The 57671-nt window shown below is 35.9% G+C and carries 49 protein-coding genes (1 of these 49 running past the window's edge); 39 read left to right on the forward strand and 10 right to left on the reverse strand.

What is annotated here, in order from left to right:
• Positions 1-5: the 5' portion of a pyridoxamine 5'-phosphate oxidase family protein gene (locus tag N0K80_RS03820; protein ID WP_269023816.1), read on the reverse strand. 397 nt of this gene lie to the left of the window's left edge; only the first 5 of its 402 coding nucleotides appear in the window; its start codon is at positions 3-5; the stop codon falls past the left edge of the window.
• A gap of 209 nt (positions 6-214) precedes the next feature.
• Here N0K80_RS03820 and N0K80_RS03825 point away from each other — a divergent pair, with 209 nt between their 5' ends.
• The 7 genes from N0K80_RS03825 (at position 215) to thiD (ending at position 10336) form a co-directional block, all read left to right on the forward strand.
• Positions 215-766 carry a PadR family transcriptional regulator gene (locus tag N0K80_RS03825; protein ID WP_146342604.1) on the forward strand — a complete coding sequence of 184 codons (552 nt, stop codon included), beginning with the start codon at positions 215-217 and terminating at the stop codon, positions 764-766.
• Positions 763-2322, forward strand: coding sequence for an MFS transporter (locus N0K80_RS03830; RefSeq protein WP_269023817.1), 1560 nt, complete (start codon positions 763-765; stop codon positions 2320-2322). The genes N0K80_RS03825 and N0K80_RS03830 overlap by 4 nt, the downstream gene beginning before the upstream one ends.
• An 814-nt stretch (positions 2323-3136) precedes the next feature.
• Entirely contained in the window at positions 3137-4399 is a 1263-nt protein-coding gene (tyrS, locus tag N0K80_RS03835) for a tyrosine--tRNA ligase (protein WP_269007984.1), read from the forward strand.
• Between the two features lie 332 nt (positions 4400-4731).
• On the forward strand, positions 4732-6573 hold the full coding sequence (gene tdc / locus N0K80_RS03840) for a tyrosine decarboxylase (protein WP_269023818.1): 1842 nt from the start codon (positions 4732-4734) through the stop codon (positions 6571-6573).
• Between the two features lie 71 nt (positions 6574-6644).
• Positions 6645-8033, forward strand: coding sequence for a tyrosine-tyramine antiporter (gene tyrP, locus N0K80_RS03845; RefSeq protein WP_269007985.1), 1389 nt, complete (start codon positions 6645-6647; stop codon positions 8031-8033).
• Positions 8034-8117: 84 nt separating this feature from the next.
• A complete protein-coding gene (gene nhaC, locus N0K80_RS03850) occupies positions 8118-9497 on the forward strand; it encodes a Na+/H+ antiporter NhaC (protein ID WP_407932682.1) in 1380 nt (459 codons plus the stop codon).
• Positions 9498-9520: 23 nt separating this feature from the next.
• Entirely contained in the window at positions 9521-10336 is an 816-nt protein-coding gene (gene thiD, locus N0K80_RS03855) for a bifunctional hydroxymethylpyrimidine kinase/phosphomethylpyrimidine kinase (protein ID WP_269023820.1), read from the forward strand.
• Positions 10337-10443: 107 nt separating this feature from the next.
• On the opposite strand, the gene N0K80_RS03860 is transcribed toward thiD, so the two are convergent.
• Positions 10444-11106: a phosphatase PAP2 family protein gene (locus tag N0K80_RS03860; RefSeq protein ID WP_269023821.1), complete on the reverse strand. Its 663-nt coding sequence runs from the start codon at positions 11104-11106 to the stop codon at positions 10444-10446.
• Between the two features lie 201 nt (positions 11107-11307).
• Complete coding sequence (locus tag N0K80_RS03865; RefSeq protein ID WP_269023822.1) at positions 11308-11718, reverse strand: peptide deformylase; 411 nt, start codon at positions 11716-11718, stop codon at positions 11308-11310.
• 157 nt (positions 11719-11875) lie between these two features.
• Between N0K80_RS03865 and rbsK the strand changes: the two genes are divergently transcribed.
• Positions 11876-12787 carry a ribokinase gene (rbsK, locus tag N0K80_RS03870; RefSeq protein WP_269023823.1) on the forward strand — a complete coding sequence of 304 codons (912 nt, stop codon included), beginning with the start codon at positions 11876-11878 and terminating at the stop codon, positions 12785-12787.
• A 58-nt stretch (positions 12788-12845) separates the two neighbouring features.
• Here rbsK and N0K80_RS03875 read toward each other — a convergent pair whose 3' ends face one another.
• Positions 12846-14696, reverse strand: coding sequence for an FAD/NAD(P)-binding protein (locus N0K80_RS03875; RefSeq protein ID WP_269023824.1), 1851 nt, complete (start codon positions 14694-14696; stop codon positions 12846-12848).
• 178 nt (positions 14697-14874) lie between these two features.
• Here N0K80_RS03875 and N0K80_RS03880 point away from each other — a divergent pair, with 178 nt between their 5' ends.
• A complete protein-coding gene (locus N0K80_RS03880; protein WP_057974730.1) occupies positions 14875-15546 on the forward strand; it encodes a YoaK family protein in 672 nt (223 codons plus the stop codon).
• Positions 15547-15565: 19 nt separating this feature from the next.
• The gene (locus N0K80_RS03885; RefSeq protein WP_269023825.1) at positions 15566-16159 is read left to right on the forward strand and encodes a YdeI/OmpD-associated family protein; all 594 of its coding nucleotides are present in this window, start codon (positions 15566-15568) and stop codon (positions 16157-16159) included.
• A gap of 42 nt (positions 16160-16201) precedes the next feature.
• Here N0K80_RS03885 and N0K80_RS03890 read toward each other — a convergent pair whose 3' ends face one another.
• The 3 genes from N0K80_RS03890 to N0K80_RS03900 form a co-directional block, all read right to left on the reverse strand.
• Positions 16202-17617 (reverse strand): glycoside-pentoside-hexuronide (GPH):cation symporter, encoded by a 1416-nt coding sequence (locus tag N0K80_RS03890; RefSeq protein ID WP_057974728.1) that lies wholly within the window; start codon positions 17615-17617, stop codon positions 16202-16204.
• A 19-nt stretch (positions 17618-17636) separates the two neighbouring features.
• Entirely contained in the window at positions 17637-17876 is a 240-nt protein-coding gene (locus tag N0K80_RS03895; protein WP_146342616.1) for a hypothetical protein, read from the reverse strand.
• 307 nt (positions 17877-18183) lie between these two features.
• Positions 18184-18831, reverse strand: a complete 648-nt coding sequence (locus N0K80_RS03900) for a TetR/AcrR family transcriptional regulator (protein ID WP_269023826.1) — start codon at positions 18829-18831, stop codon at positions 18184-18186.
• Positions 18832-18996: 165 nt separating this feature from the next.
• Between N0K80_RS03900 and N0K80_RS03905 the strand changes: the two genes are divergently transcribed.
• Positions 18997-20151 (forward strand): YhgE/Pip domain-containing protein, encoded by a 1155-nt coding sequence (locus N0K80_RS03905; RefSeq protein ID WP_269023827.1) that lies wholly within the window; start codon positions 18997-18999, stop codon positions 20149-20151.
• A gap of 80 nt (positions 20152-20231) precedes the next feature.
• Here the strand turns inward: N0K80_RS03905 and N0K80_RS03910 are convergent, their stop codons facing one another.
• Positions 20232-20936, reverse strand: a complete 705-nt coding sequence (locus N0K80_RS03910; protein WP_269023828.1) for a GntR family transcriptional regulator — start codon at positions 20934-20936, stop codon at positions 20232-20234.
• A 199-nt stretch (positions 20937-21135) separates the two neighbouring features.
• On the opposite strand from N0K80_RS03910, the gene N0K80_RS03915 reads away from it, so the two are divergent.
• The 28 genes from N0K80_RS03915 to pgmB all read left to right on the forward strand — a co-directional run bounded on the left by N0K80_RS03915 (position 21136) and on the right by pgmB (position 55575).
• Positions 21136-23055 (forward strand): beta-glucoside-specific PTS transporter subunit IIABC, encoded by a 1920-nt coding sequence (locus tag N0K80_RS03915; protein ID WP_269023829.1) that lies wholly within the window; start codon positions 21136-21138, stop codon positions 23053-23055.
• A 2-nt stretch (positions 23056-23057) separates the two neighbouring features.
• Positions 23058-24497 (forward strand): 6-phospho-beta-glucosidase, encoded by a 1440-nt coding sequence (locus tag N0K80_RS03920; RefSeq protein ID WP_269023830.1) that lies wholly within the window; start codon positions 23058-23060, stop codon positions 24495-24497.
• 163 nt (positions 24498-24660) lie between these two features.
• Positions 24661-25530 carry a sulfite exporter TauE/SafE family protein gene (locus N0K80_RS03925; protein WP_269023832.1) on the forward strand — a complete coding sequence of 290 codons (870 nt, stop codon included), beginning with the start codon at positions 24661-24663 and terminating at the stop codon, positions 25528-25530.
• Between the two features lie 143 nt (positions 25531-25673).
• Complete coding sequence (locus N0K80_RS03930) at positions 25674-26033, forward strand: hypothetical protein (protein ID WP_269023833.1); 360 nt, start codon at positions 25674-25676, stop codon at positions 26031-26033.
• The gene (locus N0K80_RS03935; protein ID WP_269023835.1) at positions 26033-26815 is read left to right on the forward strand and encodes an alpha/beta hydrolase; all 783 of its coding nucleotides are present in this window, start codon (positions 26033-26035) and stop codon (positions 26813-26815) included. Before N0K80_RS03930 ends, N0K80_RS03935 begins: the two co-directional genes overlap by 1 nt.
• A gap of 242 nt (positions 26816-27057) precedes the next feature.
• Entirely contained in the window at positions 27058-28422 is a 1365-nt protein-coding gene (locus N0K80_RS03940; RefSeq protein ID WP_269023836.1) for an MFS transporter, read from the forward strand.
• A 108-nt stretch (positions 28423-28530) separates the two neighbouring features.
• On the forward strand, positions 28531-29511 hold the full coding sequence (locus N0K80_RS03945; protein WP_269023837.1) for a LacI family DNA-binding transcriptional regulator: 981 nt from the start codon (positions 28531-28533) through the stop codon (positions 29509-29511).
• Positions 29512-29577: 66 nt separating this feature from the next.
• Positions 29578-30990 (forward strand): glycoside hydrolase family 32 protein, encoded by a 1413-nt coding sequence (locus N0K80_RS03950; protein ID WP_269023838.1) that lies wholly within the window; start codon positions 29578-29580, stop codon positions 30988-30990.
• A complete protein-coding gene (gene scrK, locus N0K80_RS03955; protein WP_269023839.1) occupies positions 30990-31862 on the forward strand; it encodes a fructokinase ScrK in 873 nt (290 codons plus the stop codon). Before N0K80_RS03950 ends, scrK begins: the two co-directional genes overlap by 1 nt.
• 34 nt (positions 31863-31896) lie before the next feature.
• A complete protein-coding gene (locus N0K80_RS03960) occupies positions 31897-33231 on the forward strand; it encodes a NosD domain-containing protein (protein WP_269023840.1) in 1335 nt (444 codons plus the stop codon).
• A gap of 388 nt (positions 33232-33619) precedes the next feature.
• Positions 33620-34615, forward strand: a complete 996-nt coding sequence (locus N0K80_RS03965) for a D-2-hydroxyacid dehydrogenase (RefSeq protein WP_269023841.1) — start codon at positions 33620-33622, stop codon at positions 34613-34615.
• 77 nt (positions 34616-34692) lie between these two features.
• A complete protein-coding gene (locus tag N0K80_RS03970; RefSeq protein WP_269023842.1) occupies positions 34693-35901 on the forward strand; it encodes a PTS sugar transporter subunit IIC in 1209 nt (402 codons plus the stop codon).
• A gap of 77 nt (positions 35902-35978) precedes the next feature.
• Complete coding sequence (gene gnd / locus N0K80_RS03975; protein WP_269023843.1) at positions 35979-36887, forward strand: phosphogluconate dehydrogenase (NAD(+)-dependent, decarboxylating); 909 nt, start codon at positions 35979-35981, stop codon at positions 36885-36887.
• Between the two features lie 183 nt (positions 36888-37070).
• Positions 37071-37217: a hypothetical protein gene (locus N0K80_RS03980; protein WP_169787607.1), complete on the forward strand. Its 147-nt coding sequence runs from the start codon at positions 37071-37073 to the stop codon at positions 37215-37217.
• Between the two features lie 134 nt (positions 37218-37351).
• Positions 37352-38590, forward strand: coding sequence for a cytosine deaminase (gene codA / locus N0K80_RS03985; protein WP_269023845.1), 1239 nt, complete (start codon positions 37352-37354; stop codon positions 38588-38590).
• A 114-nt stretch (positions 38591-38704) separates the two neighbouring features.
• Positions 38705-39340 carry a TetR/AcrR family transcriptional regulator gene (locus tag N0K80_RS03990; protein WP_269023847.1) on the forward strand — a complete coding sequence of 212 codons (636 nt, stop codon included), beginning with the start codon at positions 38705-38707 and terminating at the stop codon, positions 39338-39340.
• Positions 39341-39528: 188 nt separating this feature from the next.
• On the forward strand, positions 39529-40944 hold the full coding sequence (locus tag N0K80_RS03995; protein ID WP_269023848.1) for an MDR family MFS transporter: 1416 nt from the start codon (positions 39529-39531) through the stop codon (positions 40942-40944).
• 165 nt (positions 40945-41109) lie between these two features.
• Positions 41110-42030 (forward strand): aldo/keto reductase, encoded by a 921-nt coding sequence (locus N0K80_RS04000; protein WP_269023849.1) that lies wholly within the window; start codon positions 41110-41112, stop codon positions 42028-42030.
• A 186-nt stretch (positions 42031-42216) separates the two neighbouring features.
• Positions 42217-43305 (forward strand): GntR family transcriptional regulator, encoded by a 1089-nt coding sequence (locus tag N0K80_RS04005; RefSeq protein WP_269023850.1) that lies wholly within the window; start codon positions 42217-42219, stop codon positions 43303-43305.
• A gap of 199 nt (positions 43306-43504) precedes the next feature.
• Positions 43505-44881 carry a sugar porter family MFS transporter gene (locus N0K80_RS04010; protein ID WP_112250886.1) on the forward strand — a complete coding sequence of 459 codons (1377 nt, stop codon included), beginning with the start codon at positions 43505-43507 and terminating at the stop codon, positions 44879-44881.
• Positions 44882-44902: 21 nt separating this feature from the next.
• Positions 44903-46522: a xylulokinase gene (locus tag N0K80_RS04015; protein WP_269023851.1), complete on the forward strand. Its 1620-nt coding sequence runs from the start codon at positions 44903-44905 to the stop codon at positions 46520-46522.
• Between the two features lies 1 nt (position 46523).
• Entirely contained in the window at positions 46524-47225 is a 702-nt protein-coding gene (locus N0K80_RS04020) for an L-ribulose-5-phosphate 4-epimerase (protein ID WP_112250882.1), read from the forward strand.
• A gap of 44 nt (positions 47226-47269) precedes the next feature.
• Complete coding sequence (locus N0K80_RS04025) at positions 47270-48607, forward strand: L-arabinose isomerase family protein (protein ID WP_269023852.1); 1338 nt, start codon at positions 47270-47272, stop codon at positions 48605-48607.
• A gap of 152 nt (positions 48608-48759) precedes the next feature.
• Positions 48760-49626: a helix-turn-helix transcriptional regulator gene (locus N0K80_RS04030; protein ID WP_269023853.1), complete on the forward strand. Its 867-nt coding sequence runs from the start codon at positions 48760-48762 to the stop codon at positions 49624-49626.
• A 175-nt stretch (positions 49627-49801) separates the two neighbouring features.
• Positions 49802-51235, forward strand: a complete 1434-nt coding sequence (locus N0K80_RS04035) for a family 1 glycosylhydrolase (protein ID WP_269023854.1) — start codon at positions 49802-49804, stop codon at positions 51233-51235.
• Positions 51236-51256: 21 nt separating this feature from the next.
• Positions 51257-52663: a PTS transporter subunit EIIC gene (locus tag N0K80_RS04040; protein WP_269023855.1), complete on the forward strand. Its 1407-nt coding sequence runs from the start codon at positions 51257-51259 to the stop codon at positions 52661-52663.
• 23 nt (positions 52664-52686) lie between these two features.
• Entirely contained in the window at positions 52687-54882 is a 2196-nt protein-coding gene (locus tag N0K80_RS04045) for a glycoside hydrolase family 65 protein (RefSeq protein ID WP_269023856.1), read from the forward strand.
• A gap of 18 nt (positions 54883-54900) precedes the next feature.
• Positions 54901-55575, forward strand: a complete 675-nt coding sequence (gene pgmB / locus N0K80_RS04050; protein WP_269023857.1) for a beta-phosphoglucomutase — start codon at positions 54901-54903, stop codon at positions 55573-55575.
• 143 nt (positions 55576-55718) lie between these two features.
• Here pgmB and N0K80_RS04055 read toward each other — a convergent pair whose 3' ends face one another.
• Together N0K80_RS04055 and N0K80_RS04060 are read right to left on the reverse strand one after the other, a co-directional pair.
• Positions 55719-56663, reverse strand: a complete 945-nt coding sequence (locus tag N0K80_RS04055; protein WP_269023858.1) for a Dyp-type peroxidase — start codon at positions 56661-56663, stop codon at positions 55719-55721.
• Between the two features lie 19 nt (positions 56664-56682).
• Positions 56683-57636 carry an NADP-dependent oxidoreductase gene (locus tag N0K80_RS04060; protein ID WP_269023859.1) on the reverse strand — a complete coding sequence of 318 codons (954 nt, stop codon included), beginning with the start codon at positions 57634-57636 and terminating at the stop codon, positions 56683-56685.
• Positions 57637-57671 lie beyond the last annotated feature (35 nt).

Genomic DNA, 57671 nt, shown 5'->3' on the forward strand with positions numbered 1-57671 from the left:
GCCATTGTAAGATCTCCTTATTTAGTGAGTTATTGTATCTAGAATTTAGCACACGACTGGTGGATTGGCAAAGAATAAGCTTTATAAAAGGATAAATAAAAAAAGATATAATAAATTTAGAAAAAAGGTTGTAAATATGTCTAAAAGAACTATACTTATATGAGTCTAATAGACGTGTCTAAAAGAAGTATTGAGGAAGGAATTTAATTTTATTATGTATGAATTATTAATTTTGGCAGCATTAATGAGTCGTAATATGTCGGGTTATAAATTACGAATGATTTTAGAAAATGCAATGTCGCCAAGAAGGAAGATTTCAAATGGCGTTTTATATCCGGTTTTAGATAAATTAAAAATTAAAGGTTATATTTGTTTTGACGAGGATCAAGATTCACGCGGAACTAAGACGGCGTATATCACTGAATCAGGGCGTGACTATTTCCATGAATTAATGGAAAAACCAGTTATTCATGATTCAAAGTGGGATGATATGTATCGGTTTAAGATGCGCGGGATGAATTATATGAGCGTGGTCGATCAAGTTGCCATCTTGCGTGACTATCACGGCGAATTAGATGAAGATTTTCATGTTTATACTGCCGTTAAGAAGCACTTAGAAGATTTAAGGGAAGCACATCCAACTACGGAGGACTATTATCAATGGCAAATTCGGACAACGGATTTTGTTATGACGGTTCTTGAAACAAAAATGAATTGGATTCAAACACAAATAAAAGAGATACAGAAATTGGAGAATAAAAAATGAAAAAAGAAACAAATCGCTGGGTAGCTTTATTCGCTATGAGTTTAGGTGTTTTTATGGGACTTTTGGATGTTACAGTAGTAAATGTGGCATTACCAAGCATGGCAATTGATTTTAAAACGACTTTTAGTAACCTACAATGGATTTTAAACGCTTATACGTTAATGTTTGCTGTCAGTTTGTTGATTGTTTCAAAATTAGGAGACATGTTTGGTCGAAAAAAAATATTTATTTTAAGTATGATTTTATTTACAATCGCCTCAGTCGTTAATGGACTTGCACCAAACTTACTTGTCCTTGATATTGGGCGAGCTGTTCAAGCAATAGGTGGATCGGGAATGATGAGTTTATCAATGGCTTTAGTGGCCTCTAACTTTTCAGGCCGTGAACGCGGGACTGCACTTGGTATTTTGGGTTCGGTTATTGGATTTTCAACGGCAATTGGACCTTTAGTCGGTGGACTCCTAGTTGAGAATTTTGGTTGGCCTTCAATTTTCTTCGTTAATTTACCAGTTGGGATAATTGCGGTTTACTTGGTTTTCAGAAATGTAAAAGAAACGCCTGCATATGGCGCTGAAGAATCAATTGATTTTATGGGTATGATTCTTTCGGCAATTGGATTATTCGCCGGTATATATGGGTTGATTCAGAAAGAACAACACATGCACTGGGCATGGACGGATATGCGTATTATGGGATGGTTAGTTGCTTCAATTATAATTCTGGCAATATTCGTATTTGTGGAATTAAAAGTTAAATCGCCAATGATGAATTTAAAGTTATTAACAAATCGTCATTTTGTAGGCGTGGTTATTCTTGCATTTGCACTTGGAGCGGGTATCTTTGCGTTAGCTGCTTATCAAACGAGTTTAATGCAAAATTACATGGGATACTCTGCCTTTACTACAGGATTGAGACAATTACCTATGAGTTTATGGTCGCTTGTTCTAGGACCATTTACGGGTGTTCTAGGGTACAAGTTTGGTAAGAAGTGGATGATTACATTTGGATTTATTATTGCCGGAGTTGGACTATTTACATTTAGTCGAGTTTCAACGACTGATTTCACTTATTTACAATTATTGCCCCTTCTCGTTTTAACGGGGCTGGGAAATGCGATTATTAATCCAATGATAAATACGGCTGCCATGGATAATATTAATCCGAAAGAAATTGGTATGGCTTCAGGTTTATTGAATGTTTTTCGACAAATTGGAATCACGGTAGGTGTGGTTGTTCTTGGTCTAGCACAAACTAAAGCATACGAAGCAAGTTTAAATACTGGCTTCAGTGATAGTCACATGCCTAACGCAGCAGCAACGGGTATTCATCAGGCATTAGTGAACGCGGGTGCTTTTTCAGGGCACATGGTAGCGTGGAGTCAAAAAATGATTTCAACACCATATGCTGATAAAGTTCAAAATATTGTGCTGACGGCCTTTAATAAAGGGATGATTCAGGTTGTTCTAACTTCATTAATCATGATGATTATTGGCGTGTTAGGCGCGATTTTCTTATTGAGAGAAACAAAAAGTGTTGATCAGAAGTTGGATAAATAGAAAATATTTATCTAATTTAATAATTTTATTTAAATTAAAATGTGATTTAAAAAATATAAATAAATCTTAGATCCGGCTAAATTATAAAATGGTAGAATTATAAAATCGGTAATGACGATATTATAAATGTGATATTGGGCTAATCAACCTAAAAAGCAATATTGATAGTGAATATTTCCTGAAAGAAAGATGAAATATGCATCGTATGTTAATTTGCGAAAAAAATAAATGATTAAAAGTATGTGTGACCCCAGCTGTATAAAAATAGTTCGATATATGAAGATGATGAAAAGAGTCAAACGTTCGGTTATTTATACACACGAATATAACGCAATAAAAGGAGTATTTTTAATAATTGGTATAGGTGATTATATTGAGCGAATAAAGCAATTAATTTAACTGATTACACCACACGCTTAATGAGAATTAGTGGGTTTTAAAATCCAATTAAAATTAAGTAATAATATATAGTTTTAGGTCGTAACAAATAAATTAAAAAAATTTAATGTTTATGTTTGACATTCTCATAATATAGATTTATAGTGTATCCATAGATAAGAAATACGGTTGCAAGAAAAGTAGTTAACATGTTTTCCGCTCAGAAAGATATCGGGTAATGCGAGATATCAAAACGATGTTAATGAATTACATCTTGAAGAAAAATACCGCGGCTCACTCTCGTTATAGGGTGTAATGAAGTGGTACGCTGATGATTGAGTTAGCGTACAATTAGGGTGGTAACACGGTGTATTCGTCCCTTTGACTGGTAGCAGTCGAAGGGGCTTTTTTTGTACAAAAAAAGGAGGAGTTTGAAATGACAGACAATATTATTAATGAATTAACATGGCGGGATGCGGTAAATCAACAAACTGATGCAGAGGGTTTAGCAAAATTAGTTGCGGATAAAAAAATATCACTATACTGTGGTGTGGATCCTACCGGTGGTAGTATGCATATTGGACACTTAATTCCTTTTATGATGATGAAAAGATTTCAGTTAATGGGACATCATCCTATTATTTTAATAGGCGGAGGAACCGGAACGATAGGGGATCCAAGTGGCCGAAAAACTGAAAGACAATTACAAACTATTGAACAAGTTCAAGCAAATGTTGATAGTTTATCAAAACAAATGAAGAAACTTTTTGGTGCCGGTGCCGATATTCGAATGGTAAACAACCATGATTGGTTAAAGGATATTTCATTATTGGACTTTCTGAGAGATTACGGAAAGAATTTTAATGTAAATACAATGTTGGCTAAAGATATTGTGGCAAGTCGCCTTGATGGTGGTATCTCATTTACTGAGTTCACATACCAAATTCTTCAGTCAATTGACTTTAAACATTTGCATGATAGTATGGATGTCCAACTTCAAATTGGTGGCGCAGATCAATGGGGTAATATTACCAGTGGTATAGATTTAATTCATAAAATCGAAGGATCAGACGAACCCGTTTTTGGATTAACGATTCCGCTTATGTTGAAAGCAGATGGTACTAAATTTGGTAAAACTGCTGGTGGCGCAATTTGGTTAGATCCCGAAAGAACTTCACCATTTGAATTTTACCAATTTTGGTTAAACCAAGATGATAGAGACGTTTTGAAATACTTAAAATTCTTTACTTTCTTAAGTGAAGAAGAAATTAAAGAATTAGGGCGTAAATTAGTGTCTGAACCCGAAAAAAGGGAAGCTCAGTTGGCTTTAGCTTCTGAGGTGACACGATTCGTTCATGGTGATGCAGAGTTAGAAGAAGCTGAAAAAATCACTAAGGTTCTTTTTTCAGGAGATATTCGAAAACTAAGCGTTAATGAGTTGGAGGTTGCATTTGAAAAAATGCCTAAAGTTTCTGTTAACTCTGATTCTAAAAACATTGTTGATTGGTTAGTAGACACTGAGGTTGTTAGTTCTAAACGTCAAGCACGCGAGGATGTAACTAACGGGGCAATATCAATTAATGGTGAAAAGATTACGGATACTGATTTTATTGTTAATCCGGATGCTAACTTTGAAGGTAAATTAGTTATCACTAAACGTGGTAAGAAAAATTACTTTGTCGCAGAAATTTCTAAATAGTATCACTTAAATTGTTTATAGAATGAATATCATTTTGACATGACATTCCTATAAAAAACCAATGGGGAAGCTAATTTATATTAGCTTCTTTTTTTTTAGTATCAAAAAATAAGCATATTTTTATATAAAAATTATTATACATATATAATTTTTTTGTTGTTTTTTTTTTTATTGGTGTTAATATGAAAGGGTAATCATAAGGAAGTATGAAGCAAACGGTTTGACATGATGTGTAATATGTGAACGAATATAAAGCGCATACATTACACTTTGTGTCTCCATTGGTTGGTCGTTTGTTAAAACTTCTTAAAAAAATTTGGAGGTTATATGTCATGTCAAAAGATTCTATGGATTTAAAGGCTCTATTTATTGGCGACAAGGGAGAAAATGCTGATTTATATAAGGATATGCTAAATAAATTAGTAGACGAACATGTTGGGTGGCGTCAAAACTATATGCCACAAGATATGCCCGTTATTTCGGAAGAAGACAAACAAACGGAAGGATATGCTTCTTCGGTAAACAAGATGAAGAGCGTCTTGGACGAAGTATCATCAAAATTACGTTCTGAGTCAGTTCCATGGCACACAGCTGGTCGTTACTTAGGTCATATGAATACTGAAACTTTGATGCCAGCTATTCTCGCATATCAATTTGCAATGCTATGGAATGGAAATAATGTTGCTTATGAATCATCACCTGCTACTTCACAAATGGAAGAAGAAGTTGGTGCCGATTTTGCACAGTTGTTAGGATTAAAAGATGGATGGGGTCATATTGTTGCGGATGGATCTTTAGCAAATCTTGAAGGTTTATGGTACGCGCGTAACATGAAGTCACTTCCTTTAGCAATTTCCGAAGTTGTGCCGGAAAAGGTTTATGGTATGAGCGAGTGGGAACTGTTAAACATGAGAATGGAAGATATCTTAGATATTTTAGATAATGTTACGGATGAACAGATTGATGAAATTAAAAGTAAGTCAGCCCGTAGTGGTAAAAACCTGTCTAAATTAGGTAAATGGTTAGTTCCGCAGACGAAACATTATTCTTGGTTGAAAGCGGCCGATATTATTGGTATAGGTTTAGATCAAGTAGTACCTATTCCCGTTGATAGTAGTTATCGTATTGACGTCAAGGAACTGGAAAGTTTGGTTCGCAGTCTTGCTGCTGACAAAACACCAATATTAGGTGTTGTAGGAGTTGTTGGTTCCACAGAAGAGGGTGCAGTGGATCCCATTCATGAAATAGTTAAATTAAGAGAAAAATTAGCTAAAGAAAAAATTTATTTCTATATCCACGTGGATGCCGCATATGGTGGCTATGCTCGATCAATTTTCTTAGACGAAAATAATGAAGTTATTCCTTATGAAAAATTAAAAGAAACGTATAAAGAATATAATATTTTTAATTCTGACGTTACAATTTCTCGTGATGTTTACGATTCATTTGTTGCAATTGGTGACTGTGAATCCGTAACAATTGATCCGCATAAAATGGGATACATTCCATATTCTGCCGGTGGTATTGGAATTAAAGATATAAGAATGCGCAATATTATTTCTTACTTTGCAACTTATGTCTTTGAAAAGAATTCAGTTGCACCATCTATGTTAGGTGCCTATATTCTTGAAGGATCGAAGGCTGGTGCAACTGCAGCAGCAGTATGGGCAGCACATCATGTATTACCATTAAATGTTTCTGGCTATGGTAAGTTGATTGGTGCAAGTATTGAATCAGCAACGCGTTTCTATAATTTCTTAAGTGACTTAGAATTCAATGTAAACGGACGTAAAGTTAAAGTAACGCCTTTAATTAATCCAGATTTCAATATGGTTGATTATACATTTAATGAGGTTGGTAACACGGATTTAACAGTTATGAACAAATTAAATCATGATTTTTATGATCAAGCATCGTTTGTTACTGGTAGTTTGTACAGTAACGAATTTATGACATCTCACACTGATTTTGCAATTCCGGATTATGGAAATAGTCCATTTAAGTATGTCTCTGGCCTTGGATTTAGTAAAGAGGAATGGGAAAAAGTTGGTAAGGTAACAATTTTGAGATCATCTGTTATGACACCATACTTAAATAATGACAAAGTTGCCGATGAATACTTTAATAAAATAAAATCAGCAATGAAATCTAAATTGGAAAATATCTTAGGATAATATCTTAGTTAAAGGCTCATTTTTTTGATGTGGGTCTTTGACTTTTTGTTTAAAAAAGGAGAGGTGTTAAAATGTCAGATATAAATAAAAAAATTGGTTTAGGCACATTTGTCGGTATGACCATGGCGCTTTGCGCAACAGTTAGAAGTATACCAACGCTTGCGGCTGTTGGTTGGACATTAATTTCGTTTTCATTATTTGCTATCATCTTTTTTGCCGGGCCAATTTCAATCGTCTCAGGCGAACTATCAACAATGTATCCTCAGGCCGGTGGCCCACAATTATGGGTTAAAAAGGCTCTGGGTGAAAAATGGGGTTTTGTAGTAGCATGGCTTCTCTGGGTTCAAATGTTCCCAGGTATGGTAATGGTAGCTTCAACTATTGGACCGTTACTAGGAAATACTTTTGGAAATATTAGTTTAGGTTCAAATCATTGGTTCAATTTATTCTGTATTTTATTCTTTTATTGGGTAGTTACAATATTGAATATTAAATATGATATGGCAAAAGTCGGTGGAAGTATCGGTGTTTGGCTTGGTGTTTACATTCCAGTTGCTGTAATGTTTATACTTGGATTTGCGTCATTAGCAAAAATGGGAATAAATACGAATGGCTACCTTGGAACATTTTCATGGTCAAAAGTTGTCCCTAGTTTGAAAAATTTGGATACGCTAAAATATTTAGCCGGAATTTCCTTTATTTTTGTTGGAATTGAAATGTCATCTGTATATATTCCAAAATTAAAGGATGCGACTAAAAACTATACTAAAGGTGTCTTTATTGCATTGATTGGTTTAGTTTTACTAAACGTATTGAATGCATTAACAGTGGCAAACGTTGTGCCTGCGGGTAAGATGGAGTTGGCAAATATTACTCAACCAATCTTACTTTACTGCCAAGTGTTAGGACTACCAACGATTATCGCTAATATATTTAGTTTTATGGTATTTATTGGTGTAATGTTGCAATTATCAGCATGGGTTACAGGACCATCGGCAACAATTATTCAAGTCGCTAAAGATGGATTACTACCAGAAAAATTTGGTTATACTAAAACCAATAAATATGGTGTTTCTAAAAATGTCGTATTAACGCAATCAATTATTATTTCATGTTTCGCGTTATTATATGGTTTTATTACAGACGTAAATGCAGTTTTCTTAATATTAACGAACGCGACAACGGTTATCTATAGCATCGTTTATATATTAATAGCAATTGCTTTAATTAAGCTAAGACACACACAACCAGATATTGAACGTCCTTACCGTATTGGTAAATCTGGAAATGGGTTGGCTTATGTAGTGGCAGCAATGTTGTTGCTTGCAATATTCATTGTAATTTTAGCATCATTAATTTCATCAACTGCATTAAATGGCGTTTTAGTAGCAGCTGTAACAATAATATTCTTAATACCACCATTTTTAATATACGCAAAAACTAAAAAGCATAATAAATAGTTTATGAAGGAAAGTTCGCTCCACTTATGATACTAAAGGTGTAGCGGGCTTTTTTTATATGATAATATTTTGGAGGTGCACAAAATGAAAGAATATAAAATCACATTTATTGAGGCATTAGGTGTATTAATTGTTATATTTGGAATTTTGAGTTATTTTATAATTGGACAGAAGATGACGCCGCATGTTCCCATTTTATTAGCCTTTACGGTTTTAATGTTCTATGGAAAAATTAAAGGGGTATCTTGGGAGGAAATTCATAATGGTATTTCAGAAGGTGTAAAACCGGGTATAATTCCAATAATTATTTTCCTTCTGATAGGTGTTTTAGTTGCGTCTTGGATTGCCGCGGGAACGATACCAACTATAATGGTTTTAGGGTTTAAAATTATCTCGGTTAAATGGTTCTTACCAACAGTTTTTGTAACTTGTTCTATTGTTGGTTTAACCGTTGGTAGTTCGTTTACAACGATATCAACCATTGGTATTGCATTTTTAGGTATTGGCGGAATTATTGGATACGATCCAGCGATGACTAGTGGTGCAATTGTATCGGGAGCGTTTCTAGGGAATAACATTTCACCATTATCGGACACTACAAATTTGGCGTCTGGTATTGGTAAAGTTAATCTTTTTGATCATATAATGAATGAGTTTTGGACAGTCATACCGGCTGCTATCATTTCACTTGTTGGATTCGTAATAATTGGAACTACGCCTCAGGGAAGTAGTTTGGGGAAAATAACCGAAATGAGTAAAATTTTAGAGAATCATTTTTGGATATCCCCGATTACTCTCTTACCCGTCCTTGTTTTATTTATTTTTGCTTGGAAAAAAATTCCAGCGATACCTACATTGTTGACGGGATCGATTATTGCAATCGGTTTAGATATTATTAATAATACCCATATCACTGCCGTTGAAATTAGTAACATCGTGATGAACGGTTATGTTGCTAACACGGGATCGAAAGACATCGATAATCTGTTAACACGTGGTGGTATTACAAGTATGCTGGGTTCCGTAAGTCTTATTATTTTAGCTCTCTCACTAGGCGGGTTATTGGTAAAGTTTAAAATTGTCACAACATTAATAAATAGATTAACAAAATATGTTAATAATATTGGGCGTCTCATCTTAGTAACTGCGGTCAGTTCTGTCGGAATTAATTTTTTGATTGGTGAACAATACTTATCAATTATTTTGCCAGGCGAAACGTTTAAAGAAGCATTTGAAAGAAATGATATTGATAAGAAATATCTGACTAGGACGCTTGCCGACGCAGGCGCAGCTGTTAACTCATTAGTTCCTTGGGGAGTGAGCGGTACATTCATTTCTGGGGCGTTAAAAATTAACGCCTTTGACTATTTACCATACGCATTTTTTCCAATTTTATGTCCGATAATTACAGTTTTACTCGGATACATTATTGTGAAACCTAAATATAAAAATTTTAAATCGTAAATTCTATAAAAAGGAGTAATATCATGACAAAAATAATCCCTAAAGTTCTAACAATTGCTGGTAGTGATGCCAGCGGTGGTGCGGGCATGGAGGCCGACTTAAAGACGTTTGAAGAGTTTGGCACTTATGGAATGGTTGCACTGACGTCTATTGTGACGATGGATCCGGATACGGATTGGTCACATAATGTTACGGTAATGGATTCTGGGTTGGTCAAAGCTCAATTGAAGACTACGGGTGCCGGTGGCGAGATTGCGGCAATGAAAACTGGGATGCTTGGAAGTGTAGCTATTACAGAAGTCGCACGCGAAAATATTTTAGCAAAAAAAATTAACAACGTTGTGATTGATCCCGTTATGGTTTGCAAGGGCGAAGATGAGGTACTTAATCCGGAAGCGGCTGATGCAATTCGTGATTTGTTGATTCCAATTGCCACGGTAACTACACCTAATTTATTTGAAGCGGGAGTTTTGTCAGGATTGGGAACTTTGAAATCACTTGATGATATGAAGCAAGCAGCCGTTAAAATTCATGAATTGGGTGCTGAAAATGTTATCGTTAAAGGTGGCAAAGCATTGGAAGGCGAAAAGGCCATTGATTTATTCTATGATGGCATCAACTTTGAAGTGTTGGAAACAGACAAAATTACGCCGGCATATAATCATGGTGCCGGGTGTACATTTGCGGCGGCGGTAACTGCCGGTCTGGCGAATGGATTGTCAGTAAAAGAATCTGTCTATCAAGCGAAAGAATTTGTAACCGCTGGAATTAAATCTGGATTCGCCTTTAACGAGTATGTGGGTCCGTTATACCACGCAGCTTATCGATTAAATAAATAAATTAAAGAGATTTATTATAACTAAAAAGAACATCTTACCGTAAGCTAATTATTGCTAAGGTAAGGTGCTCTTTTTTTGAATTTAAGTGCTTAATAGAGAAAAAATAATTATTTATTGGAGTGGATAAATCTTTTTTTACTTAACAGTAAAGGACCGTGGTTTAAATAGACGACTTGAAGCAGACTAACCCATGAAACGCCTAAGGTTAAGGCGCCTACGATATCGGATGGAAAGTGCGCTCTTAAGTATACTCTTGAAAAAATAATGATAATAAGCCAAATAATGGCTAGCGATTCAGTTATTAGTTTTAAATTTTGGCTCTTAATTTTAGGAATAATAATTATAAAAATCATGATAACTAAGATTGTTGAGCCAATTACGTGGCCGCTGGGGAAGCTAAATCCAGATTCTGCCACTAATCTTTGCGTTGGTCGAGGTCGTTGAATAACTTCTTTGGCAATAAACGCAAGAGCGTCCCCGCCAATTAAGGCTAACCCTAGAAAGGAAGCACTATAAATATCACGGCGATAAGTAAAAAATAATATCAAACAGGCCGCCGCTCCAATCACAAATACCGGACTACCAGTGATCGAAATTAATGAAAAAAACTTAGTTAAACTTGGACTAACAAGACTACTTATTAGCGTTTGTAATTTAAAGTCGATGGCTATTAACCAGTTAGATTGAATGCTAACTGAAATTGCCAATCCGATAAATAGTAATAAGCCAATAATTCCGGACACCAACCACTTATTCTGTCTATTTTCCATATTTACAGTTCAGTCCCTTGTATAAAGTATTGATTATAAATAATTAAACCGGTGATCAATCGTTTCTTTTTGATCTTAAATTAAACTATTTATGAACAAATATCATACTATCACTGCGAGTCAGTTTATATTTACAAATGATTGTTTCTTTAACGATTATTAACATTCTTAACGATATATACGTGGTTAAAAATAATTTATTTAGATAATAAGGCCTTCACAATGATCAACTTCATGTTGGATGATTTGTGCCATCCAGCCTGAAAATTTTTGTGTCTGAGGATGAAAAGACTTATCTAAATAATCAACGGTAATCGCGTCGTATCGCTGTGTTGGACGTTCGCCGACCAATGAGAGGCAACCTTCCTTAACGTTGTAACGGCCTGATTTTTTTGTGATCTTAGGGTTAACAAGTGGAACGTTTAGTGCAACAAATTGGCAGACGATAATTCGTTTATTCACGCCAATCATATTGGCAGCCATACCTACACAGACCTCTTTATTGGCTTCTAAAGTATCCAGTAAATCAGTTATTACGGACGCGTCTGAATTTGATGCGAGCTCAGCTTTTTGGGCAAGAAATAGTTCATCATGCATAATGGGTTTTATCATATTTTCTCCTTTGAACAGTAGATTAATGATTCCATCATAACCTTTTACAGATAAGCTATCAAATATCGATTATTAGCTTCGATATATTTGAGTAAATTTTGATTTATCGGTAAAATGAAAATATAAAAATTAATTTGACGGATAAGGGGAAAGTGAAATGAAAAAAGTGATTGTTTTAGGCTCAACTAATGTAGATACAATTTTGAATGTCCAGCGTTTCCCACAACCGGGTGAAACAATGGCAATGAATTCGATGGCTGTGGCCGGCGGCGGTAAAGGTGCTAATCAAGCAATTGCAGCTGTTCGATCAGGAGCAAAAACGACATTTATTAGTAAAGTTGGGCATGAGGGTGCCGCTAATTTTATGTTAGATACATTCAAAGAGGACGGTATGAATATTGATCACGTTACTACGTCAGAAACTGCGGGAACTGGCCAAGCATATATTATGGTTGACGAGAATGGTCAAAATAGCATCTTGATTTATGGTGGCGCAAATCAGGACATAACAAATGAAGATGTTCAGGCTGCTAAAGGCAGCATCAAAGCAGCTGATAGAATTGTTGCTCAATTTGAAGTGCCAATTCCTTCTGTGATTGAAGCTTTTAAAATTGCACGTGAAAATGGTGTTCAAACAATTTTAAATCCGGCACCGGCAATCAAAAATATTCCGGATGATTTATTGTCAGTGACAGATATGATTGTTCCTAATGAAACAGAATCTGAGATAATTACGGGAATTAAGGTAACTGACGAAGCCTCAATGGAGGCTAGCGCTAAAGAATTCTTTAAAATGGGCGTTAAAGCAGTCATTATCACAGTTGGTGATCGAGGATCTTTTTATGCGACATCGGAACAATCGGGATTTGTTAATGCCTTCAAAGTTAATGCCACAGATACAACAGCTGCTGGCGATACATTTATTGGTGCATTAAGTTCTAAACTTGAGCTAGATTACAGTAATCTTGAAGAAGCAATGACCTATGCAAACAAAGCTTCATCATTAGCTGTTCAAATAAAAGGTGCTCAAAATTCGATTCCCTACGCGAAAGATATTTTAGCAGGATAAGTGAATTAAAAAGTGGCCTATATTCCATTTCACAATGGAATATAGGCCACTTTTTTTATTATTTTTTATTTGATTCTCTTTCAAAAATATCTTTCACGATATCGTTGGCAGTGCGTAGACTGACATCATTTACAAAAGGTCTTGGACTTGCGGCTGTTAACCAGTGAACGCCATCTGTGGGGACTCCCCAGAAGTATAAACCGGGTTGTGGTCGTTTGTTCTCGTCTAGTAGTAAATTACTAATAGGGTCAACATTGACGGCACCATCTACTACTGGAGCACCTTTAGCTGGATTCAAAACTAAAGGATTGGCAATTTTTGTTTCAAGCAACTGTTTCATTAGAGGACTTGTCGCTGTCGTTGCGTGAACGGCGGGTACTCTTGCTTCGATTAGAGTGGTTGCTAGATAACGTTGCTCAGGCGCATTTGCGCTATATGTTTCAAATTGATGATCATTAGTATCAACAGTCATTCCTGGTTCTAACATTGTAACAATATCTGCATCAACGAGTGCTCGTAATTGTTCGATACGAATTGATGGTGGTCCAATTGTTAAGAAATTGTTTAATGAGTTAAACCAACCTAAGAAGTCGGTTAGATATTCATCATCGCTTAAGAGACGGTTATCAACCAGCTGTCTTACTGGAAGACGTAAATCTCGTAAAACTTCAAGAGCACTCGTTAATGGACCAGTTTTCGTACCCATTCTGGCGTCTGCTGCATCGTTTTGCAAGTGTTCTAACATGATTGTTTTGAAATCTGCATTGGGTTTCTTAGTCATTGGATTACCTAAATGATCCCAGTTAAATCTATCAGATTCGGCAATAATTGATCGTTTAACTGTTTCTTCAGGTTGTCTTAAGAAAGCCAGCTGGAACTTTGTTAATTCTATTTCTGGGTATTTTTCTGCAACAAGTAATGAATAATAATGGTACTCAACTTCATGACTCAGTAAGTTCCAAAATTCGGCAAAAGGTACTGAGCCATTTTCCATGAAGACTGCCATTTTGGCTGCAGTTAAGAAATGCGCTTGCGATTCTTCACCGGGTGCTTTTTGATTATCACCTTTCGCATGATATGGCCATCCACGACGTGATCCTGCGACGATATGGGGCTCTTTTCCGGTTGCTAGATAGGCTAATTGACCATTATCTAATTGTTCAAAACGGCCACCGCGTTCAATGGTTAGTCGTGTCACCATGTCAAAGAAACTTAAACCTAAGCCACGTAAAATAACAGTGTCGTCTTGAGTAATATGGTCAAGTTCTGTTTCGTTTGGGAAACCAGGTAAGACATAAGTTAAGTTGTTTTCTGTCGCAAATGAATCAAATTTTTGTTGTTCCTTGGATAATTCATTTTCGAGATTACCTAAAGACATGACAACATAATCAACAGTGTCAGTTGAAGGTAAGGCAGTCATAATTTCAAAATGATTAGCGTTTTTTGAAATTTGTGTAACAGTAACTTTATTAACGTTAATGTTAACATTTTTAGGCGTGTGCTTGATTAATTCAGCGTAGTACCATTGAATATAAATACCAAATAGAGCACGTGTTGCGTAATCATTTGGATTTAAATGAGCAATTTCGGTTAAAAAATCCGCCGAGTAGTTATTTTCTTCAATAAAATCATGAGCCACGGTTTGAGCCCATTCAAAGATATTGGGTCCCGTAATAATGGGCCCAGTAGAGTTGACACTCGTTCCATAAAATAAACTGATTTGTTGAGCCGCCGTATTCATGATTAATTCATGAGGTTGTTTAGGTGTCCATACGCGGCCCCCAACACCGTGTGGATCGTATAAATCAATTGTAAGTGGTGTATTCGAATGTTCTGCTCGTTGCCAAGCAATAAGACGTTCAAGTGTAACCATGCCTCGTGGTCCGGCTCCAATAATGGCTAAATGCATAAAAGTAATCTCCCTTGTATGTAAAAACTAACTTCATTATAAGCTTAAAAGTTGGAAAAAGCGCTTGATATGATTGTAAATATTAAAAAAAAGAGTTGGATATTCTTGTGAACTTTTGATAATTTAGTATACTTAAAATTGAAAGAATAATTTATGTAGAAATTGAAAGAAGGATTTAATGAAAAAACCAATGTCGCTAATAGACAGGCTACTATTTGCCGGATTAATATTCGCTGGTGGTGGATTTGATGCATATACATATTTGGTGCACGATGGGGTCTTTTCTGGGATGCAAACCGGAAATTTAATCATATTGGGTGTCAGTTTAGGGCAAGGAGAATGGGGATCTATTTTTGACCATCTCATTTCAATTTTCGCATTTATGATTGGTATTATCATAACTAGAAACCTCCAACATCGATTTAAAGAAGAAGATACGATTAATAAGCGACAAAAATTTGTGATTGGCCTTGAAGCAATTCTGTTAGTTGTAGTTGCCTTTATTCCAAAAAGTTGGCCGACTCAACTGTCAACTGGAATTGTGTCAATGGTTGCGGCCGCACAACTTCAAGAATTTAGACAGATTAATGGAGGACCATTTACATCATTCATGATGACGGGTAACTTAAGAACAATGGCTGAAAGTTTTTATGATGGCTTTATCAAGGGCAATGTGATTGCTCTAACAAAAGGTTGGCGTATGTTAGGTGTTGTTCTAGCGTTTCTTTTTGGGGCGACTTCCATGGGTGCTTTGGTACCAATAATGGGCACTAAAACTATTTTACTGGCCGCATTTTTCTTATTGTGCTCGCTAATTGGACTACAACTAAATCCAGATAAAAAACTATAAAAATAAAGAGGTTGAGATAATGACAGAAATTAAAAAGAACCCAAAAGTAGATTTATATTTAGAAAAAGCAACACATTGGAAAGAAGAAATGACGCAATTAAGAGAACTTTCACTTGAAACAGGCTTAGTGGAAGAGCTCAAATGGGGTAAACCTTGTTACACGTTGAATGGTAAAAATGTTGTCTTAATTCAAGGATTTAAAGAATATATGGCGTTACTTTTCTTGAAAGGAACGTTGATTGATGATGGGAAAGGTATTTTAATCAAAACGGGCGAAAATACTGAGGTAGGACGTCAGATTAGATTTCATAATTTAAAAGAAGTGACTGATTTAAAGGCAGAGATTAGCGACTACATTCAAAAAGCAATTGCAGCTGAAAAGGCGGGGGTAAAAGTACCTAAAGGTAAACCAACTGAACTGGTCTTGCCAATTGAATTTCAGAAAAAAATGAATGAAATGCCAGAGTTAGAAGAGTTTTTTGAAACCTTAACTCCGGGACGTCAAAAAACGTACGCTCGTTATTTCGCAGACGCAAAACGAACGGAAACACGAGAAGCGAGAATAATTAAATATATTCCTAAAATCCTTGATGGTAAAGGACTTAATGATTAGACAAAAAAGACGACCAGATTTTCATCTGATCGTCTTTTTATATTATTTTAATTTCTTTTGTAATTCTTTAACAATTTCTTCATGCTTAGCTTCAGATAATTTAATTCTTGCCATAAAGATTAAAGCAGCAACAACCATCAATGCCATAGGGATAAAGAACATGTACATTCTGAATTGCCATAGACCACTAGATGTAATATCACTGGGTTTGGCACTACCTGTCATACCGGCATGGATTGCGGCAAAACCAACAACACCATTAGCGAAGGCACCAGCTAATTTATCCAATAAAGGACGAACAGCTAAGGTAACAGATTCATTACGTGTACCACTCTTCAATTGACCATATTCAACACTATCAGTAATTGTCATTAATGCTGCTAAGAAAACAAGTGGGTATGGGAAGAAGAATAACCCAACAGCAATTAAGACAACGATAAGGTTAGTACCGGCGAATAAGAAGAGAATGTAACCTAATAACATAACTACGATTCCGCCTAAGTAAATGGCACGACGGTGAACTAACGCAACTAAAGTTGGGAATAGTGAAACTGAAATAATTCCTAAGACTGCTGTTAGAACCCCAACAATTGTAAAGGCTGCGGCACTACCTAAAATGTAATTGAAGTAGTAAATCAAAAGTGAATTTGTAATAACGTAACTAAAAGCGAATAAGAAATATGATAATGATAACCACATTAATTGATCATTTTTACCAATAACTTTGAAAACATCACGGAAACGAACTTTTTCAGTGTTTTCACGAATAGCATTTTTTTCAATTTTAGTTCCTAAGATAGTTGCTAGAGCACCTAAAAATGAAACTAAACCGATAACGACAGCAAAGCCTAACCAACCAGCTTTTGTTTGTGTGTTACCTTGAGTGCCTGAGAATATTTTTGAAAAGAAGACAACGATTGGTACGATAACGATAATAACACCTTGAGCACCTAATGTTGATCCAAAACGGGCAATAGTCCCAAATTTAGTCCGTTTCTCTGATTCAACACTTAAAGCGGGTAGCATTGACCAGAATGAAATATCTTTAAATGAATAGAAACTATCTAAAATGATATATACAATTGCGAAAAGAATTAAGTAAAGGTAAGGACTATTTGTTGCTAAACCACCAAAGTCAGTGAAAATGATAATTAAGCCAATTGAACTAACAATTGAACCAACTAGCAACCATGGTTTAAAGTTTCCCCAACGAGTACGTGTATTATCAATAACACCACCAATTAATGGATCAAATGCAATTTCAACAATACGGATAACAACCATTACAGTTGTAACATAACCAATCATCTTGGCGTTGAATCCAGCATCTTTTGTAACGAATAATTGACTTGTAATAAAAATCATAAAATAAGTGCTAAGAGTTGCATAAAAGGCATCGTGGCCAAATGCACCAAATGCATATGAAGCATATTGCTTAATATCTTTAGAATTTTTCATTTGTTAAAACCCCCTCTAATTAGTTATATCGATGTTCGATGATCTTATCTAAAATATCTTGACGTTGTTTTTCTTTAGCAGAGCCTAATTGGTTTTCTTCCAAAGAGTTAAAATCATTAACTAACAAAACTGATTCAAGGTATAACGTTAATTGACGTTTGATATATACCTTGTTATCTTCGTTTGTTTGCTTAGGATTTCCGGCAATGATTGCGGCTGCAAATCGTTCAGCGTCAATCGTTAATTTATTTGTGTTCATTCTAATAACCTCTTTCTATATAATAGATTTTTGATAAAAATAATTGCTGTAATAATGCTATGCGTTAACAATGTAATCGCATTCGTTTAGTTAACAAATACATTTTACTAAACTTTTACTAAAATGTAAACGCTTTATACTTGAAAATTTGAAATATATATACTAATCACAAAATTTATGATGAAAATATTTGTTGAAATGGGGTAATAGAGGGGTTGATCGAACAAAATAACAATTTAATGAGACTATTAAAATAAGGAACAGAGAGTGTCAAGAAGACCATCCCTGTTCCTTATTTTTTATGTCATTAGATACTAAGCGCATTAATCAAGGCATCAGTTGAATGGTCAGTACTTTCTTTTGTTAGTGGCTGATCAAATAAAAGGTAACCTAGAACAACTCCACCAATAATCGACCAGATAACTTTGAGGATTTCAAGATTATCCCAATTAACAATTAACTTTTTCTCTTTTAACGCATCAATTGTTGTATTAATTGCCGCCCAGTATGGAGCAGGCGCATTTTCTAGTAATTGGGTAACCACAGACTTGTCATAGAGTAATTCTGAAATAAATATTTTGAGAACTTTAGCATTTTCCTGTAGGAATATAACGCGATTTTTTAATAATGGTCGAATTAACGAATCTAAAGTTAAATTAGAAGGATTCATAGATTCATCCAATAAATCTTGCATTGCTGATGGCAAAATTGATTTAATAACCGGCGTAATAATTGCGTCTAGTAGCCCCCGTTTATTGGTATATTTACTAAAAATATTTCCCTCGGCCACACCAGCTTTTTTGGCAATTTCTTTTGTACTTGTGTTTGCATAACCTTTTTCTGAGAATAATTCGATTGAGGCAATTAAAATTTGCATCTGTTTGTCCGTGATATCTTTGAATAAATCCGAGTTGGCATATAGTTTTAATTCAGAATTTTTGATAATTATCACCATCCTATCGCTGTTATTATTATGACACAATTGGCAGCGATAACAAATGACGAACTTATTGTTTTGGTGTTTATTATTTTAAAGTTAGGGTTGACTAAACTTTGAAACGAGTTATAATCATAATTGTAATTGATTGAGTGCTCACTCAAAGAAAGAAGGAATAAACTTATGTTTAAAAATAAATTTTTAGGTTTTGCCATTTTAGTTTCAATTTTGTTAACATTCATCATGGTTGTGATGCAAATTCCATCTGTTAAATCGGAGCTCAAGGATGTTCCGGTAGCTATCGTCAATGAAGATGATGGTAAGCAAGGAAATAAAATAGTTGAAAATTTAATGGGTAGTAAAAATAAAGCGTTAGATTGGTATATTGTTAAGAGCGATAAGGACCTTAAGAAGGCAATGGATGAACAACAATATTATGCTGCTATCGTGATTCCAAAAAACTTCTCCTCTTCACTTGGCAAATTAGTTGATCCTACTTCAAAAGGGGTTGCTAACGTTACTGTTGTGACAAATGAAGCAAAGAATGCTCAATTGGCAACAACGTTAGGGTCAACGTTATCAACCGTTGTGACAAAAATTGGTGGTGGTATTTCGGCTGGCATTTTAACGAATATGGCTAAGGCAGATATTAGTGTCCCCGCCGTTACTGCGTTGAAATTGAATAATCCCATTACGGTGAAGACGACGGTTAGACATTCAACGAAGGGGCTAACATCAGCAAACAGTTCATTCTTCCAACCTGTTTGGATTGCGAGCATGGTTATTAGTTTGTTACTATTCTATGCCGGAAATACGAAGGAATTTAAATCAATGAAACATAAATTCTCTTTTAAATCAGCATTCATTATTTCGGCAATTGCGCTTGCAATCTTAACCGGGTTTGCAACGGCCACATATGCAACTTGGATACTAGGATTTAATTTCACACACTTTATGACGATTGCAGCATTCTTATCGTTCACAAGTTTTGCTTTTATCATGTTGTTCTCAGGAATACTAACATGGATCGGATTCCCAGGCGTTATTGTGTTTGTCCTCTTGCTTTTCTTCTCAATTCCGTTACTAGCAATGGCACAACCACTGGTCCCTCAGTTTTATCAGGATTGGGTTCTCCCATGGTTACCAATGCGTTTCTTGTATGATGGTGCCCGTAGCATCCTCTACTATGGTGCTTCATTCTGGAATAGTTCAACGGTTGGATTAACTTATGTGCTGACCATCGGTGGGGTTTTATTCTTCGCCGAAGGCTTTTCACCTAAACATCGAAAAGTTGAACGAGAAATTAATGAGAAAATTAAAGTTATGGAAGCTAAATAGAATAACTTTAATGAAACAAAAACCCAAAACAATCACTTTTTATAGGTGATTGTTTTGGGTTTTTAGTTATGTTGAAAGAGTTATTTTTGACCACTTTGAATGAAGAAATTGGCATGTTTGTAATTATAAATGGTTTGAGAAAGGTCAAATGGTTCACCGCTTGCCGTGTAAAAAAGTTCATCAATGTAGAGACCTGGTGAATTATTTGGTAGTTCCAGAAGTTTTGCTTCTGTTTTTTTAAGAATATCGGTTCGTAAATATTTGTCAGAAAAACCTATTTTTAATTTTAAGACTTCCGTCAGATAATTAAATATGGACTCACTAATAATTTCTTTGTTAAGATAAGGAACAATTTTTTTTCGAAAATATGATTGTTCAATGCAGAGGACATTATTGTCGACGTAACGAATTCTTTTTATGAAATAAACCTCTTCGCCGGGGGCGCAATTTAATTCTCTTGCCACTTCAGCGCTGGGTGTTTCAATCTTTAAATCGATTACCTTTGTGGATAGTTTATTATTTTCTAAATCTTTTGTGAATCCCATGTTGGTCATTAGAGCGATGTAGCCATCTCTTTTTTGGCGGCGCACGAAAATTCCGCTACCCTGAACCTGATAAATAACACCTTTATCTTCTAATGTCGTTAGTGCCTTTACAAGAGTTGTCTTACTGACATCATATTTTGATATAAGTTCATTTAAACTTGGGAGGCGTGTTCCCTGACTTAATTTTTTGTCTTTAATTGCAAGTTCGATTCGATCGGCAACTTCTTGATACTTTAGCATGTTATTCCTCCATAAAAATACTGTGAACTTCATTGTATAACAATGTATCTACCTTGTACATCTAGATGAAAAGGGTTACAAAAAAGCATTGACAAATTGTACACGTACAATTAATATGTACATATACAAAAGTTTTTGTAAGGGGATACATTGGCTTTTAAATTTATTCATAAGTTATTTTATCTGAGGAGGAGAAAATATGGCAAGTAAGGTTAGAGATTATACGAAGTTGGCAACAGATATTTTAGAAGCAGTTGGTGGCGAAACCAATTTGGCTGGGGCAACCCATTGCGCGACAAGGTTGAGACTGGTATTACATGAAGTTCCAGCAGATGCCAAGGAAAAAATATCGGCAATGGCGGGTGTTATAACTGTTGTTGAGAGTGGTGGACAATTCCAAGTCGTTATTGGACCACACGTTGGTGAAGTTTACGATGCCTTTTCGGCATTAATTGACTCTTCTGAAGTGGAAGAAGTAGAAGCACCAAAAATGAGCATAATGAACCGGATTATCGCAACGATGTCCGCCGTTTTCGCACCATTTGTTTACATATTAGCGGCAGCAGGTATTATTCAAGGTATTCTAATATTAATTACTTTGGTCATGCCAAGTTTCCCAAAAAGTGGCACATATCAGGTTTTAAGTTTTATTTCATGGTCACCATTTACGTTCTTACCCATATTCATTGCTATAACAGCGTCTAAACATTTTAAAACAAATACGTTAATTTCTGTTGCATGTTGTGCGGCGTTAGTTAGTCCTACATGGGCTGAAATGGCAGGAACTATTGCGAATGGAACAAGTATTAACTTTATGGGAATCCCACTATCTCAGACTGTTTATACATCATCAGTATTGCCACCTCTATTTTTAGTTTGGATCTTATCTTATCTTGAAAGATTTTTAAATAAAAAGGTTCCTGAAATTATAAAAGAACTTGTTGTGCCATTATTATGTTTATTGATCATGGTTCCATTGACTATTTTAATTATTGGTCCACTTTCTTCCCTTGGAGCTGAAGGAATTGCCAAAGGGTATAACTACTTAGTTACTGTTGCACCACCTTTAGCAGGTGTAATTATTGGTGGTTTCTGGCAAGTACTTGTTATTTTTGGTATTCATTGGGGAGTGACGCCAATGGTTATGGCTAACTTTAAAATGAACGGTATGGATTCGTTCCAAGCTTTCCAAACAATCGCCGTTGTTGCACAAGTTGGTGCTGTTCTAGGCGTATTTATTAAATCTAAAAATAAAGAATTGAAAAACATCTCACTTTCAGCATTTATTACAGGTTTATTTGGGATTACAGAACCAGCAATTTATGGTGTTACATTAAGATTTAAAAAACCATTTATTTTTGGGTGTATTTCAGGAGCTGTAGGTGCATTAATTACGAGTTTCTTTAACTCTAATTACTTTGCCTATGCTGGATTACCAAGTTTGTTAACAATCGTAAATGCAATTAGTCCCAAGATTCCAAGTTCATTTATTGGAATGGTAATTGGATGTAGTGTTGCCATTATTGGTTCAGTGATGTTAGTTCAAATATTTGGTACAGGTGAAACGGTTAGTGAAGTAGCAACTATGGAAGCACAGTTAGACGATGCGCCAACTAAGGTAGCACCAGTTCTAAGCGCACCAATAATAAATGCACCAGGAGTTGTTAACAGCCCTGTAACAGGAAAAGTAATTGCGCTAACTGAAGTTAAAGATGAAGTTTTTGCTTCTGGCGCAATGGGTAAAGGTGTTGCTGTTGATCCAACGGACAATAAGATATACGCACCGTTTAATGGGCAGGTTGTTATGACCACGGATACCCAACACGCCATCGGGTTAAAAGCTGATGACGGCGTGGAAGTTTTAATTCATATCGGAATGGATACTGTCGAGTTAAAAGGAAAATATTTTTCAACGCAAGTTAAAGACCAGGATTATGTAAAAATGGGTGATTTACTTGTTGAATTTGATCAAGATAAAATAAAAGCGGCAGGTTTTTCAGTGGTGACGCCTGTGATTGTGACGAATTCAGATGATTATGAAGATGTCATTGCTTATACGCAGAATGATATCCATCATGGAGAACCAATTATGGAATTAATTCCCAAAGGAGGAAAGTAATAATGTCTAAATTACCCAAAGATTTTTTGTGGGGTGGCGCGCTAGCCGCCCACCAATTTGAAGGTGGTTGGGATGCCGATGGTAAGGGTCCAAGTGTCATTGATGTCATGACTGCAGGTGCAAATGGTGTTCCACGAGAAATTACGGAAACCGTAGAGGCGGATAAATTTTATCCAAATCATGAAGCAATTGATTTTTACCACCACTATAAAGAAGACATCCAGCTATTTTCTGAAATGGGACTGAAGTGTCTACGGACGTCTATTGCATGGTCACGCATTTTCCCAATGGGTGATGAAAGTGAACCCAATGAGGCCGGATTACAATTTTATGATGATGTTTTTGATGAGTTACTAAAAAAAGGTATTCAACCGGTAATTACGTTATCTCATTTTGAAATGCCACTTCATTTAGCTAAAGAATACGGCGGCTTCAGAAACCGTAAGCTAATTGATTTTTTTGAAAATTTTGCGAAAGTTTGTTTTAAACGTTACCAATCAAAAGTAAAATATTGGATGACATTTAATGAAATTAATAATCAAATGGATACCAATAATCCCATCTTTTTATGGACTAATTCGGGAGTTATCGTTAACAAAGATGAAAATCCAAAAGAAGTTATGTATCAAGTAGCGCATAATGAACTATTGGCGAGTGCTAAAGCCGTTATTGCGGGAAAAAAAATTAATCCTAATTTTGAAATAGGATGTATGGTTTCACATGTGCCAATCTATCCTTATTCGTGTGATCCTGAGGATATTATGGCCGCCGAAGAAGCGATGCACCAACGTTTCTTTTTCCCCGATGTTCATGTGCGCGGTGAATATCCAAGGTATGCGTTAAAAGAATTCGAACGTCACAACTACAATATTGGCATTCAAGAAGGCGATCTAGAAATATTGAAGGCTGGAACGGTTGATTACATAGGTTTTAGTTACTATATGTCAACAGTCGTTAAAGCCGACGCCAAGGCGGACCAGCTGGGCAATGTTGTAAATGGCGGATTGCCTAATGGTGTTCCTAACCCATATATTAAATCCAGTGATTGGGGTTGGGCAATTGATCCAGATGGATTGCGATATACATTAAATCGCTTATACGATCGTTATCAATTACCTTTATTCGTTGTTGAAAATGGTTTTGGCGCAATTGATAAACTTGAAGAAAATCATACAATTCATGATCCTGAACGTGTGAATTATATCAAGGAACATATCCAAGCTATCGAGAAAGCAGTTGATTACGATGGTGTAGAGGTCTTGGGTTATACACCATGGGGAATAATTGATCTAGTTTCGTTTACAACTGGTGAGATGAAAAAACGTTACGGGATGATTTATGTTGATCGTGATAATGAAGGAAAAGGAACAATGAAACGATATAAAAAAGACTCATTTGCTTGGTATAAGAACGTAATTGAAACAAATGGATTGACTCTTTAAAAAATTAATAGAGAATTAATAAAAAGCTAAACGCCATTTTTACATTGGTGTTTAGCTTTTTGGTCTTTAAAGGGACGAATATATAGTATAAAATAGATTATTCGATAAATTTATATTTTCCGTAAAAAATTTAAGAACTACGGTTGAACAGGGAGAGTTAAGAATGCAAAAACTATTAATTATCGCTATTATTATTGTTAATTTTACTTTTATATATTTTTTTATACGTGATTTATTAAAACATAAAGCGGATGTAATGAAAGAACCGGCGAATCCAATTTGGACGCCAATATCACAAATAGTTATCTTTTTCTTTTCCACATTCGGTATTTCAGATTTTGCCATATCAACTGCAATATTTCCAAAAGCCAAGTGGGTTTCAATGAAAAAATTACCAGGAACATTAAATGCGCAAGACGTTATTCCCATTTTTGTTATGTCATTGGCTTATATTACGACGGTTAACGTTGGTATTAAAACGTTACTAGTTTGTATCGTTTGCCAAGTAATTGGGGCTTATATTGGCCCTAGGTTTGTCGTTAAACTACCTGAAAATACGATTAGAACGTTTGTTATTGTTGGGCTACTTGTTGCAACAACGTTGATTGTTGCGGGTAAAGTTGGGCTGATTGCCGCAAACGGAACGGCAACAGAATTGTTTGGTTGGAAGTTAGTCGTAACCGGGTTTTTATTATTCGTTTATGGCGCATTGAATAATATTGGAATCGGCTCATTTTCTTTAACGATGGCAACCGTCTATGCAATGGGGATGGATCCAATTGCTGCATTTCCAATCATGATGGGTGGATGCGCATTTTCATTGCCAATTGGAAGTATGCAATTTATAAAATTAGATCAATATTCAAGAAAAATAACGTTATTTTCTGTTTTTGGCATTATTGGTGTTTTAATTGCCGTATTTTTAGTAAAAAGTATTGATACTAGTGTAATTCAGTGGATCGTTATTGTGGTGCTACTATATTCCGCATATAGTTTACATTTGGGAAATAAGAAAGCTAAACCAATCGATTAATAAAAAGCAGATATGATGGGTTAATTAATGCATATGTACGGGATTATTTTTAAACAAATGGAGTCGAAATATTGGTTATGAGAACAATTTTTAGTTACACTGTACGTGGATTAAAAATGATGTATCAATAGGGGGATTCTAATATGATAGATGTAAAAAATTCGTTAGATAAATTACAGTGGACGGCAGAGCATCACTATCTGCATATTATTGCTAAACATGATTTTATGCGCGCTTGGGCAGTTCAATTTGAGCTGGCCTACACTGACTTCCGTACAATCCAATTGGCGTTACAATTGTCTGGTAAACAACATGAAACGTTAGTTAAGTTTACGGATGCTTATGATCGTCTCTATGTTTTTGAATATGAATTTGCAGCAAATGGATTGGATGCTTTTTATTCAAAATTTACAACTCAGGATGATTTGAACAATTACGAAAAAGCAAAAAATGAGTTATTAGCTCAGATTCTAGTGATTAAAGAACTAGGAGCTAATGACTAATGATTGACGTTAAATATGATATTAAATATGGCGATAAAGCCGAGTTAACACTTGATATGTATAAACCAACCGATAATATTATTGGGACTGTCATTGATATTCATGGTGGTGGTTGGTTCCGTGGCGACAAGAAAACTGAATCGGATATTGGCGAGTTTCTTGGTGAGAGAGGCTATCTTGTGGTCGCACCTAATTACCGAATTGGACCAGAGAACACCTATCCAGCACCTTTGGATGATATGGATCAGTTAGTTATGTGGTTGCAGGAACAAAAGTTAGCAGATAATATAGCTGTTTTGGGCTCTTCTGCTGGCGGTAATATGTCAGTCGAAATGGGCATTAAATATGGATTCCCAGCTATTTCTTTATCCGGTATATTAGATTTTGATGAGTGGTTACAAATGCATCAACATGTTGTTGCTGCTCAAAATCAAACGAAAGATTTAGATGTATTACAAAAAACGGCTGGTATTAATCAAGATGGAGCCAATGATCCGTTCTATAAATGGTTTAGTTTGAACTATCTAAACGGCGATTTAACTTTAGCAAGTGCTGCAACACCTTATCATAAAATTACGGAAACAACCGGGCCAATGTTTTTAGCGAACTCTTTAAATGAGTTTGTTCCAAACAGTGGTGTCCTTAAATTCGCAGAACGTTTAACGCAGTTGAATATTCCGGTAACGACACGATTTATGACTGGATCAGAGCACGCTAAAGGGTATCTAGAAGCCGTGAAACCTGATATTTTAAACTTTTTGGCTGAAAATATTAACAAATAAATAAAGCGTAAATCTGAAAGTCCTTCTTGATTGAGGACTTTCAGGTTTATTTTTTTTGAAATAAATAATAAAAAAGTTCTTAAAATTAATTATGACAACCGGTTGACATAAAAATAAAACCGGTATATAATTTGGTTATTCATTAGGAAAGCGCTTTCCTAATGCTGGAACTATTTGAGCCAGGCAATTGCTATTTTAATTGGAATGTAACGTTTATTAAACAACAGAATGGGGTAAATAAAATGGAAAATAAAGTAGACGCAAATCCAAGTCAAGTTGAAGAAATACCGCTTTTTCGAAAACTTAGTTACTCGCTAACAGATTTTGGGGGTAACATTTTATTCGTCAGTATCAGTACGTATCTGCTCTATTTTTATACGGATGTTTTTGGAATTGGAATTGGTGTGGCGGGAACTATCTTGTTAGTGACGCGATGCGTTGATATGTTTGATGCACCAATTTGGGGGTTTCTAATTGATCATACGCACACGAAATGGGGACAAAGTCGGCCGTACTTTTTATGGCTATGTATCCCATTTGCATTTTTTACATGGCTAACATTTACAACGCCTAATCTGTCGGGGTCGTCTAAAATTATTTATGCGTCGGTCGTCTATGTCATTGCGGGGATTTTATATACTGGGATTAGTACACCGATGACATCGATCCTACCTAATTTAACAAATGATTCAGATCAAAGAACCGTATTGAACTCATATCGAATGGTAGGTGGAAATGTTGGGTTACTGGTTGCTAATGGGGTTGTTTTACCATTGGTGCAGATACTGGGTCAAGGTAACGACCAAAGAGGATTTTCATACACAATGATTGCTTTGGGTATCGTTTCAATAATTGCGTTCTTAATTGCCTTTTTGAATTTACGAGAAATTAATACGACTATTACGAAATCAATTTCACTAAGACAAAGTGTTAGGGCAACTAAAAGTAATTGGCCTTGGATTTTGCTAGTAATTTCTAACTTACTTTATTGGATAGGGACAACCGTTAGGAGTTCCGGCATGATTTACTATTTCCAGTACAACATTCATGCAAAATCATTGGTGGCCGTTGCGGGATCGTTGTCCGTCGTGGCAGTTATAGGGATGGTATCAATTCCCTTATTGGTTAAACGAACAAATAAACGAACAGTTCTAATTGGGGCACTTTTAATGGGTGCGCTTTGTAATATGTTGCTTCAGGTAGTTGGAAGTAATCAAGTGTGGGTTGTTATTCTATATTGTTTAGGATCAATTGGAACAGGTGTTGCAGCTGCCATGCCATTCTTAATGTTAGCCGATGCGGTTGATTTTGGTCAATGGAAAACGGGTATCAGAGCAAGTGGCTTTTTAACGGCTATCGGAAGTGCATTCTGTGTCAAAGCGGGTAGCGGGATTGGCGGATTTATTCCTTCACAAGTGATGCAATTCTTTGGGTATATTCCTAATCATACGCAAACGAGTCAATCTCTATTAGGAATTAACTTAAGTTTTGTCTGGATCCCAGCCATTCTATTTATTCTTGCATCAGTGCCCATGTTCTTCTATGGTAAATTTGAAAAGAATGAGGATAAAGTTAGGGCAGAATTAGCTAAACAAGATATGGCATAGAAAATTAATACAGAACACAAGGGTTTTGGGCGTTTTATGTTAAACTAGGAGTACATAAAGTTAAGCGGTAACGACTTAACTTAAATTAGACTACTTAGGAGTAAATAAATGCAAAATCCAAAACTTGATGATGTCGCTGAATTAGCGGGTGTTTCTAAAACGACTGTATCTAGAGTACTAAATAACAGGGGGTACCTTAGTGAAAAGACGGTTAAAAAAGTTCGTGATGCTGTGAAAACATTGAATTATCAACCAAATGATGTTGCTAGGCAGTTGTTTAGCAAAGAAACAAAATTAATTGGTTTAATTTTTCCAACAATTGCGAATCCTTTTTTTGGACAACTGGCCTATCAATTGGAGACACAGCTTTTTAATAGAGGGTATAAGGTACTTATAGGAAATTCAAAAAATGATCCAGAAAAAGAAGTTAGTTATTTACGCAAATTGATGGCTAATCAAGTAGATGGATTGATCGTGGGTGCCCATAATGAAGACATTGAAGAGTATCATAATACGAACTTACCGATTGTTGCAATTGACAGAATTATGAACGGTGATATTCCAGTTGTTTCTTCCGATAATTATAAGGGTGGTAAGATGGCGACAGAACTATTATTGGAACATGGAGCAACATCGATTGTTCATACTAACGGTCCTTATGACTTGGAGACACCTGCTCGGGATAGACGTAGAGCCTACGAACAAATAATGAGTGAACACGGGTTGCCCGCTGTAACGTATACGATTGATTTTAATTGGACAGAAGTAGAGAAAACAAAAGTAATTAAAGGGATTTTTGAGGATCTTAAACGAGTGGACGGTATTTTTGCCTCAAATGATACAGATGCCAGTTTGATTATAAAGATAGCTAGGGAATATGGTAAACGGGTACCAGAGGATTTACTCGTTGTCGGTTATGACGGGACAGATGTCGTTAGGCTGTTTAAACCAGAATTAACAACAATTGTCCAACCGATTGAACTAATGGCTAACACAGCTGTCGACATTTTGATGAAAAAAATTGAAGGAAAAGAGACACCTATGCAAGTTGTATTACCAGTTCAATTGTATAAAGGGGAAACGGCGTAAATAAGCACGTTTTTTATTTAAAACAAATGACAACCGGTTAACATACAGAGTGAGGAGAAATTAAATTTGAAAAATGAAACGGTTAATTATCCAGAAATAACAAATGAAAGATATCGATTAAATTACCATATTACGGCGCCAGCAGGTTGGATGAATGATCCAAATGGATTTTGTTTTTATAAAGGCTATTATCATATTTTCTATCAACATCATCCGGAATCGGTAGAATGGGGTCCAATGCACTGGGGACATTCAAGAAGTAAGGATTTGGTTAATTGGGAACGATTACCGATAGCTCTGTTTCCTGGTGATAAAGAAGATAAAGATGGCTGCTTTTCTGGGAGCGCAATTGTGAAAGATGATCGTCTCTACTTAATTTACACTGGTCATAATTTGAAGGATGAAAATGATCCTGATAGTTACTGGCAAAATCAAAATTTGGCATTCAGTGACGATGGCATTAACTTTCAAAAATATGCTGGAAATCCGGTTATTTCAATTCCACCCGCGGATAATGCTGCGGACTTTAGAGATCCTAAAATTTGGTACAAAAATGGTAAGTATTATATTGTGATTGGTAGTAAAAATGAAGTTGGGCTGGGTCGGGTTATTATGTATAGCTCAGAAAATCTGGAACAGTGGGATTATCTAGGTCCTATTGCGACGGCTAAGTCTGTTGATTCAGAGGGATTTGTGTGGGAATGTCCTGATCTTTTTGAAATTGAGGGGCAAGATGTCCTTATTATGTCTCCACAAGGTATTAAGGCTGATGAATTAAAATATAGAAATTTTTTCCAAACAGGCTATTTAATTGGGAAATTCGATGAAGATACACATACTTTGAGTCATGGCGAATTTACTGAGTTAGATTTTGGACATGATTTTTATGCGACGCAATCGATGCTTACACCCGATGGTAGAAGAATTGCGTTTGGATGGATGGACATGTGGGAAAGTCCAATGCCAGAACAACAAGACGGTTGGGCAGGCGCGCTTACATTTCCGAGAGAGTTAAAGATGAAAGCTGGCAAATTATTAATGACACCTGTCAAAGAAATTGAAAAATTACGTAAAAAAGTGTTGTTAGATGTTGTTAATCCTGAACAAAATACAATTTCCTTTAAAGCGCCTACAAAGAGTTTTGAATATCTGGCAAATTTTGATGGGAAAAACGATGTTGTGGTTAAGGTTCAAGACAGCGAACGGAAATTATTACTAGAACTTAATTATCGATCTGAAACGGGTAAAGTAACTTTACAAAAATATAACGATGACTTACTTCGAGAAACGAACATAACGGTTTCTGGTCAAATGGATATACATTTATTAATGGACAATAGTTCGGCAGAATTGTTTGTGAATAATGGCGAAGCTTGTTTTTCTGAACGCATTTATGATGAAAAAGAACTTACGATTGAGACAAGTAGTGGTTCCACAAATTATGATATTAAAATTTATGAACTTGGAGGAGAAATGTAATGTTATTAGGAAGTATTGAAGCGGGTGGTACAAAATTTGTATGCGCGGTTGGTAATGAGGACTATCGAGTAGAAAACCAAATTCAAATTCCAACAACAACGCCAGCTGAAACTTTGACGGCAGTTGTTAATTATTTTAAGCAGTTTGAAATTGGGGCACTTAGTGTTGCTTCTTTTGGACCAATTGAAATTAGAAAAACGTCACCTAAATATGGGTTTATCACTAAAACACCTAAGCCAGGTTGGAATGATACGGACTTTTTAGGATTTTTAAAAAATGAATTGGATGTACCAACATTTTGGACGACTGATGTTAATGGTTCAGCGTATGGCGAGTATACAATGTCAACGCTGTTTAATGAAAAAATTAGTTCACTTGTTTACTATACGATTGGAACTGGTGTCGGTGCTGGTGCCGTCATTAATGGTCATCTAGTTGGTGGTATTGGTCATCCTGAAATGGGACATGTGTTGGTTAAAAGACACCCTAATGATCTTGATTTCAAAGGAATTTGTCCGTTTCATGGTGATTGTTTAGAGGGACTCGTTTCTGGACCAACATTTGAAGCACGAACTGGTAAAAAAGGTAAAGACGTTCCTCTAACGGATGAAACATGGGACATTATGGCTTATTACATTGCTCAGGCCGCCGTTCAGACAACTTTAAGTCTACGTCCAAATAAAATTGTTTTTGGTGGTGGTGTTGCCAATGAAGTTTTATTAGGGAAAGTACGCCAAGAATTCAAGGCAATTTTAAATGATTATGTTGATGTTCCACCATTAGAACAGTACATTACGGCACCACAAGTGGCTAATAATGGATCGGCTAACGTTGGTAATTTTGCTTTAGCTGAAAAGTTATTATCTGAATAATTGGGTATTCAAACAAAAATTGGAGGACGATATAATGACGAATAAAAATTATTATGATGTAACAGAGTGGCCCGTGGGAAATCCGTATGAAGATATCGGTGAAGTGATTAATAGCATTATTAATGACATTAAGCAGCGACAATCTGGTAGTGATGGTAAGCCAGGAGCAGTCATTTATTTACCACCTGCTGATTATCATTTGCGGACCCAAGTATTAATTGATATTAGTTTCCTTAAAATTCAGGGATCTGGTCATGGGTTTACATCGTCAAGTATTCGATTTAATGTACCAGAAAATGAGTGGGCAAATCTGCATGAATTATGGCCGGGTGGGAGTCGTATTCTTGTTGATCTTGATCCTAGTACAACGGACGAAGAATCTGATGGTGCAGCTTTTTATGTTGCTCGAGAGGGTAATCCACGGATTAGTTCAGTAGAATTTTCTAATTTTAATATTGATGGATTGCACTTCGTGGATGACGGATCAGGTGAAAAAAATCCAGAAAATACGTATGTGAATGGTAAGACAGGTATTTATGTTGCAAGTGCGCAAGATTCGTTCCGAATTACGGAAATGGGCTTTGTTTACTTAGAACATGGCGTGACTATTTATAATGCTGATGCATTAACGATTCATGATAATTTTATTGCCGAATGTGGAAATTGCATTGAACTACGAGGTTGGGGTCAGGCATCTAAAGTAACAGAAAATTTAATGGGTGCAGGATTTAATGGGTATACTATTTTTGCCGAAAACTTTGGTGGACTTTTGGTTACCACGAATAATATTTTTCCTCGAGGTGCAAGCAGTATCTCATTGTCCGGTGTAACAAAGTCATCGGTTACAAATAATCGTCTGCATGCTTTTTATCCGGGTATGGTTATTTTGGATGAAAACTGTTCTGAAATCTTAGTTTCGTCCAATCATATGTTGCATGACCAAGAACCATGGGCACCCATGCAACATCGCGATAATGGACTGGATGATTTATATGGTCTCTTATCAATTAGTGGTAACGATAATTCTATAATTGGTAACCATTTCTCAGAGACGATTGACCAGGAAGCACTTAAACCGGCTGGGGCAACACCAGTTATTATTCGGCTTGCCGCCGGACACGGTAACTACGTTGCAAATAATAATGTTGTTGCTACAGAAATTCAATCAGGGAGTGGCGATTCCGCATTTTCTGCTCAAGTAGACGCATTGTTGGCAACAGAGGAATTAAAAAAAGTTGCGGTTACCACTGTGTTAGTAGAGAAGTCATCAACTCAAAATACCATTCTTGATTCAGGGACTAATGAGCAAATCGTGATGGATAAAACTGTAAATGCTTTTAGAGCAACACCAGTTGTTCCGGCAAAATAATAATTTTTGAAATAAATAAGGTCTCAGATAACGTTAATTCTAGTTATCTGAGACCTTATTTATTGTTCAATTAAAGCAAATTATATAAATCGAGGGGATACATATTTATAGTATAAGTAAATATTTTATTAGTAAATGATTAATAATAGATACATATGTGGACGATTACTTATAGCAATTGATTATTTTTGAATTAATTAAATGATTCAACGATAATTAATAACTAATAGACAAAGACGATATCTTTGACAGCGCTTTCAATAGGTGTTATTGTTTGTTTGAGATATCACGTAAGTAATATGTCAAACGGACAGACAAAAATATCGTTAAAATTTTAACTTATTTTTGGTTTGGAAACGTATTTAATAAATTTTTGGGGGAAGAATACATGAAAATATTTGCATATGGTATCCGTGATGATGAAAAACCATCGCTTGAGGAATGGAAAGTGATAAATCCGGAGATTCAAGTGGATTATACGCAGGATTTACTGACATCAGAAACAGCTAAGTTAGCTAAAGGTGCTGATTCAGTAGTTGTCTATCAGCAATTAGATTATAACCGTGACTCATTAGCGGCACTAGCTGATGTTGGTGTGACAAATTTATCGTTGCGTAACGTAGGTACGGATAATATTGATTTTGATGCAGCACGCGAGTTTAAATTCAATATTTCTAATGTGCCCGTATATTCGCCTAATGCGATTGCTGAACATTCAATGATCCAATTAGCACGCCTGTTGCGACAAACGAAGGAACTTGATGCTAAAGTAGCCGAACATAACTTACGCTGGGCACCAACTATTGGTCGAGAAATGCGTATGCAAACGGTCGGCATTATTGGAACGGGACATATTGGCCGTGTTGCTATCAATATATTAAAAGGTTTTGGTGCAAAAGTAATTGCTTACGATAAATATCCTAATGCTGAATTAGCGTCCGAAGGTCTATATGTTGATTCGTTAGCTGAATTATACGTACAAGCTGACGCTGTATCTTTATATGTTCCCGGATTGCCTGAGAATTACCATTTGATTGATGCTGAAGCCATTGAAAAAATGAAAGATGGTGTTGTTATTGTAAATACAGCTCGTGGTAATTTAGTAGATGTAGATGCAATTATAGCTGGATTAAATTCAGGGAAAATTTCAGGTTTTGGTATGGATGTTTATGAAAATGAGGTTGGTCTTTTTAACGAGGATTGGACTAATCGAGATTTTCCAGATGAAAAGATTGCCGATTTAATTGCACGTAAAAATGTATTGGTAACACCTCACACAGCGTTTTATACAACCAAGGCTGTTTCAGAGATGGTTCAACAATCATTTGATGCAGCAGTTATTTTTGGAAAAGGTGAAAAACCGGAAACGTTCGTAGAATATTAAATTATTTAGTTATTTTAAACAAGTGCAAAAAGGTTACGGGGTTATCAAGTTTTAAAATTGGGAAGAGGTAAAGCAGTATGTCCAATAAAATTGAAGAAAAAAAAGACACAGAATATGTACGTATGGCAAAAGAAAGTGCACCAGTTGCTTTCAATGGTCAAACTGATTTACATTTAAAAGATTTCTTTTTTAAAGTCTTGTCAGGTTCTGCACAAGGGATTTTGATTGGTGTTTTACCATCAGCTGTTATGAAATATATTATTAAGTATTCAGGATTGGGTATCACTGCGTTCGGCGCAGATTTAAGTGCTATTTTAACGTTATTTACATCGTTAATTCCATTTTTAATTGGGATGGCCATTGCCTTACAATTTAAAATGAAAATTTTAGATGTTGGTGTTGTTGCTATTGCAACGATGGTGGCATCAGGTTCAATTAAGTGGGCAGTTGCACCTGCCGGATGGGAAAATCCGGTGACAGGGGTGAACTCTGTGGTGCCCATGAATACTTATATTGCTTCGGGGTCCGGTGATGTTATTAATGCAATGATTGTCGCATCTATCGCAGTTGTGGTCGTCTGGCTAGTTGCCCATTATTTAAAAGGATTTGGATCAGTTGCGATTATTTTAAGTCCGATTCTTGTAGGTGGTGGCGTTGGCCTACTTGGTAAGACGATTGCGCCTTATGTTGGTGATGTTACAGCGTGGATTGGCGAATTGGTTGAGATGTTCACAAATTTTGCGCCTATTCCAATGGCAATGTTAATTGCTATGGCGTTTTCAATCATTATTATTACGCCTGTTTCAACTGTCGGAATTGCTTTGGCAATTAGTTTGTCGGGTATTGGTTCCGGGGCCGCTGCCATGGGTGTTGTCGCAACAACAATCGTTTTATTAATTAATTCATGGAAAGTTAATAAACCGGGAGTTACCGTTGCAATCGCATTGGGGGCAATGAAGGGAATGATGCCTTCAGTATTTGCCAAACCCGTGACGATGTTGCCATTTTTATTATCGGCTGCTATATCGGGAATTCCCGTTGCGTTATTTAACATTCAAGGGACACCGACTACTGCTGGTTTTGGATTCATCGGATTAGTTTCGCCTATCCAATCAATAGTTAAAGATTCTACAGTGCCTTCATCAGTTATGAATCATTTTATTAGTCCACTAGTTGGCGTCTTCGCATGGTTGGTTGTGCCAATTGTTGCAGGATTCGTTGTACAGTTCATATTTAGTAAGTTATTAAAACTGTATACACCAATGGATTTCCAACAAGACTTATAACATGATTTGTGAGTTAATAAAAATATCTAATTGAAAATAAAAAATATAGAAAAATAATTGAAAGAAGGATTATTAATATGCGTGTTGGAATGATTGGACTGGGTAAGATGGGGTTAAGCTTAACAAAGAATATGCTTGATAATGGAATAGAGGTTGTTGGATTCGATTTGGCACCTGAAAACGTAAAGGCTGCAAAAGATGCAGGTGCAATTTCAGCTTCAAGCCTTGAAGATTTTGTTTCTAAATTAGGGTCTACTAAGATTACATGGTTGTTGTTACCAGCTGGTGTACCAACTGATGCAACTATCGTCAAATTGACGGAACTGCTTAATAAGGATGATTTAATTGTTGATGGCGGTAATTCAAACTTTAAAGATTCGCTTAGACACAATAAAATCGTGACAGAAGCCGGAATGAGATTTTTTGACTGTGGTACATCGGGAGGTCAATCAGGTGCTCGTAATGGTGGGAACTTTATGGTTGGTGGCGATGATGCGGATGCATTTAATCAATATCTTGATCCAATCTTTAAATTGATTTCTGAAAAAGATGGTTATCTTTATACTGGGGCAGCAGGCTCTGGTCATTACTTGAAGATGGTGCATAATGGTATTGAATATGGAATGATGCAAGCAATTGGTGAAGGATTTGACGTTCTTGAGAGCGGCCAATATGATTATGATAATGAAGCTGTAGCTAAATTATGGAATCATGGTTCAGTTATCCGTAGTTGGCTAATGGAACTTGTGGAAGATGCATTTTCTGATGATGCACATTTGGATGACTTACTTGGACGCATGCATTCATCAGGTGAAGGGCAGTGGACGTTACAAGAAGCACTCGATAGTAAAGTGCCAACGCCAGTTATTGCATTGTCAGTGATGATGCGCTACGAATCGATGAGGAACGTTGATGCGAACTTTACAGGTAAAGTTGTTGCTGCAATGCGTCATGGCTTTGGAGGACATGTTGTAGATAAATCGTAGGCTATTATTTTTAACATGACAAATGGATAATTGGCGGGACCATGTCTCGTTTGATTTTTTGAGAATGTGATGCTACTTTTGAGACAAAATTTATTTAATTTGTGCCACTTTGCTGAAAGAGGACTATAATTAAGAGTGAAGTTGAAAGACAGTTAACTGTCCAAATCAAAAGAGGCGATAGCAATGGCAAAGTTGAGTAAAGAACAACGCAAAGCAATGGCTCAAAAAGCAATGGACGAACGTGCTAAACATCCACAAGCTGAAAAAAAACAATCAGGTTTCAAGTTTATTGAAGAAGAATCAGCTAAATTAGAATCAGAAAAAAACTAATTATAAAAGTTCAAAGATTAATTCTGAGTATTCTTGGAATTAATCTTTTTTTATTTCACTGAATCATTATTAAATTTGTCGGGAGTCAGGTACAATTTAGACGAGAAAGAATTAAATTAGGGAGTGATTAAATCGTGATAATTAAACAAGTACATATTGAAAATGAAAAAGAACTACAAGATGTCCGCGTAGAAAATGGGATATTTACTGAAATTGGCTTAAACTTACAGGCTAAATCTAACGAGCGGGTTATTGATGTAACGAATAAATTAATGTTACCTCCGTTTGTTGATCCGCACGTCCACTTGGATTCAACACTTACGGCTGGAGAGCCAGAATGGAATGAATCGGGTACTTTATTTGACGGTATCCGAATCTGGTCTGAGCGTAAAAAAACGTTAACGCGTGAAGATGTCAAAGAACGTGCTGTTAAAGCCTTGAAAATGCAGGCAGCGCATGGCGTTCAATTCGTTCGGTCACATGTGGATGTAACTGATCCAGAGTTAGTTGCTTTGAAGGCCTTAATTGAAGTGCGTGAAGAAGTGAAGCCTTGGATGGAGCTACAATTGGTCGCTTTCCCACAAGAAGGTATATTATCATTTCCAAATGGGAAAGAATTGATGACGAAGGCAGCCGAATTAGGTGTTGACGCGATTGGTGCGATTCCACATTTTGAATTCAATCGTGAATATGCAGTAGAATCTCTTCATTTTGCCTTCGAACTAGCACAAAAATATGATTTGTTATTCGATGCGCATACTGACGAAATTGATGATCCAAGTTCTCGTAGTCTGGAGACAGTTGCGACCTTAGCACTAGAGACAGGGATGAAAGATAAGGTTACCGCGTCACACACAACAGCGATGGGATCGTATAATGATGCTTATTTATATAAATTAATGCGCTTATTAAAAATGTCAGACATGAACTTTATTGCTAATCCACTCGTGAATATGTTTTTAGGCGGTCGATTTGATACATATCCGAAACGCCGTGGGTTAACACGTGTAAAAGAATTGGATGAAAATGGCCTAAATGTTGCCTTTGGCGAAGATGATATTAAAGATCCTTGGTATCCAATGGGTAACGGCAATATGTTGGATGCTCTGCATATGGGCTTACATGCCACACAAATCATGGGTTACAGCCAGATTATGGATGCCTATCGATTTGTGACAACCAATGGTGCCAAAGCGATGCACGTTATGGATCATTACGGAATTGGAGTTGGGAAACCAGCTAGTTTTGTAATCATGGATAGTGATAATTTTTATGATGCGTTGAATACGCGCGCAACTGTTATGTTATCCGTGCATAATGGAGACGTGATCAGTGAGACTAAGCCTGCAGAAACGCAGTTATATATTAGCTGAAAAATACATAACATAGGTAATTATTATCAGTTTAGTAAATGAGGTTGAATTATATATTCATTCTCTATTTGGAATTAAATTATGATAGAATTTTATATATAGAGGTGAACAATTATGGCAGATTCAGTAAATCAAGAACAAATTGTGCAAGCAGCATGGGAGTTGTTGGCAGAAGATGGCATTGCAACTTTTTCGATGCGCAAGTTGGCTAAAAAGGTAGATTTATCGGTATCAACATTATATTGGCATTTTGAAAATAAAAATGCCATTTTTAATGAATTGATAAATGAGGTAGCAGGTTCTGCTGAAAAAGCTTTTAAAAAGAGTGGCACTTGGCAAGAACGATTACTTCAAGATGGACTTATATTGGCGCAAGAATTAAGAAAACGTCCTTATTCGGCAGAATTAATGCTTAGTTTACCGCCAGATACCGATAACTATTGGTTGGTAACTGAACAACTTCTTGTCGTAATTGATGACCTTAAATTGAGTGATGGCGAAAAATTTAATGCTATTTCAATTTTATTGAACTATATTTTAGCATTTGAACGTGATTTTTTAGTTCAAAAAATAAATGTAACACAAATGCCAATTGGAAAATTGGCGATAAATAAACAGATAGGTTCACAGATTACCATCTTAAAAAGACTCTATCAGAAGGGATTATTCCAACAAATGGGGACAGAAGCGGCCTTAACTTGGAGTTTACGAACAATCATAGCGGGTTTAGATCAACAACAAAATAATTAAATCGAAATCATCGGTTAGCTCAGCTAACCGATGATTTTTTATTTTAATTACAAGTTAGTAAAGAAGCATTTTAAAGCGATTTTATGATAATTAATTGTATTATTTTTACGAAGAAAGGTTTGCTTTTTTTCTAGAACGGTGTTAGAGTATTTTTTATAGAACGATGTTCTAGAAAGGAGTTTTAAATTTTGAAAACAAAAGTAGAAACAAAAGAATTTTCTTTAAAGGCGGTTTTACCATCAATATTAACGGTTGCCCTGGCGATGTTGTTAACAATGATGGATACAACAATTATGAATGTGGCAATACCATCATTACAACATGTTTTTTCAACCAAACTCAGTACGGTACAGTGGTCTGTAACGGGATATACGCTTGCACTAGCGGCTATTACACCAATAGCCGGATGGTTATCTGACCGATTTAGTGCAAAGCGCGTTATCTTTTTGGCAATTGTATGGTTTACTATATTTTCCGTTCTTTGTTCAATGTCGCAATCAATTGAAATGTTGATTGTATTCCGTTGTTTACAAGGAATGGCAGGTGGTTTAGTTGGACCAATCGGTATGGCAGAATCTTGGAAATTAGTACCAGCTGATAAACGTGGTTCGTTAATGGCATTATTGGGCTTACCAATGGTAATCGCACCAATTGCAGGGCCTGTTTTAGCCGGATGGTTATTGAGTTATGCGAGTTGGCATGCCATTTTTTATATTAATTTACCAATCGGTATTATTGCGGCAATTTGCGTGCTAAAGTATTTACCAAAAAGAGAATTAATTAAAAATGAACGTCTAGATATTTTTGGTGCGCTACTTTCGCCTTCAGCGTTCGTAACATTAATTTATGGGGTTCATCGTTTAGGAGACCATGCATTAACGGATTGGACAACGACATCAATATTGTTAATTGGTATTACTTTATTGCTTTCATTTATTTATGTTGAACTCAAGCAAGACCATCCTTTAATGGCATTAAGTGCATTTAAGGTTGATCGCTTTAGAAGAGGAATTTTAGTTAGTTGGTTAAATCAAATTGTATTATTTGGGGCAACCTTGTTAATCCCTCTTTTCTTGCAGACAGCTAAAGGATTTTCCCCTTTGCATGCTGGCGAAATGATTGCACCGCAGGCACTCGCCTCATTTGTAGGGATGTTTATCGGTGGTCAATTATTTGATCGTTGGGGAGTTAGGGCTGCCGCTTTACCCGGAATTGGCTTAATGTTTATTGGAATTATTCGTTTAACACAACTAACATTACAAACGGATACAACAACATTGTTAATCACAATTGCTATTTTAGGACTAGGACAAGGAATGACAATGATGCAGATTAGTACTTATAATCTTGGTTCTGCACCAAAGGCTGTTGTTTCGAGACTAACACCTTTAATTAATTCAGCAATGCAAATTATTAATTCCTTAGCAGTTGTTTGGTTAACAAATGTCTTAAGTAAAAATTTAGTTAGTGAAGCTAAAACGGCGACTGCTGCTACGTTTGAAAATCATGTGGTATTAGCATATGGACAAACATTTACGATGTTATTAGGGATACTAGCGCTCAGTTTTATTGTAACGATAACTTTGAATAAAGTTAAAAAATAAAATAATATTAAAAACACAATATTAATCATTAAATATAGTGATTAGTATTGTGTTTTGCTTTATGTAAAATTTATTATAGACGTAATATATTTTATAATGGTTATTGATAGCGCTTTATAAGCGTAACTGATAAAATTGAAGCATAAACTGAAAAGGGGTAATACAATGAAAATGATTAATTTGGGTGGAAGTAATCTTCAAGTATCATCTGTCGGGTTAGGCTGTATGCGTATGCCAGAATTGTCGACGAGACAAGCTGCAGAAATGATTCAAACGGCGGCTGATCATGGTATTAATTTCTTTGATCATGCAGACATTTATGGAGCAGGAAAAGCTGAAGAAGTTTTTGCAGCGGGTTTCTCTGAAACGGAACTTTCACGTGAAGATATAATTCTTCAATCAAAATGTGGTATTGTGCCAGGGTTAGAATATAATTTTACAGCAGAACATATCGAAAAAAGTGTTGATGGCATTTTAAAACGATTAAATACAGAATATATTGATAGTTTATTGTTACATAGACCCGATACGTTGATGGAGCCTGAAGCGATTGCTCGCGTATTCGAAAAACTACAAGCATCTGGTAAGGTTCGTAATTTTGGGGTAAGTAATTTTTATCCGGGACAAGTTGATTTGTTACAACAAGCCTTGGATATGAAGTTATTGGTAAACCAACTTCAATTTGGCGTGATGCATACTGGAATGATTGATTTGGGAACAAACGTGAATATGGTCAATGATGCTGGAATTAATCGTGACGGCGGAATTTTAGAATATTCACGTCTTAAAAAGATGACAATTCAAGCATGGTCACCGTTCCAATACGGTTTCTTTGAAGGCACATTTCTAGATAATCCTAAGTTTGCTGAATTGAATGAAGTGTTGAATCGCTTAGCTAGAGAAAAGAATTCAACAAACACAGGTATTGCGACTGCATTCATTCTACGTCATCCTGCAAAAATGCAAGTAATCGCGGGGACAATGAATCCAAAACGTATTACGGAAATCACAGATGCCACTGAAATTGAATTAACGCATCAAGAATGGTACGAAATTTATCGCGCAGCGGGTAATAAGTTACCATAAAAAAAGTATATGATAAATTAAAAAAGTAGAGTTCGCATCTAAGTTAGATGTGAACTCTACTTTTTACAATATTTATATTATAATAATAAAAATTTATACGGATGAATATAAGAGCGATTATTTATTAAAATTACTTTCGTGAGCTACTTGATATGGTAAGATAATGATAAATGGGTGGTGGAAAACATGGAGAATAAGTACGAACATGTTTATCGTGAAATTAAAGATAAAATTATAGCAGGCGAATTTGATATTAATGATAAGTTAATGACGGAATCTGAACTAATGGTCGCGTATTCGGTAAGTCGTTATACAATTAGAAGGGCGATTGGCGATTTAGAAAGCGCGGGTTATGTCTATCGTATCCAAGGTGGCGGTATCTTTGTTAATGACTGGCATACTGGTAAAAAAATAACGCAAAATAATAATAAAATGATTGGCGTTGTTACAACGCACATTGCTGACTATATTTTCCCAAACATCATCACGGGGATCGACCGGGTTATCTCGGAAGAAGGGTATACAATTATTTTAAGTAATACTCTGGATACTCCAGACAGGGAAAGAACCAGCCTTTTAAAGATGTTGGAGATGGACTTATCTGGATTGATTATTGAGCCAACGCAGAGCGCACTGGTTAACAAAAATAAAGATTTATATGAAAAAATATTAGAACTTAAAATACCAACGCTCTTCATTAACGCGCATTATGAAGATATTAACATTCCGTACTTGGAGTTAAATGACTTCAACGGCAGCGAGTTAGAAACAGAGCATTTGATAAAAAATGGGCATGAAAAAATATTAGGTGTTTTTAAGGTTGATGATAAACAAGGGTTACTACGAATGAACGGTTTTGTTCAGGCATATATGGAACATGCTAATAGTTCATATCAAAGTGAAATATTGATGTATCGGTCAACGGATCCCTTGCAAAATATTTATCAAAAAATTGAAAAAATATTACACCGTTCTGACAGACCGACTGCAATTGTTTGCTACAATGACCAATTAGCCATTAAATTAATGGATATCGTAAAATCAATGGATATGGAGATTCCAGAAGACGTTTCTATTGTTGGTTTTGATGATTATCAGTTATCAAAATATATGTCACCAAAGTTAACGACAATTAGGCACCCTAAAGAAAAGATGGGACGTCAAGCTGCTAAAATGTTGTTAGAGATGATAAGAGGTAAGAATACAAAGATTGAATCAGTTGTATATGAGGCTAAATTAGTTAGCCGAGAAAGCGTTAAAAACCGGAATAAATAGTTAATAAGTTGTCTAGCATTTAGGCAACTTATTTTTTTATTTCTAAAAATTCATACGAATAAATAAAAAACATGTTGATTTATTCGTATGAATGTGAGAAGATGACCTTGTTATAAAAATGGAAGCGCTTTTAAAGGTGCTTGGTTCAAAGCAATTTTTCGGGTAATAACTGGAAGACAATAAAATTTGGAGGCGGCATATGCAAAAAGAAAAGAAAATATCTAGTAAGTTTATTTACTTTTTTGGATCATTTGGTGGAATTTTGTTCGGATACGATATCGGGGTTATGACAGGAGCGTTACCTTTCTTACAAAAAGATTGGGCACTTCAAAATAGTGCTGGTACTGTTGGGTGGATCACTTCAGGAGTTATGTTTGGTGCCATCTTTGGTGGTGCGCTAGCAGGAAAACTGTCAGATAAGTTAGGCCGACGAAAAATGATTCTGATGTCAGCCGTTGTATTCGTTATTGGGTCATTGCTTGCATCATTCTCACCTAATAACGGACAGATGTATTTAATAATTGTCCGCATTTTCTTAGGACTAGCAGTTGGTGCTTCATCAGCATTGGTACCAGCTTACATGTCAGAAATGTCTCCTGCTAGATTACGGGGACGACTTTCGGGGATTAATCAAACAATGATTGTTTCAGGAATGTTGCTTTCATATATTATGGATTTCCTATTAAAAGATTTACCTGAAGCATGGGCATGGCGCGTTATGCTCGGACTGGCAGCAGTTCCAGCGGTTGTCTTATATATGGGAGTTTCACGTTTACCAGAATCACCTCGTTTCTTGGTTAAAATAAATAAAGTTGATGAGGCACGCCAAGTATTAACTTGGATTCGCCCAGAAAATGAAGTTGAACAAGAATTAGCAGATATTCAGACAACTGCCGGCGAAGAGAGCCATATTGAAAAAACGTCAATGGTTCAATTGTTCACAGGAAAATATCGTTACCTAGTTATGGCCGGTGTCGGTGTTGCGGCATTCCAACAATTCCAAGGTGCTAACGCAATTTTCTACTATATCCCATTAATTGTTGAAAAGGCAACGGGTAATGCGGCAAGTTCAGCATTAATGTGGCCAATCATCCAAGGAATTATCCTTGTTTTGGGATCACTCTTGTTCTTAGTTATTGCAGATAAATTTAAACGCCGTACTCTTTTAATTCTTGGTGGGTTGGTCATGGGATTATCATTTATCCTACCAACGATTATTAATATGGTAGTACCAAACACAAGTCCTATGATGATTGTTGTCTTCTTATGTATCTACGTTGCATTCTACTCATTCACATGGGCACCACTTACATGGGTATTGGTTGGTGAATTATTCCCATTAGCCGTTCGTGGAAGCGCTTCAGGAATTGCGTCTTCGGCTAACTGGATTGGTTCATTCTTGGTAGGACTATTGTTCCCTATCATGACGGCCTCGATGCCACAAGATGCCGTGTTCGCAATCTTCGGAGTTATCTGTTTATTGGGTGTCCTATTCATTCGTTTCTTTGTTCCAGAAACACGTGGTCGTTCATTGGAAGAAATTGAAGAAGAAGGAACAAAAAAAACAAGTAACTAACAAGCTAGGAGGACGATTAATATGGATTTAGTAAAAACATCTCAAGCGGTAAAAAATGGTCAAGTTTCATTGGGAATCGAATTAGGATCAACGCGGATTAAAGCCGTGCTGGTGACGGATGACTTTAAAACAATAGCGACAGGAAGTTTTAATTGGGAAAACCAACTGGAAGGTGGTCTTTGGACCTACTCGCTTGAACAAGTTTGGCTGGGAATCCAAACAAGTTATAGACAAATGGCTGCAAATGTTCAAAGTAAATATCATGAACCTTTAACGAAAATTGATTCGATTGGTGTCAGTGCTATGATGCACGGGTACCTCGTTTTTTCAGAAAAAGATGACTTATTGGTACCTTTTAGAACATGGCGAAATAACAATACAGAGCAATCGGCTGATGAATTAACGGAATTATTGAACTTTAATATCCCACAACGTTGGAGCATTGCGCATCTTTATCAGGCCGTTTTAAATGACGAAACGCATGTCAATGACATTAGTCATTTAGAAACCTTGGCTAGTTACGTTCATTATAAATTATCTGGTAAAAAAGTTATCGGAATTGGGGATGCTTCTGGCATCTTCCCAATTGATGAAAAAACGGGTACTTACTCAGCTGATTTATTAGATAAATTTAGTGACATTAAAAAAGTTGTTGGATACGACTGGAATGTTAAAGATATTTTACCAACCGTTTTAAGAGCTGGAGAAAATGCAGGTTCGTTAACGGATGAAGGGGCTAAACTACTTGATGCTAGTGGTAAATTAGAGAGCGGTAGTTTGATGGCACCTCCTGAAGGGGACGCTGGTACAGGGATGGTTGGAACAAATAGTGTCCGTAAACGAACGGGTAATATCTCGGTCGGAACGTCAGCTTTCTCGATGACTGTTCTTGATGCTCCAATGAAAAAAGTTTATAAAGATATCGATATCGTGACAACACCAAGTGGTGCACCAGTTGCGATGGTTCATGTCAATAATAGCTCTTCAGATATTAATGCATGGGTATCTATTTTCGGCGAGTTTGCAGCAAAACTAGGCGTTCAATTAACACCGGATCAGTTGTATGAACGATTGTTCTTAGAATCAACTCATGCAGATGCAGATGCTGGTGGTTTGATTAATTATAGTTACCTATCTGGTGAAAATATTACGCATATGTCGGAAGGACGGCCATTATTTGTTCGGACACCTAATAGTCATTTTACGTTACCTAACTTCATTCAAACACAATTATATGCGGCGTTTGCGCCTCTTAAAATTGGAATGGATATTTTAAGTCAGGAAGAACACATCCAAACTGACGTTATGATTGCTCAAGGCGGAATTTTGAAAACAGCCGTTGTTGGACAGCAAGTATTAGCTAACACGCTGAATATTCCAATTACTGTCATGAGCACAGCCGGTGAGGGTGGACCTTGGGGAATGGCAGTCTTAGCCATTTTCGCTAAGAGAAATAACAACGGCCAAAGTTTAGAGGATTTCTTGGATCACGAGGTCTTTGTGGATCCAGAAAGCATGACATTGAGTCCTGAACCTGAAGGGGTAGAGGGTTACAACAAATTTATATCTAGGTATGAAGCCGGCTTACCTGTTGAGTCAGAAGCCATAAAAACAATTAAGGAAGAAAAGAGGAACGAGTAATATGTTAGAAAAGCTTAAACAAGAAGTGTACGACGCTAACATGCTGTTACCTAAGTACAACTTAATTACCTTTACCTGGGGTAACGTGAGTGGGATTGACCGTGAAAAAGGGTTGTTCGTCATCAAACCATCTGGTGTTGATTACGATGACCTAAAACCTTCAGATATGGTCGTCGTTGATTTACAAGGTAAAAAAATTGAAGGTGATATGAATCCTTCGAGTGATACGGAAACGCATCGGATTCTATATAACAACTTCCCTAATATTAAAGGGGTTGTTCATACACATTCACCTTGGGCCGTTTCATTTGCACAAGCAGGATTAGATATCCCGGCTGCCGGGACAACACATGCGGATACATTTTATGGCTCAGTTCCAGCAAGTCGTATCATGAATGAAGCCGAAGTTGTGACAGAGTACGAAAAACAAACAGGTGATGTAATCGTTGAGACGTTTAAAAAACGAAACCTCGATCCAGATCAAATTCCAGCTGTGCTAGTTAATGATCATGGCCCATTTACGTGGGGAACATCGGCTTCAGACGCTGTTCATAATGCGGTTGTTTTAGAGGAAGTTGCAAAAATGACTTATCATTCATTGCAGTTAAATCCGCACGCAATTGATATGCCACAGTATTTATTGGATAAACATTTTTTAAGAAAACATGGTAAAAATGCTTATTATGGTCAAATTAAACATTAGTATACGATTTTAAAAAATAAGAAACTATTAGGAGGAATTATATTATGTTAAAAGTTAGTGAAAAAGAATTTTGGTTCGTTGTCGGTAGTCAAGGTTTATACGGTCAAGACGTTTTAGACGTTGTTAAGAGCGATGCAGAAAAAATCATTGAGAATTTAAATGCTAGTGGTTCGCTTCCATACAAAATTATTTTTAAAGAAGTCGCAACAACTGCTGAAGTCATTACTCAAATTATGAAAGAAGCAAACTTTGAAGATAAAGTTGCGGGTGTGATTACTTGGATGCATACATTCTCTCCTGCTAAAAACTGGATTCGCGGAACAAAATTATTACAAAAACCATTATTGCATTTGGCAACACAATTTGGTGAAAATATTCCTTGGTCAACAATTGATATGGATTATATGAATACTAACCAAAGTGCCCATGGGGATCGTGAATATGGCTTTATCAACGCGCGTCTTCAAAAACACAATAAAATTGTTGTTGGTTACTGGAAAGACGAAAAAGTTCAATCACAAATTGTTGACTGGATGGATGTTGCCGTAGCTTATGGTGAAAGTTTCAACATTAAAGTTGCTCGTTTTGGCGATAATATGCGTAATGTTGCCGTTACAGACGGTGATAAAGTTGAAGCACAAATCAAATTTGGCTGGACTGTTGATTACTTTGGTATTGGTGATAATGATCCTGCATTCTTTGAAGATCATGTTAAAGAACAGATTAGAATTGAAATTGCTTTACGCAAATTTATGGAACGTGGCGGATACACAGCATTTACATCTAACTTCGAAGATCTTTGGGGCATGAAACAATTACCAGGGATGGCCGTTCAACGCTTGAACGCCGAAGGTTATGGATTTGCTGGTGAAGGTGACTGGAAGACTGCCGCAATTGATCGCTTAATCAAGATTATGGCACACAATAAATTAACTGGATTTATGGAAGACTACACATATGATTTACGTGCAGGACATGAAGAAATCCTTGGTTCACATATGCTTGAAGTTGATCCTACATTGGCTTCAACAAAACCTCGTGTGGAAGTACATCCATTAGGAATTGGTGACCGTGAAGATCCAGCTCGTTTGATTTTTGATGGTTCAGATGGTCATGGTGTTGTTATTTCAATGTCTGATTTTGGTACAGAATATAAATTACTCATCAATTCAGTTGATGGATCAAAACCAGAAGTTGAGGCACCTCATTTACCAGTAGCTCGTCAATTATGGGTTCCAGAACCTGGCTTCCATGAAGGTATCCACTCATGGATTGAAAATGGTGGTGGTCATCATACTGTTATTTCAATGAATGTTAAGGAACAACAAGTTGTTGATCTTGCTAAAATGTTTGATGTTGAATATGTTGAAATTAAGAAATAGTTAGAATCTAAAGGATATCACTTTTGAAGTGATATCCTTTTTTAGTTCAATGAATCATGAAATTACGGAGCCGTGAGTAAATAATTATTTGATATTATCTCTCTTGTTGAGCTATGATAAATATAGAATTTAACAAAGAGTGAGGCGTATGTATGTCCATTTATTTAGAAATACCACAGTTAAATAAAGAATTTCCGTTTCAGATACTAGTTAATGAGGGAGATATTTTAACAACTCCTCACTGGCACCGTGAAATGGAACTAATATATGTATCTAAAGGGACGATTAATTTAGGTATAAATGATCAACCCTTTACCATATCCGAAGGGGAAATTGTATTTATTAATGGCGGAGATTTACATTATGTTTTGGCATCTCCGGGGAGTAAGCGAATCGTTTATCAATTTGATTTAAATCTATTCTTAAACTTAACGGAAGATGATTTAGATTTAAAAAATATATTTAATAAAATTCCACCATTAGGAAAAAATTGGAATGGAAATCAAGAGAAAGTAAGTCTGTTACTGAAAGAAATATATAATGAAAATGAGAATCATCCTCGAGGATATATGTTAAAAATTAAGGCTAATCTTTTTGAAATGATTTTAATTTTTATTCGAGATATTACCTTAGAAAAAGTGGACAGGCACCAGTTGAGACGAAGGGTACGAAGTGAAGAAATACTTGTGAAATTGGATCAAATTTTCAAATTCGTGGAACAAAAATATACGGAGCGTATCACGCTTGAAGAAGTATCAGCTGCAATGGGGTACAGTCAATTTTATTTCACAAAATTTTTTAAAAAGAATACTGGTAAAACTTTTATGACGTTTCTAAATGATTATAGGATTGATAAAGCCAAGTGGTTATTAGTGAAAACGTCATTAAGCGTTTCTGAAATAATTTCAGAAGTAGGGTTTGAGAGTGATAAAACGTTCTACAGACTCTTTAAACTGTCAATGGGAATGGCACCTTTAGACTATCGAAAAAGAATGCAACCAAATATGGAAGATATTTAAATTCTAGGTAATAGAATTTAAATGTCTTTTTTTATATGACAATTTTTGAGAATATGAAAGCAGTTACACGGGAATGAAAGCGATTTATCATCGTATATAATCAGTTTATAGATATCTGCAGTAATATAAAACAACTAGTCAGTAGCTGGTTTTGAGAGAGGAAAGATAAAGTAGAATGAAGTTAAGTGAAGATTTTTTATGGGGTGGCGCAATTTCCGCATCACAAACAGAAGGTAACTATCTGGCTGATGGAAAACGACCTTCCAATTTTGATCAATTGCCACTGAATAATCAAAGATTAAAACCGGTGTTTAAAGAAGATAATGATAATATTTTGAAAAATCAAAAAGATGAAATTTTTCCAGGTAGATTTGGAATTGATTTCTATCACACCTATAAAAAAGATATAGAACTTCTAAGCGAATTAGGTATTAATAGTTTTAGGTTTTCAATTTCTTGGTCACGTCTTTTCCCAACGGGTGAGGAGAAGGAACCAAATAAAGTTGGACTAGCATTTTACGATGATATTGTTACAGAATTAGAAAAATATAAAATCGAACCAATTATTACTATTAGTCATTTTGAAATTCCGATGCATCTTGTTGAAGCGTACAACGGGTGGGAGGATCGACGTGTCGTTGATTTTTATGTACATTATGCAAAATGTTTAATGGAACATTTTAACAATCGAATTAAATATTGGATTCCATTCAATGAAATGAATATGGTATTGCATATTCCATTTGTTGGCGGGGGTATTCAATTTTCAGAAAAAAGAAATAATCTTGAGATACAATATCAGGCGGCACATCATCAATTATTAGCCAATGCGCTAACCGTTTCGATTGGGAAAAAAATAAATTCTGAATTTTCATTTGGAACAATGTTGGCAGCTGGTAAAACATATGCATATACATGTAAACCGGAAGACGTCTTTGCTTCATTGAAAAGTGATCGAGATAATTTATTTTTTGCGGATGTTCAAGTTTTCGGTGAATACCCCACCTATACAGAGCACTTCTTCGAAGAGAAGAACATTAAAATTAAAATGGCAGTTGAAGATAAAAAAATTTTAAAAGAAAACACTGTAGATTTTGTATCATTTAGTTATTATTCGAGCGCATGTACTTCAGCCGATGAAGAGGGACTCGAGACGGTAGCAACCAATGGATTTAATACGCTTAAAAATCCATATCTTCCAAAGAGTACTAGTGTTTGGCAGAATGATCCACTTGGACTAAGAATTACATTGAATCAATTGTATGATCGCTATAGGTTACCTTTATTTATTGTTGAAAATGGTTTAGGAACACAGGATATTTTGGAAGACGGTAAAGTAAACGATGATTACCGTATTAACTATTTGAACGAGCATATTAAGAATTTAGTACTCGCCGTTCAACAAGATGGCATTCCATTAATGGGGTATTTAATGTGGGGGATTATCGACTTAACAAGTGTGAGTGAAGGACGTATTAGTAAACGTTATGGCGTTTTATATGTTGATCAAGATGATGAAGGTCATGGGAGTCATGAACGATATAAAAAAGAAAGTTTCTATTTCTATCAAAAAGTTATTGCTTCTAAGGGGTTATCAGTCTTTGAATAAAATAAAAGGAGTGTTTTAGATATGGGTAAACCACAGGAATATGATGAATTAGCTAAATCAATAATTGGTAAGTTGGGAGGACAACAAAATATTAATTCCGTTGTCCATTGTGCCACCCGTTTACGATTTAATCTGAAAGATGACGCTAAAGTTGATGAAGAAGGATTGAAGAAAACGGAAGGCGTTGTTGGGGTAAATCCAACGCCGACCCAGTATCAAGTGATTATTGGTAGTTACGTCGATAAAGTTTGTGATGCAGTATTGCGCCAAGATATTACTAACGGAGATAAAGAAATTGATTCTTCGAATCAATCACAAAAGAATAACGATTCACAAAAAAATGAGAGTTCCGTTTTTAATCGTATTGTGGATACCATTACGGGTTGTATGACGCCAATGATTCCAGCTTTAACGGCGGCCGGAATGATTAAAGTAATTTTATCGTTAAGTCTAACTTTTCATTGGATGGCTAATACGTCAAGTACTTATCGAATTTTAGATTTAATTGGTGATGGGGCCTTCTATTTTATGCCTCTTTTACTAGCGATATTTGCTTCACGAAAATTTAATGTAAATACGTCAATTGCAGTAATTGTTGTAGGTGTTTTCTTACATCCTAACTTCACAACGTGGGTTACTTCTGGCGATCCTATTTCCTTTATTGGTGTACCAATTCAAGGAGTTAGTTATGCTGCATCTGTTATTCCGGCGTTATTAACAGTTTGGCTAATGTCCTACATTGAAAAAGGTGTCGATAAAATCACACCTAAATCGCTTAAAATTATTCTTAATCCAACATTAGTTTTATTAATCACTGCGCCTCTTGCTTTAATTATCGTTGGACCTTTAGGAAATTACGCAGGTTTAGGACTTGCATGGTTTATCAAATTGTTATCGGGTCAATTAGGATTTGTTATGGTTGCTTTGCTCGCGGCCGGGATGCCATTTATTGTGATGACGGGAATGCATCATGCGTTAACACCCATTTTTGTTGCATCATTTGCAGCTACGGGGACAGAGTCTTTGATTCTAGTAGCTCAAATTTGTGCAAATCTAGCCCAAAGTGGCGCAACAATGGCAATGGCCATTTTAACGAAAGATAAATCTGAAAAATCATTACGAACTGCAGCAGGAGTATCTGCGTTAATGGGTATTACGGAGCCCGCATTATATGGGGTCACCATGAAAAATCGCAAATCATTAATTGCGGCGGTTATCAGTGCCGGAATATCGGGATGTTTCGCCGGTATTTTACACGTTACTTTATATGTACCACAAAATAGTATTATGGCAATCTTAGGTTTTTCTGGAAACAAAGGCGCCGCTAATGTAATTGCTGGTGTCTTAATGATGCTATTGTCCATCACTTTATCATTTATTTTAACGATTATTTTACAAACGAAAGATGCGAAAAAAGCGAATAATTAAGACTACTGAAAGGATCATTCAAGATGAAAAACGATTTTTTATTACAAATGTCTGACATTCAAAATACAACTCCAGAATATATGGAAACATTATTTACTTTGAGTAATGGCCATATGGGATTGCGTGGGTCTGACCTTATTCAAGATATCCATAAGACTGGGAATCCCGGTACTTTTGTAAATGGATTTTATGAAAAAAAACCAATTATCTATGGGGAATGGGCCTATGGATATGCAGAAAATCATCAGACAATTATTAAACTACCAGATATTCGAGGTATCATTCTGACTGTGAACGGACATCGATCTGATGAAGAAGAGTGGATGATTAAAAAAGATACTTTTATGTTGAATATGGCTAAAGGGTTAATTGAAGAAAGTTATCAGATCCAAACGATAAACGGCGAATCATTCAGATTTTCTGCGGAATCATTTACTTCATTTGAACATTCTGAAATTTATACAAGTAAATATACCATTTCTGATTCCAATTTTAGCGGAGAAATTGTTATTGAAAAAGATTTAAGCGTAAATAAAAAAAGTGATCATCATTCTGAAGTTGATGACCCACGTGTTGCTAGTATGAAAAGTGATTTAACTGTAGAAAAATATGATGAGCGGCTCGAACAATTAAAGACGCACAAAAGTCAGCAAAGCATATTATTTGGACAGGTCAATTTAGTAAATGGTAAAGCTAATTATAAAAGTTTGATATTAGATATTAAAAAAAATGAAAAAATGACTGGTTATAATTTTGTGATTGTTTCTGAAATTCTAAAACAGACAAAGGATAGACCGGCAATTAATGAATTAAATCGGCTGATAAATGATCTTGAGTATGAGCTCTTGTTAAAAAAACAAGAAGAATATTTTAATGAATTTTGGGCCGTTAGTGACATTGAACTATCAGGTCAAGATAAATTACAAAAAGGTATTCGATTTAATCTTTTTCAACTTTTTCAAAATGCTGGAAGAAATAGTACGACGAACTTCGCTGCAAAAGGGTTGACAGGAGAAGGATATGAGGGCCATTATTTCTGGGATACGGAGATGTATATATTACCATTTTTTATTTATACACAGCCTGATATTGCAAAATCATTACTAACTTATAGAAGTTATGTGTTACCACAGGCAAAGAAACGTGCGGAAAAATTACATCAAAAAGGAGCATTATTTGCATGGCGAACAATTGACGGAGATGAAGCTAGTGCTTACTATCCAGCTGGAACGGCCCAGGTTCATATTAATGCAGACATTAGCCATGCTTTCCAATTATATGAACGGGTTACAGGTGATCATCAGTTTATGAAGGAAACTGGTGCTGAGGTAGTTTTTGAAACAGCTCGTTTTTGGTTATCGTTTGGCCATTTTGGTAATAAAGAGGGTCAACGACAATTTTGTATTGATGGTGTAACAGGCCCAGATGAATATACAGCGTTGGTCAACAACAATTATTATACTAATAAAATGGCACAAAGTAATTTAAGCTATGCCGTTGAACTTGCAGGACAATATCCAGAAATGATAACAGAATTTGAAAACAGTCAATGGCAAGATGCTGCCCGAAATATGTACTTACCTTATGATGAGAAAAAACAAATTATTAAACAGGATGATTCGTTTTTAGATAAGGAAGTATGGCCATTTGAAGAGACCCCAAAAGAGAATTATCCATTGTTGTTGCATTATCATCCAATGATTATTTACAAATATCAAGTAAGTAAACAGGCAGACGGATTATTGGCACCGTTATTATTCCCCAATGATTATGATAAAGAACAAATTATTCGTGACTATAATTACTATGAGGGCGTAACAACACATGATTCATCGTTATCGCGTTCTGTATTTAGTATCTTAGCTAGTCGGACAGGACAAAAGAAAAAGGCATATAACTATTTTATGGATACGGCTTTAATGGATATCGTAGATCTACAAGGAAATGCTAAAGATGGTGTCCATGCTGCTAATATGGGTGGAAGCTGGCTGAGTTTAATCTACGGGTTTGCGGGGTTATCCTATCAGGGTTCAGATTTAATTATTGAAAATAATTTACCAGACGAAATCTCAAATTTGGCATTTACACTGAATTTACGGGGAAACCTTATTAAAATCTATTTGGATAATTGCAAAGTGAGGGGAAAAATTATACAAAAGGGCAAGTTTATTCAACTAGAAGAACTGGATAATCAGTTGATCGTCAGGTTCAACAAATAGAAAAGTGAGGATTTATATATGTTTAAGGGCGTTTTGTTTGATTTGGATGGTATTTTGACAGATACGGCTGAGTATCATTACCGGGCTTGGAAAAAGTTAGGGCAAGAAATTGGAATTCCGATTGACCGTAAATTTAATGAGCAATTGAAAGGTGTTAGCCGAAACGATTCTTTGAAATTATTGTTAGAAAAAGCTGATCGAGTTGGAGAGTACAACTCTGAAAGATTGCAGGAACTAGCAACTTGTAAAAATAATTATTATCTTGAAATGATTAAGAACATTGGACCAGAAGATGTTTATCCGGGGATTTTAACATTACTTAAAGAACTTAAAGGACACGGAATTAAAGTATCGTTAGCGTCAGCTAGTAAAAATGGGCCATTGCTACTAGGCCTTTTGAAATTAAATTCTTTTTTTGACGGGATAGCAGATCCTGAAAAAATTGCGTTTGGCAAACCAAAACCTGATATTTTTTTACTGGCTGCTAAAAATATAAATGTAAGAGCAGAAGAGTGTATTGGTATTGAAGATGCAATTGCGGGTGTTCAAGCAATTCAATCAAGCGGTGCAATGCCAATCGGGGTAGGTAAAACATCTGAGTTAGGAGATAAATTAAACATTGTTCCGACAACAGAGAAATTAACTTATGATTATTTGGTATCAAAATGGGAAGATTTATTTAAAGTTGTATAAATGCGTGGTTACAGTGAATTTAGTCAACTGAAAACGAGTTATGCAAACTAAATCAGTGTTGAGTAGAAGCAAAAAAAGCACACTATGGTGATTAGACTTTATGTCTAATTGCTATAGTGTACTTTTATTTAGAATGAGTAATTTTATAAGTCGTTATCAACAATACTTTCAAGTGTCGTTGTTGAAGGGATGAAGAATAAATTCCCTGTTTCAGCTGTACTGAAATCTAACAAACGGTCACTTTTACTTTCGAACATATTAATTAACATTCTGTTAGTTACTGCAAAATGACGTGCGTAACCAATGAAGTATGTTCCCGTAATATCTTTACCGGGTTCTGAGAAAGGTACGTTCATGCGGACAATTTTATGTTCGATGCCGTCCTTCATATCTTGCGATGCAACGTTATGAGAATTTGGTAACTTCTCTTCATCAGCTAGTTCTAAGTCAGAATCTTTCTTACGGCCAATTGCTTTTTCTTGGTCTTCCGTTTTTAAGGCATTCCAAGCAGTCATATCATGGCGATATTTTTGAGCAAAGGCATAAGATCCATTTGTAAATTCAGGATCTTCATCGCCAATTACAGCGTAATCCAGCGCTTCATTTACGTCTGGATTTTCAGTACCATCGATGAAACCAATGACGGCGCGACCTTCGAAGTAACGGAAGCCATGCGTTTCGTCTTCAACGGTTGTAGCGTCTTTAATGAAAAGCATAAATTGAGCCATAACTTCGTAGACAACTGCACTTTCGCCAGCTCGAACATGGAAGAATAAATCTCCTGGTGTTGAAATTGCCGTATATTTTGGACCTACAATCTCTTTGAAGCGAATGAGTTCCATAGGTTTGATGGCATCTGGGAAAAGATAATCCCAAGCGTCTGAACCAAATCCAAAGGCGATCTTTAAATCGGCTTTTGGATAACGAACATTCATACTACGAATGATTGCTGGAATTCGGTCAGCTAATTCTTGAACGGCTGCTAATTCAGCTTTTTGATCCTTGTGATTTAAGTTTAAAATTGTAAAATTGACGTTTTCGCCTACATCTTTATATACATCCTGTGTTAATTTTTCAGTGACTGTCATAAGTCATGCCTCCTATAAATTAATTTTCTTTAACGATAACAACCATTTTACCAGCGGTACGAGGCAAATCTAATTGTTTATGAGATTCAATAATATCAGCTAAAGTAAATTTGTACTTCTTGGCAATTTTAATTTCTAATTCATCTTGCATCATTAAATCTGTTAAGAATTTTAATGCATCATTATCTTTTAGTTCTTTAACACTCTCAACTTGGTAGTAATCTGCAAGAGGTTTTTCTTTTTGCATGGCTTCGGTTGGAACATCAATCAACGATACCATTCGGCCGTTTGGTTTTAAGGCCTTAACGCCAACTTCGCTAGCGCGGCCGCCGAGTGTTGCATCAACAACGATATCGGCCATGTCTTTAAATGTTTCGCCAGGATTTTCTTTATCATAAGCGCTATACTGGTCTGCCCCTAATCGACGAACATAGTCTTCGTTAGCACTTGAACCACTAGCAAGAACCGTTAGTTCCATTAGTTTAGCAAGTTGAACTAGAACCATACCGACACTTCCGGATGCACCCTCGATAAAAATCGTTTCGCCAGCTCTTGCTTTTGCGAAAAACGTTAAAATATTATACGCAGCAATACCAGGAGTTGGTAAACCAGCAGCCTCGGCGAGCGTAATATTATCAGGTCGGATAGCAATGTGAGACGTAAATGCGATAAGTTCTTCTGCATAACCCCCAAAACCTTTGTGTACAACAACGGCATCCCCAACGCTAAAATTGTCTACTTTATCGCCAATCTCAGTAATAATCCCGGTTACATCCCCACCAGGAACAATTGGAAATGGTAGAGGCATAGAATCCTTCATGTAACCAGCACGCAGAATTGCTTCAAACGGGTTGATCCCAATGGCTTCAATTGAAACCCTAACTTGTTTTGATTTAAGTTCCGCTACCGGTTCAATTTGTAATTCTTCGAACACGTTTGCGTCACCATATTGGTTAAAACCAAATGCTTTCATAAGCATAAACCCCCTTTAAATTAAATAATGCTGTT

Origin of the sequence: Dellaglioa carnosa, assembly GCF_026948345.1 — a bacterium.
Classification (GTDB): Bacteria; Bacillota; Bacilli; order Lactobacillales; family Lactobacillaceae; genus Dellaglioa; species Dellaglioa algida.

Excerpts from the sequence above, each read along its gene's own strand:
- N0K80_RS03825 (WP_146342604.1), top strand. The coding sequence starts at position 215 with ATGTATGAATTATTAATTTTGGCAGCATTAATGAGTCGTAATATGTCG.
- N0K80_RS03830 (WP_269023817.1), top strand. The coding sequence starts at position 763 with ATGAAAAAAGAAACAAATCGCTGGGTAGCTTTATTCGCTATGAGTTTA.
- tyrS (WP_269007984.1), top strand. The coding sequence starts at position 3,137 with ATGACAGACAATATTATTAATGAATTAACATGGCGGGATGCGGTAAAT.
- tdc (WP_269023818.1), top strand. The coding sequence starts at position 4,732 with ATGTCAAAAGATTCTATGGATTTAAAGGCTCTATTTATTGGCGACAAG.
- tyrP (WP_269007985.1), top strand. The coding sequence starts at position 6,645 with ATGTCAGATATAAATAAAAAAATTGGTTTAGGCACATTTGTCGGTATG.
- nhaC (WP_407932682.1), top strand. The coding sequence starts at position 8,118 with ATGAAAGAATATAAAATCACATTTATTGAGGCATTAGGTGTATTAATT.
- thiD (WP_269023820.1), top strand. The coding sequence starts at position 9,521 with ATGACAAAAATAATCCCTAAAGTTCTAACAATTGCTGGTAGTGATGCC.
- N0K80_RS03860 (WP_269023821.1), bottom strand. The coding sequence starts at position 11,106 with ATGGAAAATAGACAGAATAAGTGGTTGGTGTCCGGAATTATTGGCTTA.
- N0K80_RS03865 (WP_269023822.1), bottom strand. The coding sequence starts at position 11,718 with ATGATAAAACCCATTATGCATGATGAACTATTTCTTGCCCAAAAAGCT.
- rbsK (WP_269023823.1), top strand. The coding sequence starts at position 11,876 with ATGAAAAAAGTGATTGTTTTAGGCTCAACTAATGTAGATACAATTTTG.
- N0K80_RS03875 (WP_269023824.1), bottom strand. The coding sequence starts at position 14,696 with ATGCATTTAGCCATTATTGGAGCCGGACCACGAGGCATGGTTACACTT.
- N0K80_RS03880 (WP_057974730.1), top strand. The coding sequence starts at position 14,875 with ATGAAAAAACCAATGTCGCTAATAGACAGGCTACTATTTGCCGGATTA.
- N0K80_RS03885 (WP_269023825.1), top strand. The coding sequence starts at position 15,566 with ATGACAGAAATTAAAAAGAACCCAAAAGTAGATTTATATTTAGAAAAA.
- N0K80_RS03890 (WP_057974728.1), bottom strand. The coding sequence starts at position 17,617 with ATGAAAAATTCTAAAGATATTAAGCAATATGCTTCATATGCATTTGGT.
- N0K80_RS03895 (WP_146342616.1), bottom strand. The coding sequence starts at position 17,876 with ATGAACACAAATAAATTAACGATTGACGCTGAACGATTTGCAGCCGCA.
- N0K80_RS03900 (WP_269023826.1), bottom strand. The coding sequence starts at position 18,831 with ATGGTGATAATTATCAAAAATTCTGAATTAAAACTATATGCCAACTCG.
- N0K80_RS03905 (WP_269023827.1), top strand. The coding sequence starts at position 18,997 with ATGTTTAAAAATAAATTTTTAGGTTTTGCCATTTTAGTTTCAATTTTG.
- N0K80_RS03910 (WP_269023828.1), bottom strand. The coding sequence starts at position 20,936 with ATGCTAAAGTATCAAGAAGTTGCCGATCGAATCGAACTTGCAATTAAA.
- N0K80_RS03915 (WP_269023829.1), top strand. The coding sequence starts at position 21,136 with ATGGCAAGTAAGGTTAGAGATTATACGAAGTTGGCAACAGATATTTTA.
- N0K80_RS03920 (WP_269023830.1), top strand. The coding sequence starts at position 23,058 with ATGTCTAAATTACCCAAAGATTTTTTGTGGGGTGGCGCGCTAGCCGCC.
- N0K80_RS03925 (WP_269023832.1), top strand. The coding sequence starts at position 24,661 with ATGCAAAAACTATTAATTATCGCTATTATTATTGTTAATTTTACTTTT.
- N0K80_RS03930 (WP_269023833.1), top strand. The coding sequence starts at position 25,674 with ATGATAGATGTAAAAAATTCGTTAGATAAATTACAGTGGACGGCAGAG.
- N0K80_RS03935 (WP_269023835.1), top strand. The coding sequence starts at position 26,033 with ATGATTGACGTTAAATATGATATTAAATATGGCGATAAAGCCGAGTTA.
- N0K80_RS03940 (WP_269023836.1), top strand. The coding sequence starts at position 27,058 with ATGGAAAATAAAGTAGACGCAAATCCAAGTCAAGTTGAAGAAATACCG.
- N0K80_RS03945 (WP_269023837.1), top strand. The coding sequence starts at position 28,531 with ATGCAAAATCCAAAACTTGATGATGTCGCTGAATTAGCGGGTGTTTCT.
- scrK (WP_269023839.1), top strand. The coding sequence starts at position 30,990 with ATGTTATTAGGAAGTATTGAAGCGGGTGGTACAAAATTTGTATGCGCG.
- N0K80_RS03960 (WP_269023840.1), top strand. The coding sequence starts at position 31,897 with ATGACGAATAAAAATTATTATGATGTAACAGAGTGGCCCGTGGGAAAT.
- N0K80_RS03965 (WP_269023841.1), top strand. The coding sequence starts at position 33,620 with ATGAAAATATTTGCATATGGTATCCGTGATGATGAAAAACCATCGCTT.
- N0K80_RS03970 (WP_269023842.1), top strand. The coding sequence starts at position 34,693 with ATGTCCAATAAAATTGAAGAAAAAAAAGACACAGAATATGTACGTATG.
- gnd (WP_269023843.1), top strand. The coding sequence starts at position 35,979 with ATGCGTGTTGGAATGATTGGACTGGGTAAGATGGGGTTAAGCTTAACA.
- N0K80_RS03980 (WP_169787607.1), top strand. The coding sequence starts at position 37,071 with ATGGCAAAGTTGAGTAAAGAACAACGCAAAGCAATGGCTCAAAAAGCA.
- N0K80_RS03990 (WP_269023847.1), top strand. The coding sequence starts at position 38,705 with ATGGCAGATTCAGTAAATCAAGAACAAATTGTGCAAGCAGCATGGGAG.
- N0K80_RS04000 (WP_269023849.1), top strand. The coding sequence starts at position 41,110 with ATGAAAATGATTAATTTGGGTGGAAGTAATCTTCAAGTATCATCTGTC.
- N0K80_RS04005 (WP_269023850.1), top strand. The coding sequence starts at position 42,217 with ATGGAGAATAAGTACGAACATGTTTATCGTGAAATTAAAGATAAAATT.
- N0K80_RS04010 (WP_112250886.1), top strand. The coding sequence starts at position 43,505 with ATGCAAAAAGAAAAGAAAATATCTAGTAAGTTTATTTACTTTTTTGGA.
- N0K80_RS04015 (WP_269023851.1), top strand. The coding sequence starts at position 44,903 with ATGGATTTAGTAAAAACATCTCAAGCGGTAAAAAATGGTCAAGTTTCA.
- N0K80_RS04020 (WP_112250882.1), top strand. The coding sequence starts at position 46,524 with ATGTTAGAAAAGCTTAAACAAGAAGTGTACGACGCTAACATGCTGTTA.
- N0K80_RS04025 (WP_269023852.1), top strand. The coding sequence starts at position 47,270 with ATGTTAAAAGTTAGTGAAAAAGAATTTTGGTTCGTTGTCGGTAGTCAA.
- N0K80_RS04030 (WP_269023853.1), top strand. The coding sequence starts at position 48,760 with ATGTCCATTTATTTAGAAATACCACAGTTAAATAAAGAATTTCCGTTT.
- N0K80_RS04035 (WP_269023854.1), top strand. The coding sequence starts at position 49,802 with ATGAAGTTAAGTGAAGATTTTTTATGGGGTGGCGCAATTTCCGCATCA.
- N0K80_RS04040 (WP_269023855.1), top strand. The coding sequence starts at position 51,257 with ATGGGTAAACCACAGGAATATGATGAATTAGCTAAATCAATAATTGGT.
- N0K80_RS04045 (WP_269023856.1), top strand. The coding sequence starts at position 52,687 with ATGAAAAACGATTTTTTATTACAAATGTCTGACATTCAAAATACAACT.
- pgmB (WP_269023857.1), top strand. The coding sequence starts at position 54,901 with ATGTTTAAGGGCGTTTTGTTTGATTTGGATGGTATTTTGACAGATACG.
- N0K80_RS04055 (WP_269023858.1), bottom strand. The coding sequence starts at position 56,663 with ATGACAGTCACTGAAAAATTAACACAGGATGTATATAAAGATGTAGGC.
- N0K80_RS04060 (WP_269023859.1), bottom strand. The coding sequence starts at position 57,636 with ATGAAAGCATTTGGTTTTAACCAATATGGTGACGCAAACGTGTTCGAA.